Annotated in this window: 51 protein-coding genes (1 of these 51 running past the window's edge); 33 read left to right on the top strand and 18 right to left on the bottom strand. The window is 62.2% G+C overall.

Going from position 1 to position 57671, the window contains the following annotated elements; genetic code table 11:
• The 3 genes in view from gspD to gspF are tightly spaced (at most 4 nt apart) and all read left to right on the top strand, a layout consistent with a single transcriptional unit that may run on beyond the window.
• Nucleotides 1-93, top strand: partial view of a type II secretion system secretin GspD gene (gene gspD, locus C8K18_RS22890; RefSeq protein WP_107710054.1) — the end only. It extends 2253 nt beyond the left edge of the window; the window shows 93 of its 2346 coding nt (coding positions 2254-2346); the start codon falls outside the window, past its left edge; the stop codon is at nucleotides 91-93.
• On the top strand, nucleotides 90-1649 hold the full coding sequence (gene gspE / locus C8K18_RS22885; protein ID WP_006050807.1) for a type II secretion system ATPase GspE: 1560 nt from the start codon (nucleotides 90-92) through the stop codon (nucleotides 1647-1649). Before gspD ends, gspE begins: the two co-directional genes overlap by 4 nt.
• A 4-nt stretch (nucleotides 1650-1653) precedes the next feature.
• Nucleotides 1654-2871 carry a type II secretion system inner membrane protein GspF gene (gene gspF, locus C8K18_RS22880; RefSeq protein ID WP_006050806.1) on the top strand — a complete coding sequence of 406 codons (1218 nt, stop codon included), beginning with the start codon at nucleotides 1654-1656 and terminating at the stop codon, nucleotides 2869-2871.
• Between the two features lie 60 nt (nucleotides 2872-2931).
• Here gspF and C8K18_RS22875 read toward each other — a convergent pair whose 3' ends face one another.
• Nucleotides 2932-3345 carry a type II secretion system protein N gene (locus tag C8K18_RS22875; RefSeq protein WP_006050805.1) on the bottom strand — a complete coding sequence of 138 codons (414 nt, stop codon included), beginning with the start codon at nucleotides 3343-3345 and terminating at the stop codon, nucleotides 2932-2934.
• 157 nt (nucleotides 3346-3502) lie between these two features.
• Here C8K18_RS22875 and gspG point away from each other — a divergent pair, with 157 nt between their 5' ends.
• Genes gspG through C8K18_RS22835 form a run of 8 tightly spaced genes read left to right on the top strand, consistent with a single transcriptional unit; the run spans nucleotide 3503 to nucleotide 9526 of the window.
• Complete coding sequence (gene gspG / locus C8K18_RS22870) at nucleotides 3503-3967, top strand: type II secretion system major pseudopilin GspG (RefSeq protein ID WP_006050804.1); 465 nt, start codon at nucleotides 3503-3505, stop codon at nucleotides 3965-3967.
• Nucleotides 3958-4497, top strand: a complete 540-nt coding sequence (locus C8K18_RS22865; RefSeq protein ID WP_006050803.1) for a GspH/FimT family pseudopilin — start codon at nucleotides 3958-3960, stop codon at nucleotides 4495-4497. Before gspG ends, C8K18_RS22865 begins: the two co-directional genes overlap by 10 nt.
• Before the next feature lies 1 nt (nucleotide 4498).
• Nucleotides 4499-4933, top strand: a complete 435-nt coding sequence (gspI, locus tag C8K18_RS22860) for a type II secretion system minor pseudopilin GspI (RefSeq protein WP_107710056.1) — start codon at nucleotides 4499-4501, stop codon at nucleotides 4931-4933.
• Nucleotides 4911-5612, top strand: a complete 702-nt coding sequence (locus tag C8K18_RS22855) for a type II secretion system protein J (RefSeq protein ID WP_006050801.1) — start codon at nucleotides 4911-4913, stop codon at nucleotides 5610-5612. The genes gspI and C8K18_RS22855 overlap by 23 nt, the downstream gene beginning before the upstream one ends.
• A gap of 1 nt (nucleotide 5613) precedes the next feature.
• Nucleotides 5614-6774 (top strand): type II secretion system minor pseudopilin GspK, encoded by a 1161-nt coding sequence (gene gspK / locus C8K18_RS22850; protein WP_006050800.1) that lies wholly within the window; start codon nucleotides 5614-5616, stop codon nucleotides 6772-6774.
• Nucleotides 6775-6802: 28 nt separating this feature from the next.
• Nucleotides 6803-8224: a type II secretion system protein GspL gene (gene gspL, locus C8K18_RS22845; RefSeq protein ID WP_107710058.1), complete on the top strand. Its 1422-nt coding sequence runs from the start codon at nucleotides 6803-6805 to the stop codon at nucleotides 8222-8224.
• A complete protein-coding gene (locus tag C8K18_RS22840; RefSeq protein WP_006050798.1) occupies nucleotides 8221-8724 on the top strand; it encodes a type II secretion system protein M in 504 nt (167 codons plus the stop codon). The genes gspL and C8K18_RS22840 overlap by 4 nt, the downstream gene beginning before the upstream one ends.
• A 22-nt stretch (nucleotides 8725-8746) precedes the next feature.
• Nucleotides 8747-9526, top strand: a complete 780-nt coding sequence (locus C8K18_RS22835; protein WP_006050797.1) for a type II secretion system protein N — start codon at nucleotides 8747-8749, stop codon at nucleotides 9524-9526.
• A gap of 660 nt (nucleotides 9527-10186) precedes the next feature.
• Here the strand turns inward: C8K18_RS22835 and C8K18_RS22830 are convergent.
• Both C8K18_RS22830 and C8K18_RS22825 read right to left on the bottom strand, forming a co-directional pair.
• Nucleotides 10187-11782 (bottom strand): efflux transporter outer membrane subunit, encoded by a 1596-nt coding sequence (locus tag C8K18_RS22830; protein WP_107710060.1) that lies wholly within the window; start codon nucleotides 11780-11782, stop codon nucleotides 10187-10189.
• 178 nt (nucleotides 11783-11960) lie between these two features.
• Nucleotides 11961-12386: a hypothetical protein gene (locus C8K18_RS22825; RefSeq protein WP_107710062.1), complete on the bottom strand. Its 426-nt coding sequence runs from the start codon at nucleotides 12384-12386 to the stop codon at nucleotides 11961-11963.
• A gap of 217 nt (nucleotides 12387-12603) precedes the next feature.
• Here C8K18_RS22825 and C8K18_RS22820 point away from each other — a divergent pair, with 217 nt between their 5' ends.
• Together C8K18_RS22820 and C8K18_RS22815 are read left to right on the top strand one after the other, a co-directional pair.
• Nucleotides 12604-13149, top strand: coding sequence for a MarR family winged helix-turn-helix transcriptional regulator (locus C8K18_RS22820; RefSeq protein WP_107710102.1), 546 nt, complete (start codon nucleotides 12604-12606; stop codon nucleotides 13147-13149).
• Nucleotides 13150-13280: 131 nt separating this feature from the next.
• A complete protein-coding gene (locus C8K18_RS22815) occupies nucleotides 13281-14879 on the top strand; it encodes a DHA2 family efflux MFS transporter permease subunit (RefSeq protein ID WP_053858923.1) in 1599 nt (532 codons plus the stop codon).
• A 19-nt stretch (nucleotides 14880-14898) separates the two neighbouring features.
• Here the strand turns inward: C8K18_RS22815 and C8K18_RS22810 are convergent, their stop codons facing one another.
• From C8K18_RS22810 to ada, 4 genes are all read right to left on the bottom strand, one after another.
• Nucleotides 14899-15426, bottom strand: coding sequence for a hypothetical protein (locus tag C8K18_RS22810; protein ID WP_107710064.1), 528 nt, complete (start codon nucleotides 15424-15426; stop codon nucleotides 14899-14901).
• Nucleotides 15427-15562: 136 nt separating this feature from the next.
• The gene (gshA, locus tag C8K18_RS22805; RefSeq protein ID WP_107710103.1) at nucleotides 15563-17179 is read right to left on the bottom strand and encodes a glutamate--cysteine ligase; all 1617 of its coding nucleotides are present in this window, start codon (nucleotides 17177-17179) and stop codon (nucleotides 15563-15565) included.
• 318 nt (nucleotides 17180-17497) lie between these two features.
• Complete coding sequence (locus C8K18_RS22800; RefSeq protein ID WP_107710066.1) at nucleotides 17498-18415, bottom strand: DNA-3-methyladenine glycosylase; 918 nt, start codon at nucleotides 18413-18415, stop codon at nucleotides 17498-17500.
• Nucleotides 18412-19587, bottom strand: coding sequence for a bifunctional DNA-binding transcriptional regulator/O6-methylguanine-DNA methyltransferase Ada (ada, locus tag C8K18_RS22795; protein ID WP_107710067.1), 1176 nt, complete (start codon nucleotides 19585-19587; stop codon nucleotides 18412-18414). Before ada ends, C8K18_RS22800 begins: the two co-directional genes overlap by 4 nt.
• Before the next feature lie 417 nt (nucleotides 19588-20004).
• Here ada and C8K18_RS22790 point away from each other — a divergent pair, with 417 nt between their 5' ends.
• Nucleotides 20005-20430 (top strand): VOC family protein, encoded by a 426-nt coding sequence (locus C8K18_RS22790; protein WP_053858926.1) that lies wholly within the window; start codon nucleotides 20005-20007, stop codon nucleotides 20428-20430.
• Nucleotides 20431-20466: 36 nt separating this feature from the next.
• Here C8K18_RS22790 and C8K18_RS22785 read toward each other — a convergent pair whose 3' ends face one another.
• Nucleotides 20467-21021, bottom strand: a complete 555-nt coding sequence (locus C8K18_RS22785; protein WP_107710105.1) for a YaeQ family protein — start codon at nucleotides 21019-21021, stop codon at nucleotides 20467-20469.
• A 141-nt stretch (nucleotides 21022-21162) separates the two neighbouring features.
• Nucleotides 21163-22140 (bottom strand): LysR family transcriptional regulator, encoded by a 978-nt coding sequence (locus tag C8K18_RS22780; protein WP_006050620.1) that lies wholly within the window; start codon nucleotides 22138-22140, stop codon nucleotides 21163-21165.
• 147 nt (nucleotides 22141-22287) lie between these two features.
• On the opposite strand from C8K18_RS22780, the gene C8K18_RS22775 reads away from it, so the two are divergent.
• The 5 genes from C8K18_RS22775 to C8K18_RS22755 all read left to right on the top strand — a co-directional run bounded on the left by C8K18_RS22775 (nucleotide 22288) and on the right by C8K18_RS22755 (nucleotide 29424).
• Nucleotides 22288-23736: an aldehyde dehydrogenase family protein gene (locus C8K18_RS22775; RefSeq protein ID WP_107710069.1), complete on the top strand. Its 1449-nt coding sequence runs from the start codon at nucleotides 22288-22290 to the stop codon at nucleotides 23734-23736.
• A 145-nt stretch (nucleotides 23737-23881) separates the two neighbouring features.
• Nucleotides 23882-24886, top strand: coding sequence for an arabinose ABC transporter substrate-binding protein (locus C8K18_RS22770; RefSeq protein ID WP_006050617.1), 1005 nt, complete (start codon nucleotides 23882-23884; stop codon nucleotides 24884-24886).
• Between the two features lie 95 nt (nucleotides 24887-24981).
• Complete coding sequence (gene araG / locus C8K18_RS22765; RefSeq protein WP_107710071.1) at nucleotides 24982-26550, top strand: L-arabinose ABC transporter ATP-binding protein AraG; 1569 nt, start codon at nucleotides 24982-24984, stop codon at nucleotides 26548-26550.
• A gap of 96 nt (nucleotides 26551-26646) precedes the next feature.
• Nucleotides 26647-27651: an L-arabinose ABC transporter permease AraH gene (gene araH, locus C8K18_RS22760; RefSeq protein WP_006050615.1), complete on the top strand. Its 1005-nt coding sequence runs from the start codon at nucleotides 26647-26649 to the stop codon at nucleotides 27649-27651.
• 39 nt (nucleotides 27652-27690) lie between these two features.
• Nucleotides 27691-29424, top strand: coding sequence for an IlvD/Edd family dehydratase (locus tag C8K18_RS22755; RefSeq protein WP_029971179.1), 1734 nt, complete (start codon nucleotides 27691-27693; stop codon nucleotides 29422-29424).
• 275 nt (nucleotides 29425-29699) lie between these two features.
• Here C8K18_RS22755 and sap1 read toward each other — a convergent pair whose 3' ends face one another.
• The gene (sap1, locus tag C8K18_RS22750) at nucleotides 29700-30038 is read right to left on the bottom strand and encodes a surface attachment protein Sap1 (protein ID WP_006050613.1); all 339 of its coding nucleotides are present in this window, start codon (nucleotides 30036-30038) and stop codon (nucleotides 29700-29702) included.
• A 467-nt stretch (nucleotides 30039-30505) separates the two neighbouring features.
• Here sap1 and C8K18_RS22745 point away from each other — a divergent pair, with 467 nt between their 5' ends.
• Nucleotides 30506-30718 (top strand): hypothetical protein, encoded by a 213-nt coding sequence (locus C8K18_RS22745; RefSeq protein WP_006050612.1) that lies wholly within the window; start codon nucleotides 30506-30508, stop codon nucleotides 30716-30718.
• A gap of 64 nt (nucleotides 30719-30782) precedes the next feature.
• Here C8K18_RS22745 and C8K18_RS22740 read toward each other — a convergent pair whose 3' ends face one another.
• The gene (locus C8K18_RS22740; protein ID WP_107710107.1) at nucleotides 30783-31208 is read right to left on the bottom strand and encodes an HIT family protein; all 426 of its coding nucleotides are present in this window, start codon (nucleotides 31206-31208) and stop codon (nucleotides 30783-30785) included.
• A 241-nt stretch (nucleotides 31209-31449) separates the two neighbouring features.
• On the opposite strand from C8K18_RS22740, the gene C8K18_RS22735 reads away from it, so the two are divergent.
• Nucleotides 31450-31782: an ecotin precursor gene (locus tag C8K18_RS22735; RefSeq protein ID WP_107710073.1), complete on the top strand. Its 333-nt coding sequence runs from the start codon at nucleotides 31450-31452 to the stop codon at nucleotides 31780-31782.
• Between the two features lie 104 nt (nucleotides 31783-31886).
• Here the strand turns inward: C8K18_RS22735 and C8K18_RS33385 are convergent, their stop codons facing one another.
• From C8K18_RS33385 to mnmE, 3 genes are all read right to left on the bottom strand, one after another.
• Entirely contained in the window at nucleotides 31887-32048 is a 162-nt protein-coding gene (locus C8K18_RS33385; protein WP_006050609.1) for a hypothetical protein, read from the bottom strand.
• 243 nt (nucleotides 32049-32291) lie between these two features.
• On the bottom strand, nucleotides 32292-33503 hold the full coding sequence (locus tag C8K18_RS22730; protein ID WP_107710075.1) for an integrase arm-type DNA-binding domain-containing protein: 1212 nt from the start codon (nucleotides 33501-33503) through the stop codon (nucleotides 32292-32294).
• Between the two features lie 171 nt (nucleotides 33504-33674).
• Nucleotides 33675-35069, bottom strand: a complete 1395-nt coding sequence (gene mnmE / locus C8K18_RS22725) for a tRNA uridine-5-carboxymethylaminomethyl(34) synthesis GTPase MnmE (protein WP_107710076.1) — start codon at nucleotides 35067-35069, stop codon at nucleotides 33675-33677.
• A gap of 374 nt (nucleotides 35070-35443) precedes the next feature.
• On the opposite strand from mnmE, the gene C8K18_RS22720 reads away from it, so the two are divergent.
• A complete protein-coding gene (locus C8K18_RS22720) occupies nucleotides 35444-35851 on the top strand; it encodes a transcriptional regulator (protein ID WP_107710077.1) in 408 nt (135 codons plus the stop codon).
• A gap of 109 nt (nucleotides 35852-35960) precedes the next feature.
• Here the strand turns inward: C8K18_RS22720 and yidC are convergent, their stop codons facing one another.
• The 4 genes from yidC to rpmH all read right to left on the bottom strand — a co-directional run bounded on the left by yidC (nucleotide 35961) and on the right by rpmH (nucleotide 38639).
• Nucleotides 35961-37619 (bottom strand): membrane protein insertase YidC, encoded by a 1659-nt coding sequence (gene yidC / locus C8K18_RS22715; RefSeq protein ID WP_006050605.1) that lies wholly within the window; start codon nucleotides 37617-37619, stop codon nucleotides 35961-35963.
• 30 nt (nucleotides 37620-37649) lie between these two features.
• A complete protein-coding gene (yidD, locus tag C8K18_RS22710; protein ID WP_006050604.1) occupies nucleotides 37650-37880 on the bottom strand; it encodes a membrane protein insertion efficiency factor YidD in 231 nt (76 codons plus the stop codon).
• Between the two features lie 112 nt (nucleotides 37881-37992).
• Complete coding sequence (locus C8K18_RS22705) at nucleotides 37993-38490, bottom strand: ribonuclease P protein component (protein ID WP_006050603.1); 498 nt, start codon at nucleotides 38488-38490, stop codon at nucleotides 37993-37995.
• A gap of 14 nt (nucleotides 38491-38504) precedes the next feature.
• Entirely contained in the window at nucleotides 38505-38639 is a 135-nt protein-coding gene (rpmH, locus tag C8K18_RS22700; RefSeq protein WP_004198824.1) for a 50S ribosomal protein L34, read from the bottom strand.
• A gap of 382 nt (nucleotides 38640-39021) precedes the next feature.
• Here rpmH and dnaA point away from each other — a divergent pair, with 382 nt between their 5' ends.
• The 11 genes from dnaA to C8K18_RS22635 all read left to right on the top strand — a co-directional run bounded on the left by dnaA (nucleotide 39022) and on the right by C8K18_RS22635 (nucleotide 57544).
• Nucleotides 39022-40650, top strand: coding sequence for a chromosomal replication initiator protein DnaA (gene dnaA / locus C8K18_RS22690; protein WP_029971174.1), 1629 nt, complete (start codon nucleotides 39022-39024; stop codon nucleotides 40648-40650).
• Nucleotides 40651-40886: 236 nt separating this feature from the next.
• Nucleotides 40887-41990, top strand: a complete 1104-nt coding sequence (gene dnaN, locus C8K18_RS22685) for a DNA polymerase III subunit beta (protein ID WP_006050601.1) — start codon at nucleotides 40887-40889, stop codon at nucleotides 41988-41990.
• A gap of 113 nt (nucleotides 41991-42103) precedes the next feature.
• Nucleotides 42104-44575: a DNA topoisomerase (ATP-hydrolyzing) subunit B gene (gene gyrB / locus C8K18_RS22675; protein ID WP_006050600.1), complete on the top strand. Its 2472-nt coding sequence runs from the start codon at nucleotides 42104-42106 to the stop codon at nucleotides 44573-44575.
• Nucleotides 44576-44974: 399 nt separating this feature from the next.
• A complete protein-coding gene (locus C8K18_RS22670; RefSeq protein ID WP_107710079.1) occupies nucleotides 44975-45604 on the top strand; it encodes a hypothetical protein in 630 nt (209 codons plus the stop codon).
• A complete protein-coding gene (locus C8K18_RS22665; RefSeq protein ID WP_053857314.1) occupies nucleotides 45594-46217 on the top strand; it encodes a hypothetical protein in 624 nt (207 codons plus the stop codon). The genes C8K18_RS22670 and C8K18_RS22665 overlap by 11 nt, the downstream gene beginning before the upstream one ends.
• An 835-nt stretch (nucleotides 46218-47052) precedes the next feature.
• Entirely contained in the window at nucleotides 47053-49611 is a 2559-nt protein-coding gene (locus C8K18_RS22660) for a type VI secretion system Vgr family protein (RefSeq protein ID WP_107710081.1), read from the top strand.
• 7 nt (nucleotides 49612-49618) lie between these two features.
• Nucleotides 49619-50626, top strand: coding sequence for a DUF4123 domain-containing protein (locus tag C8K18_RS22655; RefSeq protein WP_107710083.1), 1008 nt, complete (start codon nucleotides 49619-49621; stop codon nucleotides 50624-50626).
• Nucleotides 50627-50662: 36 nt separating this feature from the next.
• Nucleotides 50663-53545, top strand: a complete 2883-nt coding sequence (locus tag C8K18_RS22650; RefSeq protein ID WP_107710085.1) for a T6SS effector BTH_I2691 family protein — start codon at nucleotides 50663-50665, stop codon at nucleotides 53543-53545.
• The gene (locus C8K18_RS22645) at nucleotides 53542-54279 is read left to right on the top strand and encodes a putative type VI secretion system effector (protein ID WP_108506361.1); all 738 of its coding nucleotides are present in this window, start codon (nucleotides 53542-53544) and stop codon (nucleotides 54277-54279) included. Before C8K18_RS22650 ends, C8K18_RS22645 begins: the two co-directional genes overlap by 4 nt.
• A gap of 71 nt (nucleotides 54280-54350) precedes the next feature.
• Complete coding sequence (locus tag C8K18_RS22640; protein ID WP_107711083.1) at nucleotides 54351-54602, top strand: PAAR domain-containing protein; 252 nt, start codon at nucleotides 54351-54353, stop codon at nucleotides 54600-54602.
• A gap of 104 nt (nucleotides 54603-54706) precedes the next feature.
• Nucleotides 54707-57544 (top strand): T6SS effector BTH_I2691 family protein, encoded by a 2838-nt coding sequence (locus tag C8K18_RS22635; protein WP_107711084.1) that lies wholly within the window; start codon nucleotides 54707-54709, stop codon nucleotides 57542-57544.
• Nucleotides 57545-57671: the final 127 nt, after the last annotated feature.

Here is a 57671-nt window from a genome sequence, read left to right as displayed (position 1 = left end):
GCGCCGACAACGCCGCCCGCCACGAACGGCGCTGTGCAAAGTAATCCGGTGCCGGTCGCACCGTCCACCGTATCGCCAGGAGCCAAGCCGTGAGTACGCCGTCCATGCCGCCGTCAGCCTCAACGTCGCCGGCATCGTCGCGAGCCGCCGAGATTGCCTCGGCGGCGATGACAGAGCAAGCGGACCACGCCGAACGCGCGGCGCCGTCGGCGATTGCCGCGCGGCTCGTGCCCTACGGCTTCGCGCGCAGCGGCCAGATTCTGGTCGCGCATCAGCACGCCGACAGCCTCGAAGTCTGGATCAGCGAGCGCACCAGCGAGGCCGCGCTCGCCGAAGTCGCACGCAACTTCGGCGCGGTGTCGGTGGTGCGTCTTCCCGCCGACGAACTCGCGCAGGCGATCAACCAGGCTTACGCGCGCCAGGACGGCAGCGCGGCGCAGGTGGTCGGCGAAGTGGAAGGCGAAGTCGATCTCTCGCGTCTGATGCAGGACATTCCCGAAGTGGAAGACCTGCTGGAATCGGAAGACGACGCGCCGATCATCCGCATGATCAATGCGCTGCTCACGCAGGCCGCGCGCGAGCACGCGTCGGATATTCACATCGAGCCGTTCGAGACTTCTTCTGTGGTGCGTTTTCGCGTCGACGGCACGCTGCGCGACGTCGTGCGTCCGAAGAAAGCGCTGCATGGCGCGCTGATTTCGCGGATCAAGATCATGGCGCAGCTCGACATTGCCGAGAAACGTCTGCCGCAAGATGGCCGCATCACGCTGCGCGTGGGCGGCCGTCCGGTCGACGTGCGGGTGTCCACGCTGCCGACAGGTCACGGCGAGCGCGCCGTGCTGCGTCTGCTGGAAAAAGACGCGTCGCGCCTGAACCTCGAAGCGCTCGGCATGGGCGCGGACACGCTCGTCAAGTTCGACAAGCTGATCGGCCGGCCGCACGGCATCGTGCTCGTGACCGGCCCGACGGGTTCGGGCAAGACGACCACGCTGTATGCGTCGATGTCGCGGCTTGAAACCGCGACCACCAACATCATGACGGTCGAAGACCCGATCGAATACGACCTGTCGGGCATCGGCCAGACGCAGGTGAACGAGCGGATCGGCATGACCTTCGCGCGCGCGCTGCGCTCGATTCTGCGGCAGGACCCGGACATCATCATGATCGGTGAAATCCGCGACCTCGAAACCGCGCAGATCGCCGTGCAGGCTTCGCTCACCGGCCACCTCGTGCTCGCGACGTTGCATACCAACGACGCCGCCTCCGCCGTCACGCGTCTGACCGACATGGGCGTCGAGCCGTATCTGCTGGCGTCGTCGCTGCTCGGCGTGCTGGCGCAGCGGCTCGTGCGGCGGCTGTGTCCGGTATGCCGCGAAAAGCGTGTCGAGGAAGACGGGCGCGTGCATTGGCATCCGGTCGGCTGCGACAAGTGCGGTCAATCGGGCTATGCGGGCCGGCGCGGCGTGTATGAACTGCTGCTGATCGACGACGAAATCCGCGCGCTGATTCACCGCAATGCATCGGACGCCGAAATTCTCACGGCCGGCCGTGCGCAAGGCATGCGCACACTGCGCGAGGACGCGGATCGCTGGCTCGCTTCCGGGCTGACGTCGCTTGAAGAAGTGATTCGCGTGACGGGCGGAGCTTAAGCGCATGCCGGCATTTCGTTTCGAAGCGATCGACGCGGCGGGCAAGGCGCAAAAAGGCGTGCTCGACGCGGACAGCGCGCGCGGCGCCCGCACCAATCTGCGTTCGCAAGGACTCACGCCGCTCGTCGTCGAACCGGCCGCGACGCGCACGCGCGGCGAGCGCAATCAGCGTCTTTCGTTGGGACGGCGGCTGTCGCAGCGCGAGCAGGCCATTCTCACGCGGCAACTGGCGAGCCTGCTGATTGCCGGCTTGCCGCTCGACGAAGCGCTTGCGGTTTTGACCGAGCAGTCGGAGCGCGACTACATCCGCGAATTGATGGCGGCGATTCGCGCCGAAGTGCTCGGCGGCCATTCGCTCGCGAATGCGCTCACGCAGCATCCGAAAGACTTTCCGGAGATCTATCGCGCGCTGGTCGCGGCCGGCGAACATACCGGCAAGCTCGGCCTCGTGCTGTCGCGGCTTGCGGACTACATCGAGCAACGCAACGCGCTCAAGCAGAAGATCGTGCTGGCGTTCACTTACCCGACGATCGTCACGATCATCGCGTTCGGCATCGTCACGTTTTTGCTGAGCTATGTGGTGCCGCAGGTGGTCAACGTGTTCGCGAGCACCAAGCAGCAACTGCCCTTCCTCACGATCATGATGATGGCGCTCTCCGGCTTCGTGCGGAACTGGTGGTGGGCCGTGCTGATCGCGGTCGCGGTGCTGTTCTATGTGGTGCGTTCGACGCTCAGGCAAGCGGGCCCGCGCTTCGCGTTCGACCGGTGGCTGCTCACCGCGCCGCTGCTCGGCAAACTCGTGCGCGGCTACAACACCGTGCGCTTCGCGAGCACGCTCGGCATTCTGACGGCGGCCGGCGTGCCGATTCTGCGTGCGCTGCAAGCCGCCGCTGAAACGCTCAGCAACACGGCGATGCGCGGCAACATTGACGATGCGATCGTGCGCGTGCGTGAAGGCACGTCGCTGTCACGCGCGCTCGGCAATACGAAGACGTTCCCGCCGGTGCTGGTTCACCTGATCCGTTCCGGCGAAGCGACCGGCGACGTCACGACGATGCTCGACCGTGCCGCCGACGGCGAAGCGCGCGAGCTCGAGCGCCGCACGATGTTCCTGACGAGTCTGCTGGAGCCGCTGCTGATTCTGGCGATGGGCGGCGTGGTGCTGGTGATCGTACTGGCGGTGATGCTGCCGATCATCGAGTTGAATAATCTGGTGCAGTGAGGCGTGGAATGCCGCGGCGCGATTGCGCGGCGGCGTGATTGCTGAACCTGGCGACCAGGCTTAACGCACGTAGATAGTAGGACCCGCGGCGTTGGCCGGCAGAAACACTTCGGAATGCGCGCCATTGCGGTCGATCACGATGGAGCGGGCGCGGACTTCGGAGAGTTTGGCGCCTTGCATCAGCGTGCTGCCGAGCGACACCGCACGCGGCGGCTCGCCGCCCACGCTGACGATGGCCGCGGCGCCTTGGGTCAGCGCGAGAATGCCGAACAGATGCACGTCCTGGTTGACCGTGCGCGTGAGCTGTCCGCCGAACAGCGTGGCGGCCTGATCGGTCGAGACCTGCGCGTGCGCGGCGGCTGCGGGCACCGGCGCACCGGACATCGCGGTCAGTGTGATGGTCCAGTAGGTCAGCGTCGCGCAAAACACGGCGAAGAGCGCGAGCGACAGAAGGCGGATTTGGAGTGCGTTCATGCGCGCATTGTACGGACTATTGTGAAAATTGCGTTGGGTTGAAACCCTTCAACTGCATGACATTAAAATGACCGGCCGGGCACGTTCAATGGCACCGCGAGTGCCAGAGCACCGAGTCCGCCCAGTCGATAATTCACCTGAAAAGAGGTAGCAAGCTATGCAACTGTCGACCATTCGCCGCACAGCAATTGCGGGTTCGCGCAGCCGTCGTCAACGCGGTTTTACGCTGATCGAAATCATGGTCGTGATCGCGATTCTCGGCATCCTGGCCGCGTTGATCGTGCCGAAAATCATGAGCCGTCCCGACGAAGCGCGGCGCGTCGCCGCGAAGCAGGACATCGGCACGGTGATGCAGGCGCTCAAGCTTTATCGTTTGGACAACGGCCGTTATCCGACGCAGGAGCAAGGTCTGCGCGCGCTGATCGAAAAGCCCGCGACGGACCCCGTGCCGAACAACTGGAAAGACGGCGGCTATCTGGAACGTTTGCCGAACGATCCTTGGGGCAACGGCTATCAATATCTGAACCCCGGCGTGCACGGTGAAATCGACGTCTTCAGCTACGGCGCGGACGGCAAGGCAGGCGGCGAAGGCAATGACGCCGACGTGGGCTCGTGGCAATAGACGATAGCAACGCACGTGTCGCAACGAACCCGCCGCCCCGCGCGGCGGGCGCGGCGTTGCGCGCGCGCGGCCTGCGCCGGCATCAGGCGGGTTTCACGCTGCTGGAAATGATGGTGGTGCTGGTGATTGCAGGCTTGCTGGTCTCACTGACCGCGTTGACGATGACGCGCAATCCGCGCACCGACCTGAACGAGGAAGCACAGCGTCTCGCGCTGCTGTTCGAATCGGCCGGCGACGAAGCGCAGGTGCGCGCGCGCCCGATCGCGTGGCAACCGTTCGACGGCGGCTTTCGTTTCGACTTGCGCACCGAGGACGGCTGGCGTCCGCTGCGCGACGATCTGCTCAAGCCGCGTCAGTGGGAAGGCGGCGTGAGCGGCGTGACGATCGACTATCCGGGCTCGAATTCGAAGGCGAATCGCGTCGTGTTCGGCACCGAGGCGATCGACGTGCCAGTGCGCGTCACGCTGTTTTCCGCGGCGGGCAGCGCGACGATCGTCGGCACCGGCAATGGCCGCTACGAGGTGCACTGACATGCGCCATCGCAGCAGAAGCAGCAGCAGAAGCAGCAGCACCGCGGCTCGCCGGGCCGTCCACCGCGAGCGCGGTTTCACGATGATCGAAGTGCTGGTGGCGCTCGCGATCATCGCCGTCGCGCTTGCCGCATCGCTGCGCGCGGTCGGCTCACTCGCGACCGGCGAGGCCGATCTTCATCGGCGCTTGCTGGCCGGCTGGAGCGCGGATAACACGCTCGCGCAATTGCGCCTCACGCATGCATGGCCGAATGTCGGCTCGACGAGTTTCGATTGCTCGCAAGGAAATTTGCAGTTGATCTGTACCGAGCAAGTGTCGGCGACGCCGAATCCGGTGTTTCGTCGGGTGGAAGTGATGGTGACGATGCCCGGACGTTCCGGCAATCTCGCCCAGATGGTCACGGTGGTCGCGAATGAAACGAATCGTTCGCTCTGAGCGCCGCCGCGAGCGCACCGGCCGCCGCCGCTCTCGCGCGGGCGTGCATGGCTTCACGCTGATCGAACTGCTCGTCGCGATCGCGATCATGGCGGTGATCGCGGTGCTGTCGTGGCGCGGGCTCGACCAGATCATCCGCGGCCGGCAGACCATTACGAACGCGATGGAAGACGAGCGCGTGTTCGCGCAACTGTTCGACCAGATGCGCATCGACGCGCGTCAGGCCGCTTCCGACGACGAATCCGGTCAGCCGGCGGTGTCGCTCCTCGGCGGCGCATTGCAGATCGTGCGGCAGATGAGCTTGCCCGGCTCCGCGCCGCGCTTGCAGGTCGTGCGTTACCGCGTCACGGAAGGCCGCGTGATCCGCTATGCGTCTCCGCCGCTTGCCAGCGTCGGCGATCTGCGCGCGGCGTCGCGCGGCAGCGAAGGCGAAGGCTGGTCGGCCGTGCCGTTGATGGGCGGCGTCGGCGCAATTTCGGCGCGGCTCTATGTGCCGCGCGTCGGCTGGACCACGCAGATGAAGGACGTGCAAGGCGCGATCACCGAGGCCGACAACAATCTCAAGGTGCCGCAGCTTGGCAATGCTCCGCTGCCGCGCTCGGTGACGGGGCTCGAAGTGAGCGTGGGCGCGAAGTCGCTCGCACGGCCCATCACGCGCGTTTTTTTGATTGGGGAATGAGATGAGATTGTTCTCCTTCAGCGCGGGACGCTCGACGGGTTCTTTGTGTGTAACGCGCGGCTCGCGTAACGCACGGCACACCCATTCCACCCATCAGCGCGGCGCGGCCATCATCAGCGCGTTGCTCGTCGTTGCGCTCTCGGCGATTCTCGTCTCCGGCATGTTGTGGCGTCAGCAAGTCCAGATCCGCCGGATCGAGAACCAGCGTCTGCTCGCGCAGGCGCAATGGGTTGCGCGCGGCGCGCTCGACTGGACGCGTCTGATTCTTCGCTCCGAAGGCGATACGTCCGCGGGCATCACGTATCTCGGCGGCGTGTGGGGCGTGCCCATCGCGAAGACGCGGCTTTCCGACTTCCTCGGTCAGATCGGCGAGGTGCGCGCGCAGCAAGGCGCCGCGACCTACCTGTCGGGTTCCATCGAAGACGCTCAGGCCAAATTCAATCTGCGCAATCTGGTCGCGAGCCCGGCGCCCGGCGTCATGCAACTCGACGTGGAGCAGATCGGCGCGTATCAGCGGCTGCTGGTTTCGCTCGGCGTGAACAGCCAGCTCGCGAAGAACACCGCGGTCCAGGTGCGCGCGAGCCTGATGCAATCGGCGACGCGCTTTCAGACCGTCACATCGACGTCCGGCACGCCGTCGACGCCGGCGATCCAGGGCGGCGCCGCAGGTGGCGCAACAGGCGGCGGCTTCACGGACAAACCGGGCATCGAAGACGGCGAGGACAGCGCCGCGCACGCGCCGCTGCAAATGACGAGCGTCGATTCGCTGCTCGACATTCCCGGCTACACGCCGGAGATGGTCGCGCGCTTGCGGCCCTTCGTGACTGTGCTGCCGACCGTGTCGGCGATCAACATGAACACGGCGCCCGCCGAAGTGATTGCGGCCGTTGTGCCGGGCATGAATCTGTCTTCCGCGCAGGCGTTCGTCGCTCGGCGGCAGACCGTGTTTTTCCATAATGCCGGCGACGTGACGCTCGCGTTGCGCGGCGCGGGCGTTCAGCAGACTTCGATCGATCCAAACCAGTTCGACGTCAACACGAACTACTTTCTGATTCATGGCCGCGTGCAGCACGAGCGCGCCGAAGTCGACCGCACGACGCTCGTCTATCGCGATGCTTTGACTCACACTACGCGTATCGTGCGGGTGCAAGACCAACTATGAACAACGCCTTTCCCAGAGAGAGTGGCCTTTGAGCACGCTGATCGTCTTATTGCCGCCGCGTGATCCGGCGGTGCCGTCGCAGGAATGGCAGTTGCCGGACTTGCCGTTCGTGCTGCTCGACAAGTCGGGACGCACGCAGCGCGCCGGGCGTTCGGCGCTTGCGCTGTTGCCGCGCGCGACGTCGACGGTGCTGATGGTCGCCGCGCGCGACCTCCTGATGATGCCGGCCACGCTGCCGCCGCTGCGCGGTCCGAAGCTGCGCCAGGCGCTGCCGAACATCGTCGAGGATCAGCTGATCCAGGATCCGCAAACCTGCCATATCGCCGTGGACCCGCAACCGGCGGCGGGCGGACGGCAAGTGCTGGCGATCATCGACCGAGGGTGGTTCCGCTTTATCTACGAAGCGTTTTCCGCTGCCGGGCACCGCAGTTTGCGCGCGGTGCCGGTTACACGCTGTCTGCCGGAGGCGCGGTTATCCGCGGCGCCGGTCGACGTTGCCGAAACGGTGAGCGCGGCCGAGCCAGCATTGGCGGGCGCCGACGCTTCGCCACGCCGCGATGCCGCGCCGGTGGCAAGCGCGGCTGATGCATTGTCCGACGCTGCAACTGGAGCCATGCCGATGGTCGCGGCGGTGCTCGGCGCAGTCGTTCAAACCGCGCCGGCACTGCTGCTGGAAGGCGCGGTGGAAACCGGCACGCCGCGCGTCGAACTGGCGATTGCGCGCGGCGCGCAAGGCGAAGGGCTCGCGGTGCCGGCGAACGCGGTCAACGCGACGCTCGCCGCGCTCGCCGGCGCGATGCCCGTGTCGCTCTATATGCTCACCGAAGTGCCTGGCAACGAGCCGAGTCTCGGCGCGAGCAGCCCGGCGCGGCTTGCCGCGCATGTGCACGGCGCGAGTCCGCTGCCGTTCGAGCAACTCGCGCGGCGCGCGCTCGCGTGCCGCTTCGATCTGTGCCAGTTCGAATTCGCGTCGCAGCCGTGGCGGCTCGACCGCGCGACGCTACGCCGCCTGCGCCTGCCGGTGCTGCTCGCGGTCGGCGCGCTGCTGGTCGCGATCATCGGCGCCAATGTGCAGTGGCTGATGCTGTCGCGCCAGCGCGACGCGATCAACACGCAGATGACCGAACTGCTGCTCAACGCGTTCCCGAAGACGACGGTCGTGCTCGATGCGCCCGATCAGATGTCGCGTCAGTTGCAGCAGTTGCGTGTGGCGGCGGGCGAGCTTTCTCCGGACGATTTCCTCTCCATCGCCGATCGTCTCGCGCGCGCTCTGCCGCCCGTGCCCGTCAACGGCATTGCCGCGCTCGATTATCACGACCGGCGGCTCGACGTGACTTTTAAGCCGGAGGTGAAGCTCGATCCCGATTTCGCCGCGCGCCTCGCGCGCAACGGACTGAATGGCGCGATCGACAGCAATACCGGCAAGTGGACCATCAGGAACGGACAATGAAAGCTCAACTCGCGCAAACTTGGGCAGGCTTCTGGGAGCAGCGGACCGACCGCGAAAAGGGTCTGCTGACGTGGGGCGGCGGCGTGCTCGCGGTGGTGATCGCGTGGTCGGTGCTGTGGGCGCCGGCGCAGGAGGGGCGCGCGCGTCTGCGTCAATCGCTGCCCACCTTGCAGCGCCAACTCGCGCAGATGACGGCGCAAGCCAACGAAGCGCGTCAGCTCTCCGGCGCCGCTCAGGGCGTGGCGCCGACCGGCGGCGCGCTGAAGGACGCGCTGTCCGCGTCGCTTGCCGATCATGGCCTCGCGGCCACGCAGGTTCAGGTGATCGGCAATGCGGTGCAGGTGCAGATGAAGAACGCGTCGTTTCCCGTGTGGACCGGCTGGGTCGACGATGTGCGCCGCCAGTTCAAGGTGCAGGTCGCCGAAGCGCACGTGACGGCGCTCAAGGAAGACGGCCAGGTGGACGTGACGGCGTCGCTGCAGCCATCGACGGCGAAATGAGCGCGCTGCCACGGGATCTCGCATGACTTACTGGATGCGGCGCCTGCGCGCCGCGCTGCCCTGGCTCGTGGTCGCGGTGTTTTCCAGCGCGGCAGTGATGCTCGCGATGTTGCCGGCCGCCTGGATCACGCCGCAATTCGCCCGTCAGAGCGGCGGGCACGTGAACCTCGTCGACCCGGCCGGTTCGCTGTGGCACGGCTCCGCCACGCTGATGCTCGCCGCGGGCTCCGATATGAGCGCCGCGACGCTGCTGCCTGGACGCATCGAATGGCGCACGGCTTTCTGGCCACTCTTCACGGGCCGCGTGCGCATGACCATGCGGCAGAGCGAGGCGATGCCGGAGCCGATCACCGTCGACGCCACGCCGCGCAGCGCGAATGTGACGCCCGGCGCGATCGCGGTGCCGGCTTCGCTGCTGAGCGGTCTCGGCGCGCCGTTCAATACGCTGGATCTACAGGGCGACGTGCGGCTCTCGTGGTCCGACTGGCGCAGTTTCAACCGTCAGGCGTTCGGCCAGTTGACGGTCGCGCTGAACGACGTCAGCTCGCGTGTCTCGCCGGTGAAGCCGCTCGGCTCGTATCAACTGGTGTTTCAGGCGGAAGGGGCGTCGTCGACGCTCGAGCTGCGAACCGTCAAGGGGCCGCTGATGCTGAACGGACGTGGCGTCGTGTCGCCGGCTTCGACATCGTTTCATGGCACGGCGACATCGGCGCCCGAGGCACGCGACAATCTCGCGGGGCTGTTGAACCTGCTCGGACGACCGAGCGGACCGGACACGGTTGCGTTGTCGTTCGTGCATTGAGGTGGGTGGGGGCGGGGGTGGTGATAGACCGCGCCGTTCGGTGCTTTTGAAGTCGCGGCAAAAGGGGACGCGGTCGTCGCGTTGCTGCCGCTCGCGCGTTAGTTTGACGCGCGGACGCGCAGCGCGGGCTGACAGCGCGCGGCGCGTTTTGAGCTAGTGGCAAAACGAGATTGTCGAGGATGTCTCTCACACCTCGAGCTGGACCCGCAGATGCGTCGCGTGGATGCTGCAACGCGCGGAGCGGCGCCTTCGAGCTAGCGGCAAAACTAAACTGGTCAAGGTTGTCGCTCGCACGTCGAGTTCGACGGCAGACAACGTCGTCGCTCGGACGTCGAGCTGGACCCGCAGATGCGTCGCGTGGATGCTGCAACGCGCGGAGCGGCGCCTTCGAGCTAGCGGCAAAAGGAGACCGGTCAAGGTTGTCGCTCGCAACTCGGGCTAGAGCCGCGGATGCTCGGCGCGAGCGCTGACAAAGCCGCCGTGCGGCACTTCGAATTAGCAGCGAACGGCACACGGACGTCGTTGCCGCTCGCATGTCCAGTCGGACCCGCGGCGGGTCGTACAGCGCTAGATGCAGAAAAGGCATGACGGGTTTCGTTGGCCCGTCATGCCTCCTTCGCATCTGAACGCTGCACGGCGCGGTGCGCCCCGCTCGCCCGCCTATTTGCTTTGCGCTTGCATCTGCGCAGACGTCGACGTCGGCGCAATTCCGCCCTGCGCGACAGGCGTCGCCGCCGATGCCGCCGCCGACGCGGACGCCGGCTCCGGCGCCGCCACCCCACCAGTTTCCCGGTTCATTTGCGATACATCCCAGCCGCCGCCCAGCGCCTTCACCAGCCCGACCGACGACACCATCCGCTGCCCCGCGATGGTTTGCAGCTTCTGCTCGGCCGTGAACGCCGTGGTCTGCGCGGTCAGCACGTTGACATAGCCGACCGTGCCCGCCTTGTATTCGTTCGTCACGATGGCAAGCGCCTGGCGCGCCGACTCCACCGCCTGCTGCTGCACCACGATTTCGCGCTCCAGGATGCGTTGCGACGCGAGATTGTCTTCGACGTCCTGAAACGCCGTCAGCACCGTCTGACGATACGTGGCGACGTTCTGGTCATAGGCGGCGCGCGCCGCTTCGGTTTGCGCGCGGCGCAGGCCCGCGTCGAAGAGCGTCGCCGCGAGTTGCGGGCCGACCGTCCAGAAGCGCGACGGCGCCGTCAGCAATTGCGAGAACACCGAGCTTTCGAAACCGCCGCTCGCCGACAGCGTCAGCGACGGAAAGAACGCGGCGATGGCGATGCCGATCTGCTCGTTGGCCGCCGCAGCCTTGCGCTCGGCGGAAGCGATGTCCGGCCGCCGCTCCAGCAGCGCGGACGGCATTTGCGCGGGCACGGCGGGCGGCGTGGCGGTGAGCGGCATCGGCGGAATCGAGAAGGTGGAGGCCGGTTCGCCGACGAGCACCGCGATCGCGTGTTCGTCCTGCGCGCGCTGCACGCCGTTGTCGATCGCGGATGCCTGCGCCGATTGCAGTTGCGTTTGCGCCTGGATCACGTCCGAACGCGCGGCCACGCCCGCGGCGTACTGGTTCTGCGTGAGTTGCAGCGAGCGCTGATAGGCGGCGACGGTTTCGTCCAGCAGTTTCTGATTCGCGTCGAGCGCGCGCAGCGCGAAATACGTCTGCGCGAGCGTGGCCTGCGCGGACAGCCGCGCGTTCGCCAGATCGGCGGCGGCGCCTTGCTGGCCGGCCTTCTGCGCATTCACCGAGCGGCCCACGGAGCCCCACAGGTCGGGCTCCCAGCTAGCGTCGAGTTGCAGGTCATAGCTGTTGCTGACGCCTGAGCGGCTGACGCTCGTCGATCGCGTACTCGACGAAGCACCGCTGCCCGAGCGCGTCGCGCCCGCCGACAAACCGAGGGTCGGGAAGTACGCCGCGCGCGCCTCGCCGACCAGCGCGCGGGCCTGCCGATAGGCGGCCGCAAATTGCGCGATGGTCTGATTGGCGGCGTTCAGCTTGTCTTCGAGCGCATCGAGTTGCGGGTCCTGATAGATCGTCCACCATGCGCCGCGGTCCTGCTGATCCGCCGGTTGCGCGACTTTCCAGCCGGGCGCGGCTTCCTTGTATGAAGCCGGAATCTCGGCGGCGGGGCGCTGGTAGTCGGGGCCGACCGCGCAGGCTGCGACGAGGCCCGCGGCGGCTAGCGCGACGGCGAGGGTCAGGACGCGAGGCGCATAGGTCCGCGCGGACGAGATTCGGTCAGACTGCATGCATTTTTCCTTCTGGACGCCACGACGCCGCCAATGACGGACGGCGCCGGCCTACGATGTGCCGGCATGTTAGCGTATGAGCCCGCTGGGCGCGGGAAACAGAAAGGTTAATGCGGGCAGCGACGAAGGTGTGTTACTGACGGTGTCGCGAAGGTTACGCGCCGTTACTGGCTGCCGTTCAGACGCGGGCGTCGGTGCGCGAATCGATCCGCGATTCCGTCGATGTCGTCTTGCGCGCGAGCTTGCCGGCTGCGGCCCGGCACGGTGCTTCGCCGCGCGACTGGCAGGCGCTTGCCGCGCCGTGGGCGATGACAGGTGCCGCGCTCTTAACGCCTGACACGCTTGCCGCGTTCGCGAGCGCCGCAGCGCTGTCCACCAACCCGCCCTTCGCACCTTTGATGTCCGCGATGCCCTTCAAACTCTTGCGCGCCCGACGATGCTCGAACCACGCCAACACCGCGACTCCCACCGATCCGCCGGGCAGCACGAACAGCACGGCGAACAACGCGAGCTTCCACCAGCGATGCGGGCCCTGGAAGCTGTGCAAAGCGGAATCGGTCAGAGAGCGGCTGAGGCCGCCGAGGGTATTTTTCAGGTACAGCATAGGAGGGACATCCTTGGGTCACGCCGGCCTGGCGGCGGACAAAAAAAGCGGTCAGAACATAGTCTCGGGTGGCGCGGATCGCGTAACTCGTTGCTTAATATAATATTGACTATGCAAGTAAATTTCAAGATACTGTGCGCGATGCGTGGCCGCGTTGTTGTTTTTCGGTGTCGCGCGCGTCCAGAATGTGCGTCTGCTGCAATGTCCCTGTACCCAAATGACTGACGGCCCCTACAAAGCGGACGAGATCCGGCTCGATACGAGTCTCGGCTATTACCTGTCGAAAGCGCGCAACGTGCTGGTCGAGCGCACCGACCGCGCGGTCAAGCCGCTGGGGCTGACGGCGCAGCAGATCGGCGTGATCCTGTTGCTCGCTGCCGGGCGCGCGAACACGCCGTTCGAGTTGTCGCGCGTGATGTCCTATGACAGCGGCTCGATGACCCGTCTGCTGGACCGCCTTGAAAAGAAAGGCTTTTTGCAGCGCACGCGTAGCGACGCCGATCGTCGGATGGTCAAGCTGGAGTTGACGCCGCAAGGGCATGAAGCGGCGCAGCAGTTGCCCGGCATCGGCGCGGCCGTGCTGAACGAGCAGTTGCGCGGCTTCTCGGACGCGGACCTCGCGACGCTGATCGCGCTGCTCAGCCGTTTCATCGCCAACGGTATCGACCCGGGGACGAGCGCAGGCTGCGGCTTGTGTGCGGAGGCTGAGCCGCCCGGCGACGCAACGGCCGACGATTCATCGCCGGAGAAGGGCGAGCATTAACCGCAGAGCGCCTCCTAGGGGCGCAGTTGTAAAACAATATCTGTCTGGGCAGAGTGTGATGCAGCATGCAAATGCCCGGAGAAACGCGACAAGCCAGGCACGACACACTTCCGCGCTGAGGAGAACAACACATGGCCGCTACGGCTTCCAACGCTGACGAACCCGCAGCTCAACCTGCACACCAGCCCGCGAGACCACCCGCGGCCGAGCCGGCGCCGCTCAAAGGCGGCGCGCTCGCGCTCCTGACCGTCGGGCTCGCGCTCGGCACGTTCATGGAAGTGCTGGACACGTCGATTGCCAACGTCGCCGTGCCGACCATCTCCGGCAGCCTCGGCGTGGCGACGAGTCAGGGCACATGGGTGATCTCGTCGTATTCGGTGGCTTCGGCGATTGCCGTTCCGTTGACGGGCTGGCTCGCGCGGCGCGTCGGCGAAGTGCGGCTCTTCACGCTGTCCGTTCTGCTCTTCACGATCGCGTCGGCGCTGTGCGGCTTCGCGCATAACTTCGAGTCGCTGATCCTGTTCCGGCTCGTGCAAGGGCTTGTGTCCGGCCCGATGGTCCCGCTGTCGCAAACCATTCTGATGCGCTCGTATCCGCCCGAGAAACGCGGGCTCGCGTTGGGACTATGGGCGATGACCGTGATCTGCGCGCCGATCTTCGGCCCGGTGATGGGCGGCTACATCACGGACAACTACACATGGCCGTGGATCTTCTACATCAACGTGCCGATCGGCCTTTTCTCCGCGGCGTGCGCGTTCGTGCTGTTGCGCGGGCGCGAAACCAAGACCACGCAGCAGCGTATCGACGCGATCGGCCTCTCGCTGCTCGTGATCGGCGTGGCGTGTCTCCAGATGGTGCTCGACCTCGGCAAGGATCGCGACTGGTTCAACTCCACGTTCATCGTGACGCTCGCGGTGATCGCGGTGATTTCGATTGCGTTCATGCTCGTGTGGGAGATGACCGAGAAAGAGCCGGTCGTCGATTTATCGCTCTTCAAGGACCGCAATTTCGCGCTCGGCGTGCTGATCATCTCGTTCGGCTTCATGGCGTTCTTCGGCTCGGTGGTGATTTTTCCGCTGTGGTTGCAAACGGTGATGGGTTACACGGCGGGCCTCGCCGGCCTCGCCACCGCGCCGGTCGGCATCCTCGCGCTGTTCCTCTCGCCGATGATCGGCAAGAACATGCACCGGCTGAATCTGCGGGTGATCGCGAGCTTCGCGTTCATCGTGTTTGCGTTCGTGTCGTTCTGGAACTCGACCTTCACGCTCGACGTGCCGTTCAATCACGTGATCTGGCCGCGCCTCGTGCAAGGCATCGGCGTGGCCTGTTTCTTCGTGCCGATGACGACCATCACGCTCTCGAGCGTGTCGGACGATCGGCTCGCGAGCGCGTCGGGCTTATCGAACTTTTTCCGGACCTTGTCCGGCGCAATCGGCACCGCCATCAGCACGACGTATTGGGAGAACGACACGATCCGCCATCACGCGATGCTGGTCGATAACGTCAACGTCTACACGGCGAACACGAACGCGTACACCAGTGCGCTGGCCGGCGCCGGCCTTTCCGGCGACAGCATCACGGCGCAGCTGAACCAGGTGGTGACCGCGCAGGCTTATATGCTGGCCACCAACGACTTCTTCCGCATTTCGTGCGCGGGCTTCCTCGTGCTTGCCGTACTCGTGTGGATCACGAAGCCGCGCAAAGGCGTCGGTCCGTCGATGGGACATTGAGCGGCGCGCAACGCGTCGCTCACTGACTCACGGCTTCGCCAGTGGATGGCGTGACCGACTGTCCTTGCTGCATATCGGGATGCAGGGCGGGATGCACCGCGGCGGACGCGGGCTGCGCCGGCTTGGCATCGGTTCCCTGTGTGCCTGCCGGCGCGCCGCGCACATATTGCTTGAAGTCCGCGCCCGCTTCCCACGGGTTCGGCTTGCAGCCGAGCGAGCCGTCACAATGCGCGGCGAAGCCGATCGTCGCGGTGCCGTCCGGATTCTGCGTGCGGGTGATCTGGTAGGCGAGCGCGCGCTTGCCGCCGTCGGGGCCGGCGGTCTGGATTAGCGTGCTGGTCGCGGCTTCGATCTTGTACTTCGAGTTATTCGCGACCCACGTTTGCGCGCGCTGCCACCAGAGGTCGCACTCGGCCTTGCTCGAACAGGTCAGCGGCGTGGTGGCGATCTGCATGACGTCGGGATCGACTTGTCCCTGCGTAGAGCATGCGGTCGCGGCAACGGCAGCCGCGGTAACGCACAGTACGGACAACAGACGTTGCTTCATCACGTTGATCCTCCCTCTTGTTAGCGTGTCCTATCAGTTTGGACCGCGTCGTGTAGAGGGTGTTTCCTTCAGATCAGAGAAACGTGCAGATGCGTGGACAATTTACCGATGCGTGCCGATGCGGCAGCCGCTTCGTTCACACGCTGAAGCGGTTCAACGTATAAGCCCGATAAGCGGCGACGAACGCATCGAACGAGCCCACTTCTTCGCGTTCGAGTTTCGCCTGTTCCTCCAGCGATTGCGCGGCCAGCTCCTCAAACTCCTTTGCCACGTCCGCAGGCAGGGGACGCGCGCGGAAGTGCGCCGCATGCGCTTCGCTCTGTTCAAGACCGAATTCGAGGAAGCTTTGCTGCTTCTCGCGCATGGTCTGCAATACGCGTGCGGACGGCGTCAGCGACGCATCCGCCAGCTTCGCGCGCTGAACCGCAACCGAGCGCGCATGCGCGTCGCCGCCCTTCAGCGCGTCGAGCGCGGCGGCGGCCGCTTCGATCTTGACGAACAGTTCGTCGGCCCATTCGGTCATCGCGATGGTCTGCCCGTCGCGCGTGAGTTCCAGGCCAGGCTTGCGCCCTTCGGTCGTCACGCGCGCGAAGTTCTGGTTCGCCTCGCAATACGCGGGCGGCGGCAGCGGCGCGCTGTCGTCGAGCGCACACACGAGCAGATACGCATCGAGAAAGCGCGACGTTTCCAGCGAAATACCGACGGGCTCGAAAGGATCGATGTCCATGCAGCGCACTTCGACGTATTGCACGCCGCGCGCGGCGAGCGCATGCAGCGGCCGTTCGCCGGGATACGTGACGCGCTTCGGACGGATCGTCGAATAAAACTCGTTTTCGATCTGCAATACGTTCGTGTTGATCTGCACCCACTCGCCGTCGCGCTGCGTGCCGATGGCCTCGTACGCGGGATACGGCTGGCTAACCGCCTTCGCGAGCGCGTCGAGATAACCGGGCAGCGTGTCGTAGTCGGCGTGCAGCGCGGCTTGCGCGGTGGTGTTCGAGTAGCCGAGATCGCTCATGCGCAGGCTCGTCGCATACGGGCGATACAACGTGTCGGCGTCGAAGGTTTCGAGCGTATGTTTGCGCTCGCGCAAGAAGCGGCGGTCGAGCGCGGGCGACGCGCCGAACAGGTACATCAGCAGCCAGTTCGTGCGGCGGAAATTGCGGATCAGCGCGAGGTAACGGTCGGACTGAAAATCGACCGCGTTCGCGGTGGATTGCTGCTCGGCGTGCAGGAGCCGCCACACTTCTTCGTTCAGCGAATAGTTGTAGTGAATGCCCGCAATGCATTGCATCGTGCGCCCGTAACGCAGCGCGAGGCCGATGCGATACACGTACTTCAGCTTGCCGATGTTCGACGAGCCGTAATCCGCGATCGGAATGCCTTCATCGGTGTCGGGCAATAGGCCCGGCATCGAGTTGTTCCACAGAATCTCGTCGCCGAGGTTCGCGTAGACGAAACGATGCAGCGTGTCGAGCTTCTCGAGCGTGAGCACGACGTCGTGCTCAGCGGGCGTGATCAGTTCGATTAGCGCTTCGGAATAGTCGGTGGTCAGCGAAGGATGCGTGAGCGCCGAACCGAGCGCGCGCGGATGCGGCGTCAACGCGAGCTGGCCCTCGTGCGTCACGCGCAGGCTTTCTCTTTCGATGCCGCGCAGGCCGCGTAGCAGCGCGTCGCGCTGCGGCCCTGAAGTCAGCACGGACAGGCGGTGCAGGAACGCGTCGGTCGTGCGGGATGAGGTCGTGTTTGGCATTGATGCGAGTCGGGCGTTGTCGGCCGCCATGTGCCGCCTGGCTGCTCGCGGGCAGCATGTTGCGGTTGACAACGTTCGGCGGAATTTTCAGTAGCGGGCACTTTAACATCTCGCCACCGCGCCTGCTTGAGGCCGCTTCGGCGGGCGATTGCAGGCCGCCGGGGCGTCTGTTGGCCGGTCTGTTTTCACGCCGGATTCGCGGATTTGGCCACACGGATTCCAGGTTATTGCGGCCATTGCAGCCGCGTTTTTTAGTGAGCGTGGCGACACGGCATGACGTGTCGCCACCTTCGCCTTAGACGGCTAGCTCGCGCAGCACTAACCGCCGCGCGCGGCCCCGGCCCGATCCGCCACCTCGTTCCACAGATGCATCGCCGCATAAGCGCGCCACGGGCGCCAAGCGTCGGTGCGTGTGCGCTGCTGCGTGGGCCGCACGAGCGACGGGTCGCGCGCGCAGATCGACTGCATCAGCACGAGATCCCACGCGGGCCAGGCGTCGGGGTCGCGCCACGCGCGCATCGCCACATACTCGACCGTCCAGGGGCCGATGCCCGGCAGCGCGAGCAAGGCCGCGCGCAGTTCGCTTGCGTCCGCCGTGGCGCTGTCGAGCGGCACATCGCCCGTCGCGACCGCGTGCGCGAAGCCTTGCAGCGCGGCCACGCGCTTGCCCGGCATGCCGATTTGCGCGAGGTCGACGGCTGCCAGCGCTTGGGGCGTCGGAAAACGCCACGCCGTGTTGTCATGCGGATGCCCTTCGATACGCTCGCCCGCCCGCTGCACCAATCGTCCGATGATAGTGGTCGCCCCCTTCACGCTGATTTGCTGGCCGACAATCGCGCGCACCACCAGTTCGAAGCCCGACCACGCACCGGGCACGCGCAAGCCGGGCGCCGCGTCGATCAGCGGCGCAAGCCAGGGGTCCGCGGCGAGCGCGGCGCCGATCTTCTTCGGATCGGCGTGCAGATCGAACATCTTCGCAATCGGCGCGGCGAGCGCGTCGGCGTGACGGCTCACCGGGCCTTCGATGCTCGCGACCAGACAACGCTTGCGCGGATGCTCGCGCACGCTGAGCGTGCCGCTGTCGCCGGCCCATTCGATCGCGCGGCGATACGCGCCGTCTTCGACGGTCTCGACGCCGGGCGTCGCGCGTCCGCTGAAAAAGCGCAGCAGGCGCCGCCAGTCGAACGGCGCTTTGTACGGGAGTTCAAGAGTTGCAACGTCGTCGAGCGTGCTCACGCGGCGTGGTCCAGTTTGGTGGCGAGGGGTTGAACAGGCGTCGTTTCGGGGCGGGCGGTTTCGTCGGCGGAAACGCGGTGCGCGTGCTGCGCCTCGTTGTCGAGCAGCGCGGCTTTGCGCGGCAAGCCCCAACGATAGCCGGCAAGCGCTCCGCCCTTTTGCACGACGCGATGACACGGAATGGCAAGCGCAACCGGATTCGTCGCGCAGGCGCTCGCGACGGCGCGCACGGCGCGCGGCGCGCCGACGGCTTCGGCGATCTCCGTGTAGCTGCGCGTCTCGCCGTAGGGAATGTGCCGCAGCGCGTCCCACACGCGCTGGCGGAAGGCCGTCGCCGCGATGTCGAGCGGCAGGTCGAAATGCTGACGCGTGCCGCGCAAATAGGCGTCGATCTGCGCGACGAACGGCTCGAGCCGCTCGGCGTCCTCCAGCAGATCGGCATTGGCGAATTCGCCGCGCAGTTCGTCGACGAGCAAGGCGGCGTCGTCGCCGAAACCAATCTTGCAGATGCCCTTGGCTGTCGCGGCCACCAGCACGAAGCCGAGCGAGGTTGGCGCGCTGGCGTAGCGCACGGTCAGCCCGGCGCCCTTGCGGCGATATTCGGACGGTGCCATGCCCAGTTCCGCCGACGCGCTCTCGTACATCCGCGAAGGCGAATTGAAGCCGGCGTCGAGCGTGGCGCGCGTGACGTCGGCGCCGCGCTTGAGCGCGTCGCGCAACGCGGCGCCGCGCCGCGCAGCCTGATACTGGCGCGGCGACACGCCGACGACCCGCTTGAACAGGCGCTGAAGGTGGAACGGGCTCAGGTGCACGGCGTCGCTCAATTGCGCGAGCGTGAGACGTTGCTGAGGATCGGCGTCGAGCGCGGCGCACGCGCGGTTCACGATGTCGAGTTCGCGCGGCAAGCCGCCCGGCTGACAGCGCTTGCAATCGCGAAAGCCGGCGGCGCGGGCCGCGGCGGCATCGGCGAAAAACGCGACGTTCTCGCGGCGCGGCTGGCGCGACGCGCACGACGGACGGCAGAACACGCCCGTCGTCTTCACGCCGTAGAAGAAAGCGCCGTCCGCGAGCGGATCGCGACGGGCGACGGCTTCCCACCGTTCGTCGTCGGAATGCCAGGCGGCGGTGCGGGCGGTCGTGTCGGTCTCGGCGGGATAATGGGTGCGGTTCATGATGGTCCCGGATGGGTGCTGTCGATGCTCACCAATGTAGGCCGCATCCCGACACACTACGCTCCGGTTCTTGCTCTGTCATTGCGCTTCCTCGTAGCCGGCAGACGCCCGGCGGGCGCCGCTCGGCGTCATCTGACGGCTCGTTTTGCCGCAAGGTGCGACAATTTTGCACGATGTCGGGTTTTCCCCTAAAAAGTTATTGCGTCGCACCAAGCGCATGTGTATATTAGTACCTGTCTCCTCCATGTCTCCTCCTGATATGGATTCAGCCCGCTCCACATAGAGCGGGCTTTTTTTCGTCTATACGTTTTGCGTGCCGGCCGGCGCTGCTCGGCATCTGGCCCGTCAACACCCGCCCCGCTTTCCCATAAACTGGCTGTTCTCCGTTTGATAAATCAGCCACGGGAGGCGCTCAATATGAAGATTCATATTCGCGAGATCGACCATGTTGTGATTCGGGCGACCGACGTTGCGTCGATGGCGCGCTTTTACTGCGACGTGCTCGGTTGTAGCGTCGAAAAAGAGCAGCGCGAACTGGGGCTCACACAGTTGCGGGCGGGGCGCTCGCTGATCGACCTGCTGCAGGTGGGCGCGAAGATCGATCGCCCGGAAAACGGCACGCCCGGCGCGGGACGCAATATGGATCATCTCTGTTTGCGCGTCGAGCCGTTCGACGCCGAGGCGCTCAAGGCGCACCTTGCCGCCCAAGGCGCGCGGCTCGGCGAAGAAGGCGTGCGTTATGGCGCGGACGGCTACGGGCCGTCGCTGTATCTGTTCGACCCCGAGGGCAACATGGTCGAACTCAAAGGACCGCCCGAAGCGGCGCGCGTGACGTCGCTCTGAAGCTCGCGCGGCGCGGGCGGGCGGCTCGCGGCAAAGTCAGGCGTTCGCGGGCGCCTTCAACACCGTCCACTCGATTTTCACCGCGTCGGCTTCAGCACTACCGAGCCACGCTTCGCCGTCCTGCACGGTGCATTGCAGCCGCATCGTGCGCTCCGCGAGCGAGCCGAGTTCGGCCGCGATGTTTTCGCCGAGCGACCACACCGTCACATTGCGCATGCGCTCGACCTTGTTCCGCACGCCCTGCCACCAGATGTCCGAAGTTCGCCCGCCGTAGGCGATCACAATCACCTCGTTCGAACGGCCGCTCGCCTTGGCGATGCGCCGCTCGTCGGGCTGGCCGACTTCGATCCACGTTTCGATCGCGCCGGTCAGGTCCTTTTGCCAGAGATCCGGTTCGTCGACATCCGATAAACCCTTGCAGAATTCGAGCCGTTCCTGCGCGAAGAGCGCGAACGCGGCGACGCGGACCATCATGCGCTCGTCGGTTTCGGACGGATGACGCGCGATGGTGAGCGAATGGTCGGCGTAATAGTGCCGGTCCATGTTGGCGATCTGCAGTTCCGCCTTGTAAATCGTCGATTTGAGAGCCATGCCGTTGCTAAACCAGACGCTCGCCCCACCGGAGCGAACGGAAAATGAATCGTCGACGGCGCGTTGCCGTCTTCCGTGTTTGTTGTACATTTTGCGTCCCTCCCTGCCGTCAGCCGGCCATCTCATGAAGGGAGGAAGCATTTATCGAACCATGGCCGCCTCCGACGGCGCGCCGTACACCTCGCCCGCGGCCTCGCGCAGCGCTTCCAGCACGACCGACGCGGCCGGCGAAAGCAGGTGCGACTGGCGCGTGATGATACCGAAAGTGTCCATCCTGCATGGCAAATCGATCGGCAGGCGCTTCAGCACGCCGTACTGTTGGTACTGGCCCGCCACTTCGTTCGGCAAAACCGCCAACATGTCGCTCTGAAGCAGCAGGCTCGAAATCGCCAGAAAGTTGTTGGTGTTGACCACGTTCTGCGGCGGATTCAGGCCGATCTGCGAAAACATCAGATCGAAACGATGCCGCAACACGCTGCCCGGCGGATGCAGCACCCAGCTCGCGTTGACGATTCCCCGCAGCGTCAGCCCGCTCTCGTTTTCCAGCGGATGGCCCGGCCGCGCGACCACGCACAGCGGTTCGTCGGCGAGCGGTTCGTAGCGGACTTCGGTCTTGAACTGATTTTGCCGCTCGAGCACCCGGCCGATCATGATGTCGAGTTCGCCTTCGGCGAGCCGCGGCAGCATCACGTCCGACGTTTCGACTTCCGCCCAGATCTGCAATTGCGGATAACGCTCCTTCACGCTCGCGATCGCGCGCGGCACCATCGTGGCCGCCGCCGCCGCGATCACGCCGATGCGCACCTGCCCGGCGAGCCCCGCGCGCAGCGCCGAGATTTCGTCGTGTGCGTGGCTCAGATTCGAGAGCACCATGCGCGCATGACGGATCATCACCTCGCCGTACAGCGTCGCGTGCATGCCGTGCGGCGTGCGGTCGAAGAGGCTCACGCCCAGCATGTCCTCCAGTTCCTTGAGGAGCCGCGAAGCCGCCGGCTGCGTCATGCCCAGGACGTCGGCGGCGCGCCGCACGTTGCCTTCTTCCTCCATCGCGGCCAGCAGCAGCAACTGCCGCGTCTTCAGCCGCGCACGCACGAACCAGTTCGAGTAGCTACGCGTCATGGCCTGTCTCCAACATCATTATCGTTGGCGCCATGATGCCATACCGGAATTGTTATCGGGATAGCCTAAAAAGGGATTGGAAAGTTATTGCGCCCGCTCATACCATTCGTGGACTTTCCAGGCTTCTCCTATGGCGCCATTCCGTCGATGAACCGCGATCCGCTCGTCCCGCTCGTTGCCAGCCCGCTGCGCCATTACATCAATGGCGGCTGGGAGACGGGCGCGACCACGGGCGTTTCGCTGAATCCGTCGGATCTCGACGACCCGGTCGGCGAATATGTTCGCGCCGACGTGCGGCAGACCGACAGCGCGATTGAAGCGGCCAATGCGGCTTTCGGCGAATGGTCGCTGAGTTCGGGCCAGCGCCGCGCGGACGCGCTCGACGCAATCGGCAGCGAAATGCTCGCACGCCGCGACGAACTCGGCCGTCTGCTAGCGCGCGAAGTGGGCAAAACTTTGCCCGAAGCGCTGAGCGAAGCCACGCGCGCCGGGCAGACCTTCAAGCTGCTCGCCGCCGATGCACAGCGCGCGTACTCGGAGCCGGTGGCGTCGGCGCGTGCCGGCGTCGAAATCGACATGACGCGCGAGCCGCTCGGCGTGGTCGGCATCATCGCGCCGTGGAGCGCGCCGCTCGCGACTGCCGCGGCCAAGATCGGCGCCGCGCTGGCGCACGGCAATTGCGTCGTCTTCAAGCCGGCGGAATCGACGCCGGCTTGCGCGGCGGCGTTGGCTTCCATCGTGAGCCGCGCGGGTTTGCCGGCGGGCGTGTTCAATCTGGTGATGGGCAGCGGCCGGCAGGTCGGCGCGCGGATCGTCGCGCATCCGCTCGTCGCGGGCATCAGCTTCAGCGGATCGGCGGAAACCGGCACGCGTGTGCTGCAAGCCGCGGCGGCGCGTCAGGCGCGCGTGCAACTGGAGATGGGCGGCAAGAACCCGTTCGTCGTGCTGGCCGATGCCGATCTCGACATCGCCGTCGATGCCGCGTTGACCGGCGCCTACGGCTCGACCGGCCAGCGCAGCACGGCGGCGGCGCGTCTGATCGTCGAACGCGCGATCTACGAGCCGTTCGTCGACGCGTTGCAGGCAAGGCTCGCGAAACTCACCGTCGACCATGCGCTGAAGCACGGCACCGACGTGGGCCCCGTCGCGAACGCCGCGCAACTGGAGCGCAATCTCGACTACGTGCGAATCGCGGCGCAGGAAGGCGCGCGACTGCTGCACGGCGGCCGGCAACTCGAACGCGCGACGCGCGGCTACTTCTTCGAACCGGCGCTGTTCGCGGGCGAAGCCGAGCATCGGATTGCGCGCGAAGAAATCTTCGGACCGCTTGCGGTCGTCTTGCGCGCTGACGATTACGAGCACGCGCTGACTCTCGCGAACGACACCGCCTATGGTCTGTGCGCCGGCATCTGCACGCGTTCGTTGAGCCGCGCCCGGCATTTTCGCCGCCATGTGCATAGCGGCCTCGTCACGATCAATCTGCCGACGACGGCAGTCGAGCATCACGCGCCTGGCGGCGGGCGCAAGGCGTCCGCGTATGGCTCGACCGACGCGGCGTTCTGGACGGCCGTGAAAACGGCCTACGTCGCGAGCTGATCCCGGTGACTCATATGCACGTCGCCGCCCGCATCGATTCCGCATCGGATTTCCTGGCTCAGTTTTCAAGTTCCGGCTAACGCCGTGTATCGCCTCGCTGCACATAAACGAAATCAATGCAGCTTTTCAACCTCAGGAGACAGACATGACCAGCAAGCTTCGTCGTTTGACGCTCACCGCGATCGCCGCGGCCACCCTCGCCGCGCCCTTCGCGATGCAACTTTCCGCGCATGCGGATCAGCCGCTCAAAGTCGGCTTCCTCGTGAAGATGCCGGAACAGGCATGGTTCATCAACGAACAGAAAGCCGCGACGGCGCTCGGCCAGAAGGACGGCTTTTCGGTGGTGAACATCGGCACGCCGGACGGTGAAAAAGTGCTGTCCGCCATCGACAATCTCGGCGCTCAAGGCGCGAAGGGCTTCGTGATCTGCGCGCCCGACGTGCGTCTCGGACCGGCGATTCAGGCGCGCGCGAAGCGCTACAACATGAAGTTCGTCACCGTCGACGATCAGTTGGTCGACTCGAGCGGCAAGCCGCTGCCGAACGTGCCGCATCTGGGCATGTCCGCGTTCAAGATCGGCAATCAGGTCGGCACGGCCATCGCCGAGGAAATGAAGCGCCGCGGCTGGAAGCCGGAAGAAGTCGGCGCGCTGCGCATCACGAACTACGAGCTGCCGACCGCGAAGCTGCGCACCGACGGCGCGACGCAATCGCTGCTCGCCGGCGGCTTCAAGAAAGAAAATATCTTCGACGCCCCGCAAAAGACGACCGACGACGAGGGCGGCTTCAACGCTTCGTCGCCGGTGCTCGCGCAGCATCCGAACATCAAGAAGTGGGTGATCTTCGCGCTGAACGAGGAAAGCGTGCTGGGCGGCGTGCGCGCCACCGAGCAACTGCACATTCCGGCGGCGGACGTGATCGGCGTCGGCATCAACGGCGCGGGCGAAGCCTTTGCCGAATTCCAGAAGAAGGAGCCGACGGGCTTCTACGGCACGATCGCCGTGAGCTCGACGATGCATGGCCGCGAAAGCACCGAGAACCTCGTGCAGTGGATCAAGGACGGCAAGCAGCCGCCCGCCGATACGCAAACCACCGGCAAGCTGATGGTGCGCGGCAACTGGCAGGACGTGCGCAAGGAACTCGGCATTTAAGCCGCGTTCGACCTTGCACGCGGCGGGCCGCGTCTCTCATGTGCGTTGAAGCGCGCGCGGCCCGCCCAGCCTGATCACTACCGAGGTTTTTTTCGATGACGTCCACACACACTGCGCCTTCCACCGGCGATGCTTCTGTGCCGGTGCAAGCGCCCTCGCCTGCCGCGGCGCTTGCGTCGAGCGAGCCGTATCTGCAACTCGACGGCATCACCGTGCGCTTTCCCGGCGTGCTCGCGCTCGACCAGGTGTCGCTGGAAGTGCGGCGCGGCGAAGTGCATGGCCTGATGGGCGAAAACGGCGCGGGCAAATCGACGCTGCTCAAGGTGCTGTCCGGCGTGAATCAGCCGGCGGCGGGGACGTTGTCGCTCGGCGGCGTCGAGCAGCAGTTCACTACGACGAAGGCCGCGATTGCCGCGGGCGTCGCGATCATCTATCAGGAATTGCATCTGGTGCCCGAGCTGACGGTTGCGGAAAACCTCATGCTCGGCGCGCTGCCGAATCGCTTCGGCATCCTTGACGAAAAGGCGCTGGTTGCGCGCGCGCTGCGCGAACTCGAACGGCTCGGCGAAAAAATCGACCCGTCGCAGCAGGTAAAGAATCTGTCGATCGGTCAGCGGCAGATGATCGAGATCGGCAAGGCGCTGATGCGCGACGCGCGCGTGATCGCATTCGACGAACCGACGAGTTCGCTGTCGTCGCGCGAAACCACGCAACTGTTTCGGATCATCCGGGCGTTGCGGGCCGAAGGCCGCGCGATCATCTACGTCACGCATCGGATGGACGAGGTCTACGAACTGTGCGATCGCGTGACCGTGTTCCGCGACGGCCGCCGCATCGATACGTTCGATGCAGGCGCCGGGCTCGACCGCGATCGTCTGATCAGTTGCATGGTGGGCCGCTCGATCGCCGACGTGTACGGCTATCGCACTCGCGAACTCGGCGACGTGCAGCTCGACGTCAAGGGACTCATGGGTAAGGGGCTGCGCGAGCCGGCCACTTTCTCCGCGCGCAAAGGCGAGATAGTCGGCTTCTTCGGGCTCGTCGGCGCGGGGCGTTCGGAGTTGATGAAGCTCATCTACGGCGCGGTCAAGCCGACCGCCGGCGACATCACGCTCAAAGGCAAGCCGGCGCGTTTCGCCACGCCGCGCGACGCGGTGCGCGCAGGCGTCGCGCTGTGTCCGGAAGACCGCAAACAGGAAGGCATCGTCTCGATCGCTTCGGTATCGGACAACCTCAACATCAGTTGCCGCCGCCATTTCAGCCGCTTTAACGTGCTCAACGGCCGCAAGGAAGCGCAGACCGCGAAGGAGTTCATCGGCAAGCTCGCGATCAAGACGCGCAACGGAGAGACGCCGATCGGCACGCTCTCCGGCGGCAATCAGCAGAAGGTGATTTTGTCGCGCTGGCTGGCCGAAGAGATCGACGTGTTTCTGATGGACGAGCCCACGCGCGGCATCGACGTCGGCGCGCGCAGCGAAATTTATGGGCTGCTGTATGGGCTCGCCGAAGCGGGCCGCACGGTGATCGTGGTGTCGAGCGATCTCGCGGAAGTGATCGGCGTGGCCGACCGCGTGATCGTGATGAAGGAAGGACGCCTCGTCGGCGATCTGCCCAAGGCGCAGGCCACGCCCGATGTGCTCATCAAGCTCGCCCTGCCCCGCTAGCCGCATACAACCGAACGAACGCAACCGAACGCAACCGAACGCAAACTGAGTCGCGCCGCTGAATCGAAACCGCGGCATTGAAACGGAACACACATCATGAACACACCTTCAACCGAATCCTCCACGCCGGCCGTCGCTTCCGCGGGCCTGAGCGCGCGCGCGGCGCGCACGTGGGATCTGATCAACAAGTCCGGCATCGTGATGGTGTTCATCATTCTGTTCGCGGTGCTGTCGTTCACCGTGCCAGACTTTCTGAGCTCGCGAAACATTCAGGGCTTGCTGCTTTCCGTCACGCTGATCGGCTCGATCTCGGTGACGATGATGTTCGTGCTCGCGCTCGGCGAAGTCGATCTGTCGGTGGCGTCGATCGTGGCCTTTGCGGGCGTGGTGGCGTCCACGCTCATCACGGCGACGCATAGCGTGATGCTCGGCGTGGCCGCGGGCGTGCTCGCGGGCGGCGCGGTCGGGCTTGTCAACGGCGTGCTGGTCGCGCGCTACAAGATCAACTCGCTGATCGTCACGCTCGCGATGATGGAAGTCGTCCGCGGTCTCGCCTACATCACGTCGAGCGGCGACGCGGTGATGATTTCGGAAGAACGCTTCTTCGATCTTGGCGGCGGCTCGTTCCTCGGCATTTCGTTTCCGATCTGGAGCAACATCGTCGGCTTCGTGCTGTTCGGTTTTCTGCTGAAGAAGACGGTGTTCGGCAAGAACGTGCTGGCTGTCGGCGGCAATAGCGAGGCCGCGTTGCTTGCCGGTCTGCCCGTCACGCGCATCAAGATCACGGTGTTCGTGCTGCAAGGTCTCGTGACGGGCTTTGCGGGCGTGATGCTTGCGTCGCGTATGAGTCTCGGCGATCCGAAAACATCGGTCGGCCTGGAACTCGGCGTGATTTCCGCGTGCGTGCTCGGCGGCGTGTCGCTGACGGGCGGCGTCGCGACGATTTCCGGCGTGCTGGTCGGCGTGCTGATCATGGGCTCGGTGCAGGACGCAATGAGCCTGATGAACGTGCCGACTTTCTATCAATACCTGATTCGCGGCGGGATTCTGCTGCTCGCGGTGCTGTTCGACCAGTTCCGCCGCAGCAAGCGCGTGCACTGACAGGCGCCCCGCTCTACACGTTTGCCAACAGGAGATTTCATGGCTGATTCCAACCAGACTAAAAAGCCGCTGCGCAGCCAGGCGTGGTTCGGCCTCAAGGACCGCGACGGTTTTCTGCATCGTTCGTGGATGAAAAACCAGGGCATTCCGCACGACGAATTCGACGGCCGCCCGGTCATCGGCATCTGCAATACGTGGTCGGAACTGACGCCTTGCAACGCGCATTTTCGCGAGCTCGCCGAGTACGTAAAAAAAGGCGTGCATGAGGCCGGCGGCCTGCCGCTCGAGTTTCCGGTGATGTCGCTCGGCGAAACGAATCTGCGGCCGACGGCGATGCTGTTTCGCAACCTCGCTTCGATGGACGTGGAGGAATCGATTCGCGGCAATCCGATGGACGGCGTGATTCTGCTCGTCGGCTGCGACAAGACCACGCCCGCGCTGCTGATGGGCGCGGCGTCGTGCAATCTGCCGTCGCTCGCGGTGTCGGGCGGACCGATGCTGAACGGGCGCTTTCGCGGCAAGCATATCGGCTCGGGCACGGGTGTCTGGCAGATGTCCGAGGAAGTGCGCGCCGGCACGATGACGCAGGAAGAATTCACCGAAGCCGAGTCGTGCATGAACCGCTCGCGCGGCCATTGCATGACGATGGGCACGGCTTCGACGATGGCTTCGATGGTCGAATCGCTCGGCATGGGCTTGCCGCAGAACGCGGCGATTCCGGCCGTCGACGCACGCCGTCAGGTGCTTGCGCATCTGGCCGGTCGGCGCATCGTCGACATGGTTCGCGAAGATCTGACGATGGACAAGATTCTCACGCGCCAGGCGTTCGAAAACGCGATCCGCACGAACGCCGCGATTGGCGGCTCGACCAATGCGGTGGTGCACCTGATCGCGCTTGCGAAGCGCATCGGCGTGGAGCTTTCGCTGGAAGACTGGGAGCTCGGTTCCAACGTGCCGTGCCTCGTCAACCTGCAGCCGTCGGGCGAATACCTGATGGAAGATTTTTATTACGCCGGCGGTTTGCCCGCTGTTCTGAAGCAACTCGGCGAACAAGGTCTGCTGCATCGCGAAGCCCTGACCGTGAACGGCAAGACGATCTGGGACAACGTGCGCAACGCGTCGAATTACGACGAGAAAGTCATCACGACATTCGCCGAGCCGTTCAAGGCGAAGGCGGGCATCGCGGTGCTGAAGGGCAATCTCGCGCCGAATGGCGCGGTGATCAAGCCGTCGGCGGCGACTGCCGAGCTGCTCAAGCATCGCGGCCGCGCGGTGGTGTTCGAGAACATCGAGGAACTGCACGCGAAGATCGACGACGAAGCCCTCGACATCGACGAAAACTGCATCATGGTGCTGAAGGGCGCAGGGCCGAAGGGCTATCCTGGCTTTGCGGAAGTGGGCAATATGCCGTTGCCGAAGAAGGTGCTGCAAAAAGGCATCACGGACATGGTGCGCATTTCCGATGGACGCATGAGCGGCACCGCGTATGGCGCGGTCGTGCTGCACGTCTCGCCGGAAGCGGCCGCGGGCGGCCCTCTGGCTCTCGTGCAGACCGGCGACATGATCGAACTCGATGTCGAAGCGCGGCGCCTGCACCTCGAAGTCAGCGACGAGGAACTCGAGCGCCGGCGCGCTGCATGGCAGGCGCCTGAGTCGCCCAAGCGCGGCTACTACAAGCTCTACGTCGAGCATGTGCTGCAAGCGGATCAGGGCGCGGATCTCGACTTCCTCGTCGGCTCGAGCGGCGCGCCGGTGCCGCGCGATTCTCACTGAACGTCGCGAGCGATTCCGACGAGATAAACGGTTGTTCCTGCGCTTTGCGAGAAGGCGTACTGCCGATGCGGATCGACATGCCGCATCGGCTTTTTTTCGCGCTCTGCGTAAATCGTTCCGCGCAAAAAATAAAAACCGGTTGGACACTCGAAATGTCCAACCGGTTTTTTTTAATCGCAAGCCCAGCGTCTCCGGCGTTTAAAGCCAGAGAATTTGCTTAAGCCAATTGCGTTCCGGCGTTTTACCGGAACGTGCGCATACTGGCGTGCTGCAGATTATTGCTTGATGAATCGATCGTTCGCCCAAAGGCCTTGCGTGTCGCTATTGCCTGCATTCACGAATTCGAAATCGTGGCCGACAACACGCACCACGCGGAAGCTCGAATTCTCCGGCGTGGAAACGCATTGATATCCGGAGAAGAACTCCTGCATTTTCTGCTGTTCGCCGGCTTGCGCGTGCTGACTGACGGCGTCGAGCTTGTCTTTCGACAGACAACCGTACGCGTTGGCCTTGAACTGAATGGTTTGCTGCGGCTTGATCACGGCGTCTTGCGCCTGAACGGTTGCGGCAGCCAGACTTGCAATGGCGAAAACAAGGGCGAGTCGAGCTTTCATAGGTTCCTCCGGTGCGGGCCAAATGCTCAGGTTAGCTATGTGTTTAACTCCATCGTCTAACCCGCACCTTGCACTTTAGGAGAACTGTGCAGAACAACAAGCACATCTTGTGTGCGGTTGCAACAGTGGCGAATTGTCGCACCGCGCGCCGCATGTGCTTAAGCCTTAGGCAGCGCGGCAAACCAGTCGAAATACGACGGATACCTAAGCGACTTATATCGTGCAGCGCTTTAACCAGTAAAGCTTTGCGATGCGGCATTAGCGTAAACGCGATATTCGATTTAAGCGAATTACTACAAGCGGGAATGCGCTTGGTGCATTGCACACAAAGTCATTTGTTTACTCGCGTCGAAATTGGGAAATAACGGTGCACGTGCAGAAGATAAACGATGCCAGGCGACGTCGCGCGTTATGCGCCAGAGTTAATGCGCGGTGGCCGGCAGCGCAGGTACGTGTGCTGCTCTAAAATGAATTCGATGCTCGTGCAAACGGAGGCCACCGTGATCGAGAACCTGATACTGGGCGTTTTCCTCGTCCTTCCGCTCCTCATCGTCGCGTTTCTTTTCTCCGACGAATTGTGGCAAGAACACCGGCATCTGCACGACATGCGACCCATGCACGCGAAGCCGCGGCGGCTCGACTGGCGTCATCCGCTGCGTCGTTCGCGGCATCGGCTATAAGCGGTGTTCGTCCACGGCGACGCGTGCGCAGCGGCGTCGTACTCCGATGCGCAAGCGCAGTTCGTCAGTCGGCGCGCCAATGCGCGCGAATGCGTTTGGCGAGCGCTTCGAGCGTGTCGGCGTCGGCCATATCGCGAGCATGCATGCGTAACGGCTGTCCTTCCCAACGCGGAATCACGTGGAAGTGCACATGCGGCACCGTCTGACCGGCTGCCGCGCCGTTGAACTGGCCGATGAATACGCCATCCGGACGCAACGCCGCACGCACGGCGATGGCCAGCTTTTGCGTCATGCGGATGCACGCGACCGTCGCCGCGTCCGAGAGATCGAAGATTTCCGCGACCGCTTCCTTCGGCACGACGAGCAGATGGCCGTCCGCTTGCGGCATCAGGTCCATGAAGGCGAGCGCCGCATCCGTTTCCGCGACCTTGATGCACGGTAGTTCGCCACGCAGAATTTTCGCGAACGGGTTGCTGTCGTCGTAGGTCATCGCATTTTTCTCCATATCGATCATTGCAGATTGGGTGCGGGCAGGGCATTCGCGCCTATTGTCCGCCAGATCGGCGTCAGTTCGATTTTCGACCGCGTTCGCGACATTCCCCGCGCTGCTTGGCGCGTACCGACAGGCACCGTTCGAAGTTACACAGGTAATGTGTCGTTACCACTTGCAGCATCTATTTCCGTGCGGCTCGCCGACAATTCGTTCCATGCCTCAACGGCGGGAGCGAAAAATGAAAAAGTTAGCAGTGGCTTTGATGATGGCGGGCAGCCTGAGCGTCGCGGGACAAGCGTCGGCTCATGGCCATGACGGCGGCGATCTGGTCGGCGCGCTGATCGGCGGCGCCGTGCTCGGCGCGGTGGTGACGTCGGTATTGAATCCGGCGCCGGCGGTGGCTTATCAGCAGCCCGTCTATGCGCAGCCGGTTTACGCGCAGCCGGTGTATCAGCCGACGCCGGCCTATGACGGCCCGCCGCCGGGCTATTGCTACGACCAGTATCAGCGTGCGTACGTGGCATGCGGGGCGCAGCCGCGGCAATACGAGTATGCGGACCCTAGGTGGTAGCTCCCAGCGCGCCATGACGGCGCGCCGCAGACAGAAAGGCCGTCGCCAGACTGCGACGGCCTTTTTCATTTTGAGCGCCGCGTGGCGCTACGTGGCGTTACGAGTCAGTGCCTGTGATGCAGCCACTCCGCGTAATGCGTATCGAGCCAGCGCTCAAGCCTGGGTGGCTCCGCCTTGTGGAAATAGCGGGACGTCGCCCAGATTGCCGCGCCGACCAGCAGCATCACGGTAGGCCCAAGCAGGTAAGCGATCAACGATTCGGACATGGCAGCCTCCTTGGAAAGGTTGCATCGTTGCTCCAGTGTAGGCGATCAATTGCAGGAGAAAAGTGCCGCGTGACGCTATGGCCACCAGGGTGCTTCGCGTCTCGAGTCAGTGTTTTAGTAACCTGATGAACGCAAGCGGTTTCTCCTTGCAGACAACGCGTTACCGCGTGGCGTGGTGGCGCTGTGTACTTAAAATGAGAGCTTGCGACCACTGCATGTCCGCGCCTCGCGCTGCGGCGCTTTTTATCCCGCGCGGCTCGCGCTTTGCCGCGCTGCGTCAAGCTGGGCGTCGACAAAGTCTGCCCAACGCTGCGCGATTTGCCGCTGTTCCGCGGCATCGCGTGAGCTGTCCTCGCGCGACGCCCTTTGTCGCGTTTTCGCTGAACTTTTGTCCGTTTGCGCGTGCTCCGTCATCTCCCACAGATGTGCGGCCGCCGTTCGCCGGAAGTCGTGCAGAACGAAATGCTCGACGTCGAGGCCGAGCGCCTTCACGGCCTGGTTGAGCGTGCTCTTCGCGATCGGCCGGTCGTCGCCCCTCACGCTCGGAAAGACGAACGTGGCGCTCGCCCGCGTGCGATGCAGTTCGCGCAGCATCGTCACCGCTTGCTGCGGCAGGTAGACGAGCTGATCGGCGTCCTTCTTCAGGCGCGCGGCGCCGATGCGCCACAGCGCTTTATCGAGGTCGAACTCGTCCCACGTCGATTCCACCAGGTCGGATTTGCGGACCATCGTCAGCACGAGCAGATGCAGCGCGATTTTGAGCGGCCGGCGGATGCTCGATGTTTCGATCGAATGCAGCATGGCGCCGATTTCGTCGCCGGACAGCACGCGCGTGCGGCTCTCGAAAGTCGCGATGGAGCGCGCCGGCACGACTTCCGCCGGGTTGGCCGTCGCGAGCTGACGCGCGATCAGATACTCGTACAGGCGCTTGATGACGTTGCGGGTATGCAGCGCCATCTTCGGCGAACCGCGGCTTTTGATCCTGTCGCAGATGGCGACGACGTGCTCCGCGGTGACGGCCTTCACCGGCAGGCCGCCGATTGCGGGTAACACGTCCTTGTCGAGCGCGCGACGCGTGGTGCGGCGATATTCGTCCGACTTGCCCGCCATTTCGGTCGCCATGTAGAGCTCCGCGGCTTCGCGCAAGAGCTCCGCTTTCGCTTCGGCGCCGCGATCGCGGCGCGCAGTGGCGACCGGCGAAATGCCTTGCGCGACCAGTTCCGCATACTTTTGCGCCTTGGCTCGCGCGACGCGCAGCGAAATCATCCGGTAATCGCCGATGGTGGCGAGCGGCTGGCGCTTGCCGTTCAGCGAATAGCGAAAGCGCCAGACTTTGGTGCCTGTGGTCATCACTTCGATCACGAGGCCGTTGCCGTCGGCGAGGCTGTAGCGGGCGGCGCGCGGTTCGAGCGCGCGCACTTGGGATTCGGTGAGGGGAACGGCTCGGCGGGGCATGCTCGGAGGGCTGAGAGGCGACAGCGCGAGTTTAAACTGTTTGGTGCTGTGTACCAAGTAATCGCGGCACTGATGGTCTACAAACGCGGCTGGCGCGCTTGGCTCGCAATGGCGGAGTTCCCTCGTGCGCCACCGTTTACAGTGCCTCTATAGGTGCATTCGACTTCGGCTTCACTTGCCAATACAGAACCTGCTAAAAATCACTCCCAGCAGATCATCCGAACTGAACTCGCCGGTAATCGAGTTGAGCTGATCCTGCGCGAGCCGCAGTTCCTCGGCGAACAGATCCAGTGCCTGCGAGTTCTGATCGGCATGGGCGGCGGCCGTCGCCAGGTGTTCCTGCGCCGCGCGCAACGCGATCAGGTGACGCTCGCGCGCAAGGTAGACGCTCTCGGCGCCCGCCTGCCAGCCGGCGATGCGCAGCAACTCATCACGCAAAAGGCTCACGCCGTCGCCCTGTTTCGCCGACAGCCGGACTTCGCTGAGTTCAAGGTCGGCGTCGAGCGCGCGCGTGTGCGGCGGCAAGCCAACCAGATCCGTCTTGTTCAGCACGCGCACGACTGGCACGCCCGAGGGAAAGCGCTTTGCGATGGTTTCATCCTCGGCGGTCATGCCGGTGCGTGCATCGAGCAGATGAAGCACCACGTCCGCGCGCTCGATCTCGCTCCAGGTGCGCGCAATGCCGATCTTCTCGACTTCGTCTTCGGTATCGCGCAGGCCGGCGGTGTCGATCACATGAAGCGGAATGCCTTCGATCTGGATGGTCTGCGCGACCTTGTCGCGCGTGGTGCCCGCAATCGGCGTGACGATGGCGAGCTCGGCGCCCGCGAGCGCATTCAATAGCGACGATTTGCCGACATTCGGTTGCCCCGCAAGCACCACGGAAAGCCCCTCACGCAGCAGCGCACCTTGCCGCGCCTCGGCGAGCACACTCGCGAGGCGCTCGCGAATGCGAGCGAGCTTGCCGCGGGCGTCGGCGGCCTCGAGGAAGTCGATCTCTTCTTCGGGGAAGTCGAGCGTGGCCTCGACCAGCATGCGCAGCGTGATCACTTCTTCGACCAGAGCGTGGATGTCGCGCGAGAACGCGCCGTCGAGCGAACGGCCCGCCGAGCGCGCGGCGGCCTCTGTACTCGCCTCGATCAGGTCGGCGACGGCCTCGGCCTGCGCGAGATCGAGCTTGTCATTAAGGAACGCGCGGCGCGTGAATTCGCCGGGTTCGGCGAGCCGCAGACCGAACGCGCGCCCGGCGTCGATGCAGCGTTGCAGCACCAGTTGCAGCACGACCGGGCCGCCGTGACCCTGCAACTCGAGCACGTGCTCGCCGGTGTACGAATGCGGCGCGGGAAAGTACAGCGCGATGCCGCGATCGAGCGGGTCGCCGTTGTCGTCGAGAAAAGGCACGTAGCTCGCGTGGCGGGGCGCAAGCGCCTGGCCGGTGAGCGCCTGCATCAGCGGCTGCGCGGCAGCCTCGCCCGCGCGCCCGAACGAGATTCGCACGACGCCGATGCCTCCACGGCCGGGCGCGGTGGCAATGGCAACGATGGGATCGGAGTCGGTGGTCAGCATGAGAGAAGGGCGGCGAAATCGGAGAACGGGGAGGGCGGCGCGCACAGCCGCGCGGCGCTGGGCATTGTAACGCGGGGCCTGCGGCAAGCCTGCTGATGAGCCGCCTACCGGTCGCCGCGCGCGCTTTTTTTGCCCCGCGTAAGATTGATCTTAATCAAGCTAGGATTGTTACTGCGACATTAGGACAAATCCACACATTCGACGCGATACGCGAATCGCACGAACTCAAGCCGAGCATGGAAAATTCGCAAATTTTGACATCGCGCCGAACTGCCGATGCCTTGGGCGCGTCAAGCTAAAAGCATCTCAAATACGCTAAACATGAACTTGTTTGGTTGTCAACGGGGAGGACGCTGAATTGCACAATCTGGCCCATGCCAACCCCAAAAGAAAAAGCCGCCTTCGCCAAGAGGCTGAAGGACAGCCTGGAGCCGCTGAAAATTCGCGGCGGGACCAAACTCGCCGAGCAATTTAACCTTCGCTATCGCGGCGATCGTCCGGTCACGCCGCAAACCGCGCACAAGTGGCTGACGGGCACGACGATTCCGAAGCCGGACAAGTTACGCACGCTGGCCGAGTGGTTGAACGTGAAAGAGCATTGGCTCCACTATGGACCTTCGCCCGGTGCGAGCGCCAGACCCATGGCGCGCGGCGAGAAGTATCCGCCGTCGCCGGAGACCATTGAACTCGCTTCCAAGATTCAGTCGCTGACGCCGAAGGACCGCTTTCTCGTCGAGGAAATGATTGTGCGCTTCTACGGTGAGGATAACGAAGAAGAGTAGCGGACACGTCTCATGCGCACGCATGCGTCCATGAAAAAAGCCGCCCGGTTCGTTGAACCGGGCGGCTTCGTTTTTGCGGCTACGTTTGCTGCGTCTTTTCAGACTGGCGTCAGGCCGGCTTTGCCTTCGACTGACCCATCATGCGCGTGATGTAGTACTGCTGCGCGATCGACAGCACGTTGTTCACCACGTAGTACAGCACGAGACCCGCCGGGAAGAAGAAGAACATGACCGAGAACGCGATCGGCATGAACATCATCATCTTGGCTTGAACCGGATCGGGCGGCGTCGGGTTCAGCTTCGTCTGCAGGAACATCGAGACGGCCATCAGCACCGGCAGGATGAAGTACGGGTCTTGTTGCGACAGATCGTGAATCCACAGAACCCACGGCGCGCCGCGCATTTCCACCGACGACAGCAGCACCCAGTACAGCGAAATGAACACCGGAATCTGGATCACGACCGGCAGACAGCCGCCGAACGGATTCACCTTCTCGGTCTTGTACAGTTCCATGAGCGCGGCGTTCATCTTCTGCGGATCGCCCTTGAAGCGTTCGCGCAGCGCCTGCATGCGCGGCGTGATCGCCTTCATGCGCGCCATCGACTTGTAGCTCGCGGCCGACAGCGGGAAAAACACCGCCTTGATCAGCAGCGTGAGCAACACGATTGCCCAGCCCCAGTTGCCAACATAGCTGTGGATCTTTTCGAGCAGCCAGAACAGCGGCTTCGCGATGATCGTCACCCAGCCGTAGTCCTTCACCAGTTCGAGGCCCGGCGCGATGCCTTCGAGCATGCGCTCTTCTTCGGGACCGGCGAAAAGACGCGCGGAGACGTCCACGGTCTGGCCCGGCGCGATGGCCGCAACCGGCTGCTTCACGCCGACGCGGTACAGCGCCGGATCGATCTTCTCGACGTAGATGTCGCGCTTAACGCCCTGCTGCGGAATCCACGCCGACGCGAAGTAATGCTGCACCATCGCGATCCAGCCGTTGTCGGCCTGCTTTGCGTAGTCTTCCTTGTTCTTGTCGATGTCGCCGAACGTCATCTTCTGGAAGTGATTCTGTTCGGTGTAGACAGCCGGGCCGATGAACGTGTGCGAGAAGCGCGGCGTTTCGACCGGCTGGTCGTCGCGCACCAGTTCCATGTACACCGACGGGCTGACCGGCGCGGTGCCGACGTTCTGAATCTTCGTGTCGACGCCGATCACGTAGCTGCCGCGCGTGAACGTGTAGGTCTTGATGACCTTCAGCCCACCCTTGACCGGCGACTCGAAGCTCAGGCTGAACGATTTCTGATCGCCCTTCAGCTCGGTCTGCTGATTCGGCATCAGCGTGTAGATGTCGTTGTGATTCGGGAAATCGCCGCCAAGCAGGCCCGTGCGCGCGAGGTACGTGTGATTGCCCGCGCGGTCGAACAGCGTGATGACGAGATCCGGCTGCTTGCCGTCGCCTTGCTTGACGAGCGACAGCTTCGACAGCGTGCCGCCCCGCGTGTCGATTTCGCCGCTATAGACGTCGGTGCTGAACTTGACGAGCTGCGATTGCGTGGCGGCCGGCGTGTTGGCCGGCGCGGCTGCGTTGGTGGCCGGCAAATCGGCGGGCTGGGTTCCCGGCGTCGTGGTTCCCGGTGCGGCGCTGCCGGCCGTCTTGGTCGGCGTGGCGCTCGGGAAGAACATCGACGGGCGTCCGTGGTCGCGTTGCCAGTTGTCGAACAGCATGACCGCTGACATGAAGAAGATGACCCATAGGACGGTGCGTTTAATATCCATGCGTTGTCTCAGTGTCGATGGAACGGCGCGTCAGCGCTTTTCAGAAGTGGGAGGCGGGACGAGATCGATGCCGCCCGCGGAAAACGGATGGCAGCGGCAAATACGCCTGGCGGCGAGATAAGTCCCGCGCGCGGCGCCATGATACTGGATTGCTTCGCGCGCGTAATCAGAGCAGGAAGGGTAAAAACGGCACCGGTTGCCGAGCATGGGGCTGACGGCAAGCTTGTAAAAGCGCAATAAAGCGATGAGTACCGTTTGCATGGCTCATGCGGCCGGACGGCGCCGCGCAACGTGAAATACCGGACGACGCCCGCTGGCCGTGGCTGCCGAAGCTGTGGCGGCACGAGCGAAAAGGCGGGCGGTCATCTGAACGTCATTCCGTCCTGGGCGCTTCCGCGGGCGGCGCCTGACGACGGGTGATTTCGCGCGCTGCCTTGTCGAGCAGCGCCTCGATTTCGCTGCGGCACAGCGCCTTCAACGGCGGCGACGCGGCGCTCGGCAAAGCCTTCTTGTCAAAGCGCGTGTGCAAACGCAGCAGCACATCCCAACCGCCGAATTCCGCGCGACGCAACCGGAAGGCTTCGCGCGCGATCCGGCGCACCAGATTACGCGTGGCCGCGCGCGGCGCATACTTCTTGCCGATCACGAGGCCGAGGCGAGCGTCATTGCCGGTGGGCCGGCCGTACACGACGAAGTGCGCGGTGCGGCGCCAGGGGCGCAAACGAAAAACGGATGAAAATTCATCCGTTTTCAGTAGCCTTGCGGCTTTGGGAAAGGCGGCTTGCGCTCGCAACGGTACGGAACCCTGCTGCGGCGCCTCTGCCGATTCCGCTTCGCCGCGGTTGTCGCCTGGCACGGACAGAGCGCGCAATCCGCTCGCCTGCCTTAGATGGCGAGGCGCTTGCGGCCCTTCGCGCGACGTGCGTTGATGACCTTGCGGCCGCCAGCGGTCTTCATGCGAACGCGAAAGCCGTGGGTGCGCTTGCGACGGGTAACGGAAGGTTGGTAAGTACGTTTCATGTTGCTCTCACTTGATCGAAAAAAAACCGCGCGATCATCGCTGAAAGCGCAATGGCCGGAGGTTTACTGAATTGGTTTTCGCGGAACCCGCTATTTAAACCCGTTTTTCGTTGACCGTCAATAGTTTAGCCGGTGCGGCGCGAGCGCGCGGCCCGCTTCGGCGGATGATCCGTCCCTGTGGATAACTCCCTTCCGCCTCCGATTTGGCGTTAGAATCTCGCCTTACTTCCCAAAAATATTGCACGCCGCTCCGGCTCGCTTGTCCCGCAAACCCTTGTGGCGCAAGCGCCTGGAGCTGTTACGCCTGGCTGCTCCGGGCCTTGTTGCGTGCGCGCGACGGGGGCTGCGGCGAACCGCGTGCACACCATAACGACAGCACTCGATGAACGAATTCTGGCAACACTGTTCCGCATTGCTGGAGCGTGAGCTCACGCCCCAGCAGTACGTGACGTGGATCAAACCGTTGGCCCCGGTCGCCTTCGACGCCGCTGCGAACACGCTCAGCATTGCCGCGCCGAACCGCTTCAAGCTCGACTGGGTCAAGAGCCAGTTCTCCGGTCGCATCGCTGATATGGCCCGCGATTTCTGGCAGGCGCCTGTCGACGTGCAATTCGTACTGGACCCGAAAGCCGGCATGCGCGCCCCTGCGGCAGCCGCGCCGGCTGCGGCGCGTCCGGCTTCCGCGCCGAATTCCATGGGCGGCAGCGCGGGCAATGCCGCTGCCGTGGACGCGGCCGTTGGCGCCGTGCAAGCGGCGCAGGCCACGCGCGCGAACGGCCCGAACAGCGCTAACAGCGCAATGGCCAACCTCAACGCGAATGCCCGTGCGGCAGCCGAGCACAACGCCAACGCACGCGCGGCGGCCGAAGATGCCGCCGACCTCGATCTGCCGAGCCTCGACGCGAACGAAGCCGCAGCGGCGCGCCGCACATGGCGTCCGGGCCAGAGCGCGAGTTCGAATGGCAACGGCGAGAACGACTCCATGTACGAGCGTTCCAAGCTGAACCCGGTTCTGACCTTCGACAACTTCGTGACCGGTAAGGCGAACCAGCTGGCGCGCGCCGCGGCAATCCAGGTCGCGGACAATCCCGGCATCTCGTACAACCCGCTGTTCCTGTATGGCGGCGTGGGCCTCGGCAAGACTCACCTGATCCACGCAATCGGCAACCAGTTGCTGATGGACAAGGCCGGCGCGCGCATCCGCTACATCCACGCGGAACAGTACGTGTCGGACGTCGTGAAGGCTTACCAGCGTAAGGCGTTCGACGACTTCAAGCGCTACTACCATTCGCTGGATCTGCTGCTGATCGACGATATTCAGTTCTTTTCGGGCAAATCGCGCACGCAGGAGGAGTTCTTCTACGCGTTCGAGGCGCTCGTCGCGAACAAGGCGCAGGTCATCATCACCAGCGACACGTATCCGAAGGAAATTTCGGGTATCGACGACCGTCTGATCTCGCGCTTCGACTCCGGCCTGACGGTCGCCATCGAGCCGCCCGAGCTGGAAATGCGCGTCGCGATTCTGATGCGCAAGGCGCAGTCGGAATTCGTGAGCCTGAATGAAGATGTGGCGTTTTTCGTCGCGAAACATTTGCGCTCGAACGTGCGGGAACTGGAAGGCGCGCTGCGGAAAATTCTCGCGTACTCGAAGTTCCACGGCCGCGAGATCACGATCGAACTAACGAAAGAAGCGCTGAAAGATCTGCTGACGGTACAGAACCGGCAGATTTCGGTGGAGAACATTCAGAAGACCGTCGCTGACTTCTACAGCATCAAGGTCGCGGACATGTATTCGAAGAAGCGTCCGGCGAACATCGCGCGGCCGCGGCAGATCGCGATGTATCTGGCGAAGGAGCTCACGCAGAAAAGTCTGCCGGAAATCGGCGAGCTTTTCGGGGGACGCGACCACACCACGGTGCTGCACGCGGTGCGCAAAATCGCCGACGAGCGCAGCAAGGACGCGCAGCTGAATCACGAATTGCACGTGCTGGAGCAGACGCTGAAGGGCTAGGCAAGGGCTAGGTGGTGGGCGGGAAAATCGACCTGTTTATTTCCAAAGTCGCCCCCAATTTAGTGAGGCGGTTCCTTTTTCAGGCACAATACAGGTTTAACCGCCCGGCGCGGCCGCGGGCGGATTTCACGCCGTGACGGGCGCTGCGTGGCGCCGGCGGGGAGCCACGGCAGCATGCCGGAAATGCCTTGAACGGCTCGAAGGCGCGCAGGCCGTTATATCAACGAAGGAACTCTATGCAACTGGTCAAGACCGAACGCGATAACCTCCTCAGGCCGCTGCAAACCGTGAGTGGCATTGTCGAACGCCGCCATACGTTGCCGATCCTCGCCAATTTGCTGATTACCAAGAACGGCCCCGACGTGTCGTTCCTGTCAACCGACCTGGAGTTGCAGATCACCACGCGCGCCGATTTCGGCGTGGGCGGCGATACCGTGGCGACCACGGTGGCAGCGCGAAAGCTCCTCGACATCCTGCGCGCCATGCCCGACGGCCAGGTCACGCTCACGCTGAACGACAAGCGTCTGACGGTGCAATCCGGCAAGAGCCGCTTCGCGCTGCAAACGCTCGCCGCGGACGAGTTCCCGACCGTCGCGCAAGCTAAAGACTACGGCGCGAACCTTGTGGTTCCCCAAAAGACGTTCCGCCAGTTGCTCGGCATGGTCCATTTTTCGATGGCCCAGCAGGACATTCGCTACTACCTGAACGGCATGCTGCTGGTGGTGGACGGCGACCAGTTGATGGCGGTCGCGACAGACGGCCACCGCCTCGCGTTTTCGTCGATGAAGATTGAAGGCTCGTTTGCGCGCCAGGAAGTGATCATTCCGCGTAAGACGATTCTGGAGTTGCAGCGTCTGCTGGAAGATATCGACGACACGCTGAAGATCGACATCGCGCAAACGCAGGTGAAGTTCACGTTTGGCCAGGTCGAACTCGTGTCGAAGCTGGTGGAAGGCAAATTCCCCGACTTCCAGCGCGTGATTCCGAAGTCGCACAAGAATCAGTTCGTGATCGGCCGTGAAGAACTGCAGCGTTCGCTGCAACGCGCCGCGATTCTGACGTCGGACAAATTCAAGGGCGTGCGCTGCATCATCGAGCCGGGCCAGTTGAAGATCATGTCGACCAACGCCGACCAGGAAGAGGCGCAGGAAGAACTGGAAATCGCGTACGACGGCGACAGCGTCGACATCGGGTTCAACGTCACGTATCTGCTCGACGTGCTCGCGAACCTGAAGGTCGACACGCTGCAAGTGAGCCTTGGCGACGCCAGCTCGAGTGCGCTGATCACGATTCCCGAGAACGACGAATTCAAATACGTCGTGATGCCGATGCGCATCTAACGCGTCCAACACCAAGAACACACCAAGGGGCGCAGCGCCCCTTTGGCGTTTTTATGGTGTTTTGAAAAGTCCCGAGCAGCAACCCAGCAGTAATGCAGAACCGGAAAAAATCCATGACTGAAACGAACAATACGCAACCCGACAACAGCTACGGCGCCTCGTCCATTCAGATCCTCGAAGGTCTGGAGGCGGTGCGCAAGCGGCCGGGGATGTACATCGGGGATACATCGGATGGCACCGGTTTGCACCACCTCGTGTTCGAAGTGCTCGACAACTCGATCGACGAAGCGTTGGCCGGCTATTGCAACGACATCCAGGTGATCATTCACGCGGACAACTCCATCTCGATCACCGACAACGGCCGCGGCGTGCCGACCGGTCTCAAGATGGACGACAAGCACGAGCCGAAGCGCAGCGCCGCCGAAATCGTGATGACCGAGTTGCACGCGGGCGGCAAGTTCGACCAGAACAGCTACAAGGTGTCGGGCGGCTTGCACGGCGTGGGCGTGTCGTGCGTGAACGCGCTGTCGGCGTGGCTGCGTTTGACGATTCGCCGCGACGGCAAAAAGCACTTCATGGAATTCCACCGTGGCGTGCCGCAGAATCGCGTGATCGAAGAGATCGACGGCGTGGCTGTGTCGCCGATTCAAGTGGTGGGCGATACCGAAAACCGCGGCACCGAAGTGCATTTCATGGCCGACGAGACGATCTTCGGCAACGTCGAATATCACTACGACATTCTGGCCAAGCGCATCCGCGAACTGTCGTTCCTGAATAACGGCGTGCGGATTCGTTTGACCGATCAGCGCACGGGCAAAGAGGACGATTTCGCGTTTGTCGGCGGCGTGAAGGGTTTTGTCGAGTACATCAACAAGACCAAGAGCGTCTTGCATCCGACCATTTTCCACGTGAGCGGCGAGAAAGACGGCGTGGGCGTGGAAGTGGCAATGCAGTGGAACGACAGCTACAACGAAAACGTGCTGTGCTTCACGAACAACATTCCGCAGCGCGACGGCGGCACGCACTTGACCGGCTTGCGCGCGGCCATGACGCGTGTGCTGAACAAGTACATTGCCGATCACGAAGTCGCGAAGAAGGCGAAGGTCGAGACGTCCGGCGACGACATGCGCGAAGGGCTTTCGTGCGTGTTGTCGGTGAAGGTGCCGGAGCCTAAGTTCAGCGCGCAGACGAAGGACAAGCTGGTGTCGTCGGAAGTGCGCGCGCCCGTGGAAGACGTGGTGGCGAAGGCGCTCGAGGAATTCCTGCTGGAAACGCCGAATGACGCGAAGATCATTTGCGGCAAGATCGTCGACGCCGCGCGCGCTCGTGACGCCGCTCGCAAGGCGCGTGAGATGACGCGCCGCAAGGGCGTGCTCGATGGCGTCGGTCTGCCGGGCAAGCTCGCGGATTGCCAGGAGAAGGACCCGGCGAAGTCGGAGATTTATATCGTCGAGGGCGACTCGGCAGGCGGCTCGGCGAAGCAGGGACGCGACCGCAAGTTCCAGGCGATCTTGCCGCTGCGCGGCAAGGTGCTGAACGTGGAGAAGGCGCGTTATGACAAGCTGCTTTCTTCGGAGCAGATCGTGACGCTGATCACGGCGCTTGGTTGCGGTATCGGCAAGGAAGACTACAACCTCGATAAGCTGCGTTATCACCGCATCATCATCATGACCGATGCTGACGTGGACGGCGCGCACATCCGCACGCTGCTGCTGACGTTCTTCTATCGGCAGATGCCGGAGATGATCGAGCGTGGGTATATCTACATCGCGCAGCCGCCGTTGTTCAAGATCAAGGCGGGCAAGGACGAGCGGTATCTGAAGGACGAGAGCGAGGTTAATGCTCACATCCTCAAGCTCGCGTTGCAGGGTTCGGAACTGTTGGCTTCTGAGAATGCTACGCCGATTACCGGCGATGCGTTGGGCGAATTGGCTCGGGCTTATTTGCTGGCGCAGGCGGTGGTGAACCGGTTGAGCCGCTTGTATGACGCGGGCGCGCTAGAGGCTGTGATGGACGGGGTCGTTATTGACCTTTCCAGCGAGGCGGCCGCTGAGACATCGGCTAAAGCGCTTGAGGCTAAGCTTCGCGATGATGCTCTGAAGCCCGAGGTTAGGGTTACGACCATGTATGACCCGGTGCGTGAATTGCGCTCGCTGAAGGTCGCGCGGACGCATCACGGCAATCAGAAAATCTCCGTGTTCGATGAAGAGTTTCAATTGACTGCCGACTATCAGCAGTTGGTGAATACCGCGAATACGTTTAAGGGGTTGATTGGCGCTGGCGCCGTTATCAAGCGCGGTGAGCGGAGTATGGCTGTTACTGACTTCAAGTCTGCGATGAAGTGGTTGCTGGCTGATGCTGAGCGGAATATCTCAAAGCAACGCTATAAGGGCCTCGGTGAGATGAACCCTGGGCAGCTTTGGGAGACTACGATGGACCCGACCGTGCGTCGTCTTCTTCGTGTGCAGATTGAGGATGCTATCGCGGCTGATGGCATTTTCACGACGCTGATGGGGGATGATGTGGAGCCGCGGCGGGCTTTCATTGAGTCGAATGCGTTGAGGGCGGGGAATATTGATGTTTGAGCGCTTTCGCGCGACGTCAGAAAGAGGCGAAGCTAGCAGCAGTTGATGGTGGGGCAGTCCGATGGATATCGTTGCGTCGACGATTCGGCTTAAGCGATCCGCGCCAATTGGCGCGGACTGTCTTTGAAACTGCTGGACATGAACGGCATCACAATGATACCCATGACTATTAGCAGCCTAATAAGCGGAAGAACAAGAAGGTTAGTCCAAGACTATTCCTGAGAAATATCGTGTAATCAGCGCGTCAGTTTGCCAAAAAATACCCCCGGCGGATCTCTGCAGGCATTCGATTAATGCGATTAAAGCATTTTGCATATTCGGTGTGAGTGTCCGTCACGGTGTCACTACAGCGAGCCGTTCGCCGGTACTATTCGAACGGTACATCGCGATCACACCGCAATGAAAGAAACTATTCCACTCGAATGCGACCGCTATGCGTTGGCGATCAAAGTACTGGAAGGGACAATTGAACACTACCGCGTAGCCGTCACGCGTCCGCCTGACCGCGGCCGCGTGCGTTTCGTTCTGAATGGAACCAGAATCGATGGCGAACTACGTTGGCTTCATGCTAACTCGCAATCGCTGCGGGAAATCGCCGGCGATCGTGCATCGGTGATGGCCGGCGTCTACGAAAAGATCGATGGCACACATGAACTTGACTGGCTGATCTATCAGGGCCATGCAATCGTCGCGCGGGATTCGAGGCAAGCGCTGACACAGCAAACATGGCGAGAGATGCCCACGACGTTGAAGTTTCTGGGCATGGGCTCGGCAATCGCGGGCCTGATGTTTTTCCTGATGCTCCATGTCCCATACGGGTGGGCTCTACTGTTTGGAGTCGCAGGCGCACTGGCCGGTTCCGTCGCCACATTCGCCCTGGTGATGGGCCTTGGGTCTATCGGCAAGCTGTGGAACTGCTTTCGGCGTCGCCGCGTCCTCGACCTGATGGAAACGGTGATGGCGCGCTATCTTGCCCGATCGTCCGCGCGTGCAGCAGTCGAATCAGACGGTGAATCTCATGTCAGCTGAATTGCCCAACATCAAGCGCATTGAGGGACGTCTAAAGAACGTGGCGCTGGACACATCTACCCCATTCGCTACTACGTCACTCCTTGAGATCGCAACCTACAGATTTGAGATCGCCGGCGAAAAGATGGTGTTCTTCACCAGCCACTGGCAATGGGACTCCGAGCCGTTTCTAGCCGAAGGTGATCGGGCGATCGTCGCCGTGCTCGACGAAGTTACTGTGCCGGGCGGAGCAAGGCGCGTGTACGCGCTGCAGAACGCTGAAGACGATTGCGCCTATGTGGCCCACTATCGGTGGCAAGGGGACGATGCACGGATTGCCGCAACGCGCATTCCGCCGGGGAGCGAACACCGCTACCTGCTCGCGCTTGCCGCGTTAATGCTCGCGCTGTTCCTGGCGCTAGCCGTGCTGCAGCGGAAAGATCCGTCATTTGTCGCGTTCTTCTTTTGTGGAGTACTCGCTGTCTGGTCTGCCGTCGCTATACCGCTTCTTACGCTGCGCTGGCGCTGGAAAGCCGGTTTTCCAACACGCAGGCAACGGATTGTCGCCACTGTTTACGAGCTCCTTGAGCTGGGCTCGCCGCTCGCGCCGAGTCGGGCAATTCACTCGGTGTAGCCACCAAGGGGTGGCAAGCATTTGTCGGGCGGTTCGCTCTCGTCGCCCGTGCGCCACGCGCTTAGTGCTTTCGGTATGTCAGGTGGGTCGTCCGCTACCACTTTGCCATAAATCGCAGATCAGTTAGAACCCGGTTTTGAGTTATACGAAGGTGCAACGCGCACTGATCGTATAACGTGAGATATGTGAAGCCCTCCGGAAGACGTTTTCTAGTGAGCTGCACCATCGACCGATACAGAAAAGGACCATATTCCTTGGTTCAATGCGTCGGAGATCAGTATTTTTGCTCGATTTGAAAGGGCGTTCAAAGTAGATCTATGCACATTACTCGATTGTGCGAGCGCAACCTAGCGGTCAAATGGCGTCGGCCGCATCTGCGCCCTACAGTGAGCGACTAACGGAGATGTGTTTTCGCCTGACCGTAGGGTGCTTTCCGGCGCAGTATTAACAGCAAACAATTGGGTGGCCGGCGGTCCGTCGCCAAGATGCAAGTAAAAAGTTCGCCAGCAACGCGCGTGCCGGGGCCCCTCCGCAATAACTACCGGTTTAACAATTGATTTCCCGTTTAGATTGCTGCTTTCGTCTTACCTTTTGTATTATCGCGGATAATGCTGCGAGCTTCGCCCGTGGCGTCGCGCGGTGCCATTCGCATATTCCATTCGACACCAATGCGGGTCAGCGTTTGGCACGAGTTTGACGCGCTGCGATTGATGCATTAACAGATTGGAATTGCGCCCGGTTGCTTTTAACAGTGAGGTCGGTCTTATGTGATGACCGACGGCAATAACCGGGTGGGCTTTCATCCATAAGAAAGCGAAAAACGAAAGGATTCGCGATGAGCACGCAAGACGGGATAAACGCCATCACGGGCGGATTAATTCAGCAAGACCGCCTGCTTAAACTCGATACGCCGTTGGGGGCGAACGCGCTGGTACCCCAGCGTGCGGTAGGCCGCTCGCGTATTGGCCGCCACTTCGAATTCACCATCGACGTGGTATCCGCGTCGAGCAGCGTCGAGCTCAAGACCCTGATCGCGCAGCCAGTTACGCTGTGGATCCAGCAGGCCGACAAATCATATCTGCCGCACAACGGCTATGTGCACACCGCACGACGTCTCGGTTCGGACAGTGGGCTCACGAGCTATCAATTGGGCTTCGCGTCGTGGATGTACTTTCTGAAGTTTCGCCGCGACCAGCGCATCTGGCAGGACAAGACCGCTGATGAAATCGTGACGGACGTATTCAATGCCCATCCTCAGGCGCATGGGATGTTTCAGTTCGCCTTGTCGCAGCCATTGCCGTCCCGTTCATACTGCCGGCAAGATGAAGACGACTGGAACTTTGTGCATCGCTTGCTGGAGTCGGAAGGTTTGTTCGGTCTCTGGCAACAGGCGCAGGACGGCAAATCGCATACGCTGGTGATCACAGATCGATTGGCAACTGCGAAGGCCATGTCTCCTGAAACGGTCAAGTTCTACCGGGCGGGGATCAGCAGCGAGACTGACGCGCTGACGCAGTGGTCGGGTACGCGCACGTTGCAGAGCACGACGCTCACCACACGCACCTTCGACTACAAAAGTCCCTCCACCCAATTCAACCCGAAAGGCACCAACGTGCCGACCATGCCCAATCAGGGCTCGCTACCGGATCAAGCCGAGGTTTACGAGTACACCGGAGCGTACACCTATCCGAAACAGGAACGCGGAGACCAGTTGTCCAAATTCCGGATGGAAGAATGGGAATCGCGCGCGAAGCGTTTCCATGGCGAAGGTGGTTTGCGAGGGATCGACGCCGGACTGCGCTTTACACTGAGCGGCCATCCCGATCACGATCGGGACGCGGCTGATCAGAGAGAGTTCGCCGTGATCGAGGCCGCGTGGGTAATCGAAAACAACTTGCCGATCGGCGGACCGGCGGCGGGTTTCCCGAACAGCCTGGAAGCGACATTGCTGCAAGTGCGCGACAGCCACACGGGAGTGGGCACATTCAAAGTGCCGCACGCGGATGGCTCGGAAGGGTTTTATCGCGTAGAGATAGAAGCTCAGCGCACGACGGTTCCATATCGCAGCCCATTCGAACACAGGAAGCCGCAGACGCATCTCGAGTCGGCGATCGTCGTCGGACCGAGCGGTGAAGAGGTTTATACAGACGAACTGAACCGCATCAAGGTGCAGTTCATTTGGGACCGCCTGAACAGCGGCGACGAACAGGCTTCGTGTTGGGTGCGCGCGGCACAAGCGGATACCGGGAACGGCTACGGCGGCGTTCACATGCCCCGAGTCGGTGAAGAAGTGTTGATCGATTATGTCGGCGGTGATTGCGACAGGCCGGTTGTCATATCGCGGCTCTATAACGGCGACACCAAGCCGCAATGGCATTCCAACGGTTTGCTGTCCGGCTACAGCTCGAAAGAGTACGGAGGCACCGGTTATAACCAGATGGTGATGGACGATTCCACGGGCCAGAACCGCGTGCAACTCTACAGCAGCAGCGCGAATTCGCATTTGCACCTCGGCTATCTCGTGCAGCACACGAATAACAACCGCGGTGCGTTTCTCGGCAACGGCTTCGATCTGAAATCGGATGCCTACGGCGCAATTCGTGCAGGGCGAGGTTTGTACGTATCCACGTATTCGGCCACGGCCAACCAGCCGCTCGACGTAAGTGAGGCGAACAAACAACTGGTCAGCGCGGAAAGCGTGGTCGAGATGCTGTCGGAAGCAAGTAGCGCAAACCAGGCGGAGAGTCTCGAGGACGGTCAGAATGCACTGAAAAAGTTCACTGATGCCACCCAACACAGCACGTCCGGCAGCAGCGGCTCAGGTGGCCATACTGCCGGCGGTGGCACAGGGAACGCCAACGGTTTCTCGACACCGATCATGCTGGTGGCGAGTCCTTCCGGCTTGGGCCTGTCGACGCAGGACTCGACGCAAATCACGGCCAATCAGCACGTCAATATCGTAAGTGGGCAAAGTACTCACATCGCAACGGGTAAGTCTTTGCTCGCAAGCGTTTCGGAAAAAATCAGTCTCTTCGTGCAGAACGCGGGAATGAAGCTGTTCGCGGCCAAGGGCAAAGTAGAAATGAAAGCACTAAGCGACGAGATGACGCTCGCCGCGCTCAAGGATTTCACGATCACCAGCAGCGAAGGCAAACTCGTGCTATCGGCCGACAAGGAAGTCTGGATCGGCGCAGGCGGATCGTATATCAAGATCACACCCGACGGGATCGAGAACGGGACAGCGGGCAAGATCCTCGAAAAATGCGCGGCATGGGACAAATCCGGGCCCGCGTCGATGCGTATTCCCTCCCCCCTCACTAGCGTAGTGAAGGGTTGTTCGTGGAAGACCGCGGCGGCATCGGCGGACAGTGCGTCTAGCGTCATACTGGACTGAGGCGGCCATGGAATCGTTGAACTATCGCGATGCGAGTGCGCCGCGCGTTGCAGCGCATACGAAAGAGCAAGCGGCTGAAGTTTCGGCCGTTGAGCAGACAGTCCGCGTGCTGAGGGCGTATTTCAGCCAACGTCCTGATATGCATTGTCTCCTTGCGATCGATCCGAGTCGACTCGGTTTCCCGGAGAGTCTGGAACAAAAGATACCCATCTCCGAACAACTTCACGCGATCGTAACAATCGCGCACGAAGCATTTCCTGACGAACACCGTCCTTACCTCGTCGAACTCGATCTCTCAACGCCGGACGGCGTGGACTTGCTGGCGGAAAGCGTGCGCCTTGCGTTCGATGATCGGCATCCGGACTCCATAGCGCAAGGCCTTGGACAACGTGTCGGCGGCTGGCTGGCCAGCAACGGCTCGGCTGACGTCGTCGCCGCACATTGGTCACAACAAGTATTGCAGGCGGATAACCGCGGGCGCCAGTGCGCATTGCGCTTTTACGACTCGCGCGCGCTCAGCCTGCTTTGGCCGATGTTGTCACCCGGTCAGCAGCAAGCACTACTAGGACCGGTGAGCGCTTGGCACGCATTAGATGCGTGCGGCAAGCCATGCATTTACACGAGTACGGATACATCACTAGCCGATCTGACTCTAACCGATGCACAGTGGCAGGCAACTCATCGCCACGGACTGGTCAACCGCGCACTGGGCCTGCATATGCAGGCAACGGGGCGGCAGCCCGATCCGCAAGAGGTCGAGGCGGCAGTCGCTAGCGCCGCTCGTGCGGAGCAATACGGATTAAGCGACCGCGATGACATCATCGCGTTCATCGGCCATGCGCTGGCCTGGCACCCTGTATTCGATCGACATCCAAAAGTGACACGGGCACTGCGACAGAGAGAACCGGACGACTTTTATACGGCGGCTGTGAGCGAACTGTCTCCGGACGAAATAGAAGAAATCCGGCGCGGTAACTGGGTGGACGACAAGTCGCTTTCGTCCGCGGCGCGGTAATCGACGTCAAACCATTTTCAAGCCGTCAGAGTACGTATGGATCCGACCGAACAACACTGCGTTAATTGCAAAAAATCCGGGTTGCCCATCTTGCCTGTGCGCTATACCGTACTCCCGAAAACCGTTACTGCGAAGCTGCCGGGCGGTATGAGCGGTACAGGTGTCACGAACATCGAGCTGCATGAGCATCACTACGGCTTGCGCACATTGCGTGAAGGCTGGCTATACCTGTTTTACGTCAAGGGCGCGCGCGGTAGTAACTACTGGGAGGCGTACAAGGTCACACAAGATGGTCGTTTGTGGAAGCAAACGCTACCTCTCACGAATGCGCCAACTACACATCCCGCCTGCGCGCAAAAGAGCATTGCCGTGCCAATGGACCTCATTGCGATTGAGCAACCGGAAAAATGCACAGGCCGCGTGTACATTGCGTTTTCCGAGATCACCTGGCATAGCGATATCTTCAAACAGTACGCAGACAACGAGACATTGCGAAACAAGAGGATGCAGTGGATCGAGCCTGCGAGATGGATTAAGGGCAGCAAAGACGAAAACGGTCATGCTGTCGTTGCCACCGAAGCAAGTATCGACGATGTGGTCGAGTACATGCCTGGCCTGGATCCGAAACTGTTGGAACCGCAGCGGTTGCTCGACCCAAAAAATGCTGCGCTAAGCGACGAGAGCGGCAATTACAAAGAAGACTGGGTGAGGAAAGAAGCGACGCGGTACCCGCTGTACGTCCGTCAAGCCACCCCTGCGTCGGCGAGTGGTTCGCTCGTTGAATTGATGAACAACGTTGGCGAGACGGAAGACCGCAAGCATCACCCGCCAATGCTGCTGGCCTTGTGGGACGGCATCGGTAACGTGCACGAATTGAACGGATTCCGCAACGATCCCGCGTCGTGGTTTGATCAGTACGTCGCCGAGCGCGCGCTGCAGGTTACCGCGATGCATAACATCGATGCCGCGCACAAGATCGTTCAGTCTCGCATGGAGCAAGCGCTCAATAACCAGGAGAGTATGGCGAGGCAAGCGCATGAAATGACACCGCTTGGCCGACCGGAGGCGCGGACGGCGCTGGCGGCGCAACGCGCCCGAGCGCTAGCCGGTGCTGACGCGGCGCGAGCCAACCAGATCAACGCTTATTACGACGACATGGACTGGATGGCTGCCAACGACATTCCGGGCAGTTATCAAATGCAGTTGATTCAGATGGGACGGATGAGCAGCGCGGGCAGTGCCGGCTCGACTGCGCCTTATATCGGCGCATACCGCGATGATGTCATGAATAAGGCGCGCGCTTATGCGCAGGCGCGCCCCGGATTCCACGATCGCAACGTCAAGGACAGTACGAAGCGTGCGTGGTCGGTGTACGAAGCACGACTGAAACGGGATGACATTGAGGCGTTCCGAAAAAAGTACGAAGACTTGCAGTCGACGGTTTATCAGTTGCAGGAAACGCGCAGCGACGACGTGGGGAAATGGATTAATGCGCCGCTGCTGCTAACGGCGCTCGAAGACTGCCACGCCGGCGACATGCACGATGCGTTGCTCTTCGAAACCATCGTGTCCGACGCCGTTGCCGGTCTGGCGTCCACTCCAAAGGGTAAAGCGGTTGTGGATGGTTTGCTCACCCAATGGGATCCGACGCAGCCGGGCAGCCTGATTTGGCGTGTCGTGGCCATGAATCAGATGGATGCCCGCCAGGAACTTGGCCAGGCGCTGAAGGCCGCACAAGCCCATAAGGCTACGCCGCTAGAAACAGCCTTCGAGGAATTCGTGTCGATTGCGGCTTCCACCAAAAAACTGGTTGGCTACTATAAAAGCCTCGCTCAAACAGCGCTGGAAACCGACCCCAAGAAAATCACGCCGCTCGCAGGGCTAATGCAACGCCTCGGCGCGGATCAATTCGGTATGAGCGTCGGCGATGCGATCTTCGCCAAGTTCAGAGTTAACCAGCTTGGTGATCTTGTCGGTGAAAAATTTATTCAATCGATTCTGTTGCAGCGCGCCGGCGTGCCCTACGAGGACGCTATCGCACTGGTTCGCAAACAGGCTGAGCTCGAGAAGATAAGCCGCCTCGATACAATCAAACGTTTGCTGGTGGCGCGTGCGGCTTTGCGCAGCGCTGCGCCTGAGGGAGCATCTAAAGCAACCAAAGAATTGTACGAAACATGGGACAAGGTAAAGTTAGCTGACGAGGGCAAAAAACCGCTTCTCATGGGACGTATTGCAGTTGTAAGTGCACTGCTGGAAACGGTGAACTTCGTCCATCTTTTAGCCGGGGCACAGGACAAAGATACCAAGCTCAAGCTGATTCAATCTGGCGCGTCTCTGTGCTCGTCGCTTATCACGATCAGCATGACGCCTTACTACGCGGTGTTGAAAAATTCGACGCGTTCCCTGAGCTGGAAGCTGTTGGGGGCAAGCCTGAGCAGCTTTGGTACATTTGTCTCAGCATGGACAGATTGGGAACATGTAGACACGGCAATTGTGAAACACCAGTTTGATGTAGTCGGGGCTTTGGGTATCAAGACGCTTGCAGGCGGCCTATCCGGTACTGCAGTTCTTCTGGACGCCATCAGTACATCAGCTCCGTTGCTTAAGAAGATCGCGTCTCGTTATGGTACGGAAGCAGTGATTGCGGCAGTTGAGGCGGTATCCGAACGAATCGCCGTAATTGCGGGGTTGCGCGCGATCGGTATGTTAGCGGGTTGGGAAGCAACGATCGGTTTGGTCCTGCTACAGCTGCTAGCTGACTGGCTGACACCCGATGCCCTAGAGGCGTGGTGTTCGCGATGCGCTTTCGGGACCGGACGGGAAACGATCTATCGTGTGACGGATCACAGCGTCCCCGTCTACACGAAGAACTCGGAACAAGACAAAGATTTTACGGATGCCATGGCCCAGGTCTCATGAAAAAAACCAAGGAAAAACCCGTCTCCACCGTCCTGCTACGCGGCACCATCGCGAAGCTTGAGCGTTCGCGACGCAGTCACGACTTCGTATTGACGCAGGTGCAGCAACGACAGCTTGGTGCGACCGCCGTCGGTGCTGCAGCGATGGGTATGGGTGCGGCAGGCATCGGACTCGTCAGTATGGCGTCCAACTCGGACGAAGAAGCTGAATGGGTGGAGTTCGAACTCGACGGCAAGAGAATGCAGGGTTGGCTATGGCTATTGCCAATGCGCAATGGCGACGAAGTCGAAGTAGTCGCAGAGAAGCTGGCAGACGATCGATACATCGTCTATTCGGTCAAACGCGATGGCGACGACATAGTAGCGATGTATCCACACGCCACGGCAGGAAGACGGGCGCATTACCGAAGCATGACGAAGATCATGCTGTGGACCTTCTTCATCCTTTATGCAATCCTGGTAATCGGGACCTATCTTAAGGGTGGAATTTCAAGCGATCTGTATGCCTATGCAGTTTCCATGGCCACGATCGGTGTTGGCGGATTTGTCGCATTTGGCATCATCTTTTATCGGGTTTCCCTGAGGCTGATGGGCTTCGTCCGCCTGGCTGAGACAGTTTTTAGGACCTATGGCTGGCCGGACGTGGAAAACATCAACCTTCGCAAGACTTCACGCGAGCACCGCGGAACCAATACCCTCGCGAATTACGGCCGCTATTACTTCCGTTACAAGTAAATCGTTCGTAGACGACGCGATGGACACCAATAGGGTTGGCAATGTTTCACGGTAGGGAAGGAGGCGACTCCATGATGAATCTCATTCGTCTCGATGACGACACTGATCACGGCGGCAAAGTGATCACAGCATCACGGACCATGTCTTTTGACGGCCGATTTGTTGCACGCAAGGGTGACGAAGTCTCCTGTCCAAAGCATGAGGACGTCAAACCCAATGTCATCATCGAGGGGGACGAATCGATGATGGACAACGGTATGCCTATAGCGCGTCATGGCAATCAGGCAACCTGTGGATGCAGGCTGATATCGAGCCTCGTTTGAATATGACGAGTCCGTGATCCCCTGAAGCACAGACTAATCATTGAGTAGCGACGGCGTGAAAGACTCCGACCATTGCGTCCAATAATCGAACACGAAAAATCATCATGGCAACGACCGACCCAAAATGCGCTAACTGCGAAAAGACCGGTTTACCGATCCTCCCGGTGCGGTATACCGTACTGCCGCAGACTGTGGGGGCGAAACTGCCGGCCGGCATTAGCGGTAAAGGCGTGACAGATGTCCCCCTGACGGCGCATCACTACGGTCTGCGCACATTGCGCGAAGGGTGGCTCTACCTTTTCTATGCAAAGGGCGCGCGCGGCAACAACTACTGGGAAGCGTACACCGTAACGGAGGATGGACGCTTGTGGAAGCAGCCGCTGCCCCTTGCCACTGCACCGACGATCCATCCTGCGTGCGCGCAAAAGAGCATCGCTGTGCAGATGGACATTATTGCGATCGAACGCCCGGAAAAATGTGGTGATGTTTATATCGCCTTCTCCGAGTACCCATGGCACAAGGACATCTTCGAACTGTATGCGGGCGACGCGGCACTTCGTGCGCAGCGCATGCAGCGCATCCAACCGGCGAAATGGATTGCGGGCGCACACAATGAGCACGCTGCGGTTGCGACCGAGCAGAGCGTCGATACCGTCGTGGAGTACATGCCGGGCTTCGACCCCAGGTTGCTGCAATTGCCAAAGCAAAAAGTCAGCAATTCGAACGGTAGCGTCAACGCGAATATATTGAAGCACGAAGCGACGCGCTATCCATTGCATATCCGCCAGGCTACACCGGCCTCGGCGAGCGTTGCGCTTGTGAAACTTATGAATGGCGTTGGTGAAATCAAAGGCGGCAAGCATCATCCCCCGATGCTGTTGGCACTTTGGGACGGCATCGGCAACGTGCACGAACTGAACGGCTATCGCAACGACGCTGCCGTTATGATGACACGCTACATACAGGAATTACCCAAAGAAATCGATGCGCTGCAATCGATCGAAGCGGCGGAGGTTGCCGTAAAGAACGGTGCAGTTGCCTCCAAAAGCCGTTGGCGTTCGGCCCGCCAAGCGGGCTGGGAGGCGATGATCAATTCGCCGGGCGCAATGGACGGCATACCGACGATGCTTTCGCCCGAACAGGAAGCTGCCTCACAAAAGAACATAGAGGACGCGGGAAAGATCAGCCCGTCGGAAGCGAAAGAGATCGGCGAGGCGGAGTGGCCGAAATACCTGGATAAGCTTAATAAAGCCCGGTTCCAGCAATTTCGCGGTGCATTCCAATCTATGCAAACCGCAGTGAACCAGTTACAGGCTGACCGAACGGCAGACGTTGCCGCATGGCTGAAAGCACCGCTGCTGCTTGCTACGCTTCATGATTACCATGAAAACGACGTACCTAATGGCACTGCGTTCGAGGGCGTGGTGAACGAGGCGATCAATGGGCTACCTTCAGAAGAGAAGGGAGCTCAGGTTGTAGTCGATCTGGTGAACGACATGGATCCGACACAACCGACAAGTCTGGTGTGGCGGGCCTTCGCGTTCAACCAGAAAGCACCGAAGGTGGAAATTAAGGAATTGCTCGCAAAGGCGACAGCGTATAAGGCGACGCGCGCGGAAGATATCGCGGAAATTCTCGAAAAGATCGTCAAGCCATTGGAGAAGTTGAAAACGTTCGTCGAATTCCGCGAAAAAATGGGCGAAGTCAAGGAGCACCAGTACGCGATCTCGGCTACGGAGCGTGCGGTAAAGAAACTTCAAGTCGACCGGTTGAGCATCACGATCGCCAATGCGCTTTTCAAGTGGACGGGGATGGGGAAAGTAAGCGACTGCGCGGGAGCGTTCCTGATACGCGGTGCGCTGATGATGCGGGTCGGCATTAGCCAGACTGACACTCTTGGCCTGGTGAAGGAATCGGCGAACGTCGAGCCGAAGTTGCGCGCCAAGCTGGAAAGCGGTTACCGTGCGTTGCGGGCAAGGGGCGTAAAAGCTGCGGAAGCATATGCGCAAGCGCTAGAGACTCTCGCATCGGATGAAAGGGGGCTCGTGCTTCGGGCGAAGTGGAACGCTGTCAAGCTGACGAGTGAGGGCGCCGAGGCGGCTGCGGGGATTCGAATCGGCGGGACGTTGGCGATCATCGAGCTGTTTGGCTTTGGTGCGAGTCTGGCGAAAGTCGATAAGAGCGGAGAAGATTATGCGATGCTGGTGGCGAGCGGATTTTCTGCTTCATCTGCTTGCTTGCAAGCATCGAGCAAAGCAATGGCGGCGATGGCAAAAGACGCCGCTCAGACTGCGGCTAATCTGAAGGCCATCACGGGTTATTTTGGCGGCGCATCGGCCGCAATTGGCGCGTTCTTCGACGCGAGAAAAGGTGTGGATCAAGTAAAGGACAGCAAGATTTGTCTGGCGTCACTCTATTTCATCAAGAGCGGCTTGGGATTCGCCGCGACCACCGCTAACCTTTTGACGGCTCTAACATCAAGCGCGCCAATGATAGCCAGAATTACCGGTGGACGCGGTGTCGTTTGGCTAGGAAAGGCAAGTGCTGGTATTGCCGGAGCGACCGCAAGAACTGCCAGCCTCGCAACAGCCGCCGAAGGAGGTACGACCGCAGCTGCACGGGCTGCCGCAGCGAACGCAGCGGGCCGGGAAGCAGTCGGTGTGGCAGCGGGCGAGGTGGTTGTTGCCGTCGGCGAGCGCGGTGCGTTGCTCATGATAGGACGGGCGGCACTCTTCCTGGCTGGCTGGGAGGTCGCTGTGGTAATCACCGTGATACAAGTTCTGATCTGGTATTTCTCGGATAACGATTTGCAGAGCTGGTTTGAAAAATGTACGTTTGGCAAGTCGCCGAATAGTCCTCCATGGGAAGCGGGCAAGCAGCATGAAGAATTTGAAAAGGCACTCAAAGGCGTTGGGTTGACGGCAAGCGAGGGCTCGGAATGACTATCGAAACAACATCGCCGGCGCCCGCAACATTGCTGCGTGGCCGCATCGCCAATTTGCGTAAAACACGTCGCAGTCAGGACTTCTTCTTTACCGACTCCGACCGAAAGAAAATGGGTGCAACGGC

The sequence above is a fragment of the Paraburkholderia sp. GV068 genome (genome assembly GCF_003058125.1).
Classification (GTDB): domain Bacteria; phylum Pseudomonadota; class Gammaproteobacteria; order Burkholderiales; family Burkholderiaceae; genus Paraburkholderia; species Paraburkholderia graminis.
The sequence above is the reverse complement of the archived record's forward strand: the minus strand, read 5'-3'. Positions and strand labels throughout refer to the sequence as shown.

Coding starts and splice junctions, on each gene's coding strand:
- gspF (WP_006050806.1), top strand. CDS start 1,654: ATGCCGGCATTTCGTTTCGAAGCGATCGACGCGGCGGGCAAGGCGCAA.
- C8K18_RS22875 (WP_006050805.1), bottom strand. CDS start 3,345: ATGAACGCACTCCAAATCCGCCTTCTGTCGCTCGCGCTCTTCGCCGTG.
- gspG (WP_006050804.1), top strand. CDS start 3,503: ATGCAACTGTCGACCATTCGCCGCACAGCAATTGCGGGTTCGCGCAGC.
- gspI (WP_107710056.1), top strand. CDS start 4,499: ATGCGCCATCGCAGCAGAAGCAGCAGCAGAAGCAGCAGCACCGCGGCT.
- C8K18_RS22855 (WP_006050801.1), top strand. CDS start 4,911: ATGAAACGAATCGTTCGCTCTGAGCGCCGCCGCGAGCGCACCGGCCGC.
- gspK (WP_006050800.1), top strand. CDS start 5,614: ATGAGATTGTTCTCCTTCAGCGCGGGACGCTCGACGGGTTCTTTGTGT.
- C8K18_RS22840 (WP_006050798.1), top strand. CDS start 8,221: ATGAAAGCTCAACTCGCGCAAACTTGGGCAGGCTTCTGGGAGCAGCGG.
- C8K18_RS22835 (WP_006050797.1), top strand. CDS start 8,747: ATGACTTACTGGATGCGGCGCCTGCGCGCCGCGCTGCCCTGGCTCGTG.
- C8K18_RS22830 (WP_107710060.1), bottom strand. CDS start 11,782: ATGCAGTCTGACCGAATCTCGTCCGCGCGGACCTATGCGCCTCGCGTC.
- C8K18_RS22825 (WP_107710062.1), bottom strand. CDS start 12,386: ATGCTGTACCTGAAAAATACCCTCGGCGGCCTCAGCCGCTCTCTGACC.
- C8K18_RS22820 (WP_107710102.1), top strand. CDS start 12,604: ATGACTGACGGCCCCTACAAAGCGGACGAGATCCGGCTCGATACGAGT.
- C8K18_RS22815 (WP_053858923.1), top strand. CDS start 13,281: ATGGCCGCTACGGCTTCCAACGCTGACGAACCCGCAGCTCAACCTGCA.
- C8K18_RS22810 (WP_107710064.1), bottom strand. CDS start 15,426: ATGAAGCAACGTCTGTTGTCCGTACTGTGCGTTACCGCGGCTGCCGTT.
- gshA (WP_107710103.1), bottom strand. CDS start 17,179: ATGCCAAACACGACCTCATCCCGCACGACCGACGCGTTCCTGCACCGC.
- ada (WP_107710067.1), bottom strand. CDS start 19,587: ATGAACCGCACCCATTATCCCGCCGAGACCGACACGACCGCCCGCACC.
- C8K18_RS22790 (WP_053858926.1), top strand. CDS start 20,005: ATGAAGATTCATATTCGCGAGATCGACCATGTTGTGATTCGGGCGACC.
- C8K18_RS22785 (WP_107710105.1), bottom strand. CDS start 21,021: ATGGCTCTCAAATCGACGATTTACAAGGCGGAACTGCAGATCGCCAAC.
- C8K18_RS22780 (WP_006050620.1), bottom strand. CDS start 22,140: ATGACGCGTAGCTACTCGAACTGGTTCGTGCGTGCGCGGCTGAAGACG.
- C8K18_RS22775 (WP_107710069.1), top strand. CDS start 22,288: ATGAACCGCGATCCGCTCGTCCCGCTCGTTGCCAGCCCGCTGCGCCAT.
- C8K18_RS22770 (WP_006050617.1), top strand. CDS start 23,882: ATGACCAGCAAGCTTCGTCGTTTGACGCTCACCGCGATCGCCGCGGCC.
- araG (WP_107710071.1), top strand. CDS start 24,982: ATGACGTCCACACACACTGCGCCTTCCACCGGCGATGCTTCTGTGCCG.
- araH (WP_006050615.1), top strand. CDS start 26,647: ATGAACACACCTTCAACCGAATCCTCCACGCCGGCCGTCGCTTCCGCG.
- C8K18_RS22755 (WP_029971179.1), top strand. CDS start 27,691: ATGGCTGATTCCAACCAGACTAAAAAGCCGCTGCGCAGCCAGGCGTGG.
- sap1 (WP_006050613.1), bottom strand. CDS start 30,038: ATGAAAGCTCGACTCGCCCTTGTTTTCGCCATTGCAAGTCTGGCTGCC.
- C8K18_RS22745 (WP_006050612.1), top strand. CDS start 30,506: ATGAATTCGATGCTCGTGCAAACGGAGGCCACCGTGATCGAGAACCTG.
- C8K18_RS22740 (WP_107710107.1), bottom strand. CDS start 31,208: ATGACCTACGACGACAGCAACCCGTTCGCGAAAATTCTGCGTGGCGAA.
- C8K18_RS22735 (WP_107710073.1), top strand. CDS start 31,450: ATGAAAAAGTTAGCAGTGGCTTTGATGATGGCGGGCAGCCTGAGCGTC.
- C8K18_RS33385 (WP_006050609.1), bottom strand. CDS start 32,048: ATGTCCGAATCGTTGATCGCTTACCTGCTTGGGCCTACCGTGATGCTG.
- C8K18_RS22730 (WP_107710075.1), bottom strand. CDS start 33,503: ATGCCCCGCCGAGCCGTTCCCCTCACCGAATCCCAAGTGCGCGCGCTC.
- mnmE (WP_107710076.1), bottom strand. CDS start 35,069: ATGCTGACCACCGACTCCGATCCCATCGTTGCCATTGCCACCGCGCCC.
- C8K18_RS22720 (WP_107710077.1), top strand. CDS start 35,444: ATGCCAACCCCAAAAGAAAAAGCCGCCTTCGCCAAGAGGCTGAAGGAC.
- yidC (WP_006050605.1), bottom strand. CDS start 37,619: ATGGATATTAAACGCACCGTCCTATGGGTCATCTTCTTCATGTCAGCG.
- yidD (WP_006050604.1), bottom strand. CDS start 37,880: ATGCAAACGGTACTCATCGCTTTATTGCGCTTTTACAAGCTTGCCGTC.
- rpmH (WP_004198824.1), bottom strand. CDS start 38,639: ATGAAACGTACTTACCAACCTTCCGTTACCCGTCGCAAGCGCACCCAC.
- dnaA (WP_029971174.1), top strand. CDS start 39,022: ATGAACGAATTCTGGCAACACTGTTCCGCATTGCTGGAGCGTGAGCTC.
- dnaN (WP_006050601.1), top strand. CDS start 40,887: ATGCAACTGGTCAAGACCGAACGCGATAACCTCCTCAGGCCGCTGCAA.
- gyrB (WP_006050600.1), top strand. CDS start 42,104: ATGACTGAAACGAACAATACGCAACCCGACAACAGCTACGGCGCCTCG.
- C8K18_RS22670 (WP_107710079.1), top strand. CDS start 44,975: ATGAAAGAAACTATTCCACTCGAATGCGACCGCTATGCGTTGGCGATC.
- C8K18_RS22665 (WP_053857314.1), top strand. CDS start 45,594: ATGTCAGCTGAATTGCCCAACATCAAGCGCATTGAGGGACGTCTAAAG.
- C8K18_RS22660 (WP_107710081.1), top strand. CDS start 47,053: ATGAGCACGCAAGACGGGATAAACGCCATCACGGGCGGATTAATTCAG.
- C8K18_RS22655 (WP_107710083.1), top strand. CDS start 49,619: ATGGAATCGTTGAACTATCGCGATGCGAGTGCGCCGCGCGTTGCAGCG.
- C8K18_RS22650 (WP_107710085.1), top strand. CDS start 50,663: ATGGATCCGACCGAACAACACTGCGTTAATTGCAAAAAATCCGGGTTG.
- C8K18_RS22645 (WP_108506361.1), top strand. CDS start 53,542: ATGAAAAAAACCAAGGAAAAACCCGTCTCCACCGTCCTGCTACGCGGC.
- C8K18_RS22640 (WP_107711083.1), top strand. CDS start 54,351: ATGATGAATCTCATTCGTCTCGATGACGACACTGATCACGGCGGCAAA.
- C8K18_RS22635 (WP_107711084.1), top strand. CDS start 54,707: ATGGCAACGACCGACCCAAAATGCGCTAACTGCGAAAAGACCGGTTTA.